The sequence below is a fragment of the Granulicatella elegans ATCC 700633 genome (assembly GCF_000162475.2).
Lineage (GTDB): Bacteria > Bacillota > Bacilli > Lactobacillales > Aerococcaceae > Granulicatella > Granulicatella elegans.
The window spans coordinates 1,668,222-1,725,892 of the sequence record NZ_KI391971.1 but is presented as its reverse complement, the minus strand read 5'-3'; the positions used below and the strand labels follow the sequence as shown (position 1 = coordinate 1,725,892).

Sequence of the window (57,671 nt, the reverse complement as noted above, 5' to 3'; positions counted from 1 at the left end):
GAGTTTCAAGATACAACTCGTGTTGTTTCGATTACAAAAGCACTAGCGACGTATTTTAGATTAGCGTTAAACGGAGGAGAAGATTTAATCACTCTTACAAAAGAAGTGGATCATGTAAGACAATATTTATTTATTCAGCAACAAAGATATGAAGAAAAATTATCTTATGAGATTCAAGTAGATGAAAATATTCCAGAAATTTTGTTACCTAAATTAGTACTACAACCATTAGTAGAAAATGCGATTTATCATGGTATTAAGGAAATTAATCGCCCAGGAAGAATACAATTGACGGTTCAATACCAATCTCCTTATATAAAAATTACGATTGAAGATAATGGAGTAGGATTAAAGAAACAAGGTACTTCTAATAAAGCTTTAGGTGGAGTTGGAATTCAAAATGTTCAAGAAAGATTAGCATTATATTTTGGAGAACAGTTTAAAATGGAATTTGATTCAGTAGAAAATTCTTATACAAAAGTATGCCTAACGATTCCTATTTCTAATTAGGCGAATGATATAATTGATAAAGAGAAAATACTTTCCATAGTAACAAGACCACTAGTAACCATGGAAATGGTTATTAGTGGAAGGAAAATTCGAGACCGAGGCTCAAATTTTAGGCATGAGACTTGCGGTAGCAAGGCTGCTGCCGTCCTTTGTTACTATATCAAAAGTATTTTCTCTTTATTCACCTTATAGTTTGACGGTCAAGTATCAATTCCCTTATAGTAAAATTACGAATAAAGATACAAAGGAGAAATTATGAAAGTCATTGTAGTAGGTGGAGGAACAAGCGGACTAATGGCAAGCGTAAGTGCAGCATTAGCAGGCGCAGAAGTAATTCTATTAGATAAAAATCCAAGCTTAGGACGAAAATTACTCTTAACAGGCGGAACACGTTGCAACGTAACAAACATCCGCTCAAGAGACGAAATTATTAAACACATCCCAGGAAACGGACGATTCTTACATAGTGCCTTTTCCCAATTCGATAACCAAGATATTATCGAATTTTTCCAAAACCGAGGAGTTCAATTAAAAGAAGAAGACCATGGAAGAATGTTTCCAGTATCCGATTCTGCTAAAACTATTTTAAATACATTTATCGAAGAAATTAAACGATTGGGCATTCAAGTGAGAACAAATGTAAAAGTTAAAACAATTCGCCTAGAAGAAGGACAGTTTTCAGCAGTTGAATTAGATAATGGAGAAAGAATCGAAGGGGATGCAGTTATTTTAGCACTTGGTGGAAAATCCTATCCGAAAACAGGTTCAACTGGAGATGGATACGGAATTGCTAGAAATGTTGGACATACAATCACCCCATTATTTGCTACAGAAGTCCCTCTAACAAGTAGTGAAACTTTCATTAAAGAAGGCGTATTACGAGCTCTTTCTTTAAGAAATGTTGCATTAAGTGTATTGAATCAAAAGGGAAAAGCAGTCGTTACTCATCAAATGGATATGATTTTCACGCATTTTGGTGTCAGTGGACCAGCAGTATTACGTTGCTCAAGCTTTGTTCATCAGCTACAACAAAAAGACAACGTTAAAGAAGTTACGATGTCACTAAATATACAACCTGATTTAACAAAACAGGAATTATTAGACAAATGGCAAGAATGGAAAGAAAATAGTCCACAAAAAACAGTGAAGACACCGTTAAAAGAATGGATGCCTGAACGATATGCAGAATTTTTACTTCAACAAATTGGATTGTCTTCTCAAAAAGTAATTGGTAAAATGACTGAGCAAGAAGTGCAACAATTGCTAAACTCTATTCAAGATTTTAGATTTACAGTTAATGGAAGTTTACCAATTGAAAAAGGTTTTGTAACGGGTGGAGGAGTTCAACTAAAAGAAGTTGATCCAAAAACATTAGAATCAAAAATTACTCAAGGAGTGTATTTCTGTGGAGAATTATTAGATATTCATGGATATACTGGAGGTTATAATATTACAGCAGCATTTGTAACAGGATATGTTGCTGGATTACATGCTGCACAAGGTTGGTAAAAATATGAAAAGAGCATAGTTTCGTCATAAAATCTTCATAATTAGAGACTATACTTTAGACATTCCCAAAGAATAATATTTACCTCCCAAAAGTAAATAAACTCTATCCTTTTTTTCTCCGGCAAAAAATTGCCGGAGTTTTTTTATTTTTGTAACGATTTAAGATTTGTTATGATATAATGACAACGAAACTGTTAAATGAATCGAGGTGTATCTCTTTCAATATGGTAAAATTGGGAGAAAGAATTGTAGAAAAAGGAATTCGTTTATTACCGTTAATGGACTTATCCCAAGTGGATACAAGTCAAGCTAGACCAATTCCGGAAGCAAAATCAAAATTAGAAATTATCGTTCATGCGATGGAAATCGGCATGGGAGTTTTAGGACATGTAGATATTTGTATTGAAGGCTATGTATACTCTTATGGAAATTATGATGAATTAGCTTGTATTTTAAATGGAGCTAGAGGCGAAGGTGTATTGTTAAAAGCACCAAGAGAAGATTATTTTAAATTTTGTAAGAGACATTACCAAAAAACACTATATATTTATAGTTTAGAAGTGACTGACGAACAAGTACAATTAATTAAAAATCGTTTGGAAAAAGTATTGAAGGAATCATTTACTTGGTCACCACCAGATGATATTTGTTCGTTTAATCCTGTGAGCGAAAAGCTAGAAGAAATGTATGCGTATTTCATGGTACAATGCATGCCTGTAACTTTTTATAAATTTAGAAAAACACAATTTAAGTTGTATACAATGTGGAGAAATAATTGTTTATTATTTGTAGACTATTTAGTTTCCGTATTAAAAATAAGACCTCTTCGTGCAAGAATGACAACTTTCCCAAGTTTGTATCAAGAACGATTAGAATCATTAAAAGAAAAACAACATTCAATCGTGACAGACTGTCAGATTTATTAAAGATTGGAATAAAACTAAAAATACTCTAATTACTTTACAATTGGAGATTATCGTTGTTTATGATAAAGAAAAGCCGTTAATCAGGAATGATTAACGGCTTTTTCTTTAGTATCAGTCAGCGTAATTGCCGCCTTCTACACCAAAATATTCTTCTAGTGTTTGTTTTGAAGTATAGATTTTTTCTGCAATATCTCCTACATATCTTAAATGCCAAGCTTCTGCTTGATAACCCGTAATGGCTTCTTTTCCTTCTTGGAATCTTACAATAAAGCCATATTCATGAGCGTGGCTATGCAACCATTCAATAGCTTTATTATCTTGAGGATTTTCTCCTAATAATCCACCAGAACCATTTAAAATATCAAAAGCAAGACCAGTTTGGTGTTCACTATATCCTGGACGAGCAGAATAAGTATCTGCTGCTTCTTTTCCATCTTTATTCACATAGTTTTGATAAAGCTGAGTTTGGTATTCATAGGAACGAAATCCACTATATTGATTGCTAATACTGAAACCTAACTCTTGCATTTTTTGAATAAGCTCCCTCACTTTTTCTCCAGCAATTGGATTTTCTCCTGGATTATAATCAGCAGGAAGTTTATGTTTTTTGTTAACGACCATTTGAATCCCTAATGATAGATCAGCTTCTCCATTACTTTTTTTAGTCGTTACAGTAGTCTGTTCAGTTGTAGCAGTTGCTTGAGTGGTTTCTGCTTTGTTTTCTGTAGTAGTGGTAGAGTGACAAGCTGTTAAAAATGCTAGACTTGCTACCATATAAATGAATTTTTTCATGATAATCCCCCTTTACTCATAGTATTTATTGTAGCACAGATATTGAAATGAAAAAATGGTGGATTAAAAAACGTAAAAATATGAATATTTTTATTAGAAAGGATAAATAATGTTCATAAATTAACCGTTTTCTAATGAAAAACTACTTGAATTTTATTTAGTTCGTGGTATAGTAGCTATTAAAAAATTACAGATTCTAGGAGGTCTCCATTATGTCCATGTGGGAAACGAAGTTTCAAAAAGAAGGGTATACGTTTGATGATGTACTATTAATTCCAGCAGAAAGTCATGTGCTGCCAAATGATGTGGATTTACAAGTACAACTTGCAAAGAATTTATTATTAAAAATTCCATTGATGAGTGCGAGTATGGATACTGTTACCGATTCAACAATGGCGATTGCGATTGCACGTCAAGGTGGCTTAGGTGTTATTCATAAAAATATGTCGATTGAAGCGCAAGCTGAAGAAGTTCATAAAGTAAAACGCTCTGAAAGTGGCGTTATTTTGAATCCATTTTTCTTAACTCCGAAACATTCTGTGCAAGAAGCAGAAGAATTAATGGCAAAATATCGTATTAGTGGAGTTCCAATTGTGGAATCATTTGAAAATAAAAAATTAGTCGGTATTTTAACGAATCGTGATTTACGTTTTATTACAGACTATTCGATTGAAATTGAAGAAGTAATGACAAAGGAACCATTAATTACAGCACCGGTGGGAACTTCTTTAAAAGAAGCAGAAAGTATTTTACAAAGACATAAGATTGAAAAACTTCCATTAGTAGATGAAAAAGGAAATTTATCAGGATTAATTACTATTAAAGATATTGAGAAAGTTATAGAATTCCCAAATTCGGCAAAGGATCAGCATGGACGATTATTAGTAGCTGCAGCAGTCGGTATTACTTCTGATACTTTTGAACGTGCGAAAGCATTATTAGAAGCAGGAGTAGATGCGATTGTCATTGATACAGCACATGGACATAGTGCAGGAGTCATCCGTAAAATTAAAGAAATTCGTGAAACATTCCCAGATGCAACGTTAATTGCGGGGAATGTTGCTACAGCTGAAGGTACTCGTGCTTTATTCGAAGTGGGAGTGGATGTTGTAAAAGTAGGGATTGGACCGGGTTCTATTTGTACGACTCGTGTGGTAGCAGGAGTTGGTGTACCTCAAGTAACTGCAATCTATGATGCTGCGACAGTTGCAAGAGAATATGGAAAAGCGATTATTGCAGATGGCGGTATTAAATATTCAGGAGATATTGTGAAGGCAATTGCTGCTGGTGGTCATGTCGTTATGTTAGGTAGTTTATTAGCAGGAACTGATGAGTCGCCAGGTGAATTTGAGATTTATCAAGGACGTCGTTTTAAAACATATCGTGGAATGGGTAGTTTAGCGGCGATGGAAAATGGTTCGAGTGATCGTTATTTCCAATCTAAAAATGAAGCGAATAAGCGTGTTCCAGAAGGAATTGAAGGTCGTGTAGCGTATAAAGGAGCTGCCAGTGATATTATTTATCAAATGATTGGTGGTTTGCGTTCTGGTATGGGATATGTTGGAGCGCATAATTTAGAGGAGCTTCGTGAAAATACGCAATTTATTCGTATGAGTGGTGCTGGATTGAGAGAGAGCCATCCGCATGATGTACAAATTACCAAAGAAGCGCCTAATTATTCAGTCCAGTAATGGCGTAAATTGGACTTTGTCTGTAGTAGTAAGGGACGCTAGTAGCCTCACCTTGCGAGTCTCTTAGCTAAAAATCGAGCCTGTAGTCTCGATTTTCCCCGAGTAAGAGTAACCTATCGGCTACTCTTACGTTTACTACTACGAAAAGTCCATTTATTTGGACGTGTATGTATGAGAGTCCGATGAATGAGATTGGACTTTATCTGAAGTAGTAAGGGACGGCAGCAAACCTTACGGTTTCATACATGTTTTCTACAGCGAAAAGTCTATTTATTTCTTTATTACTTAAAATTTTATAAAAATTATGAGCATTCTAGTTTAGAATTATTCTATTCTGTGATATACTTTATTCATAAAGGGGGAATGACAAATGTCAAAAGAAAAAACAAAATTAGTATTAAATCAATTAGTAGCTGACTTAAGCCAACAAGCAGCAATTATTCACCAAGCACACTGGTATATGCGTGGACGTGGATTTTTAACATTACACCCAGCAATGGATAAATTAATGGATGAAATCAATGAGCAATTAGATGAAGTTTCAGAACGCTTAATCACTATTGGGGGAGCACCATATTCAACATTACGTGAATTTGCAGATAATACAAAAATTCAAGATATTCCTGCATCTTACGAGCGTTCAATTGATGAATGGGTAAGACATTTATTAGTAGGATATGAATACTTAAGAGGGTTATACCAAGAAGGTTTAGAAGCTGCTGGAGAAGAAGGCGATGATGTATCACAAGATATCTGCATCGGCTTCAAAGGCGATATTGAAAAATTAATCTGGATGTTACGTGCACACTTAAACGAAGCACCTGGAATCTAATCAGTTCACTAAAATAGAATGGAAAAACGGATGAGATAATCGTCCGTTTTTTTGTTGGAAAAATTAGCCCTTAAATTGTGTCCTTTTTAAGGGCAGATTCAAATTTTAAGGGAAAAAAAGTATTTTAACACAATCAATTGAAAGAAGTTCTCCAAAAGTATAGAATAGTTTAAGAGAAAATGATTTAGAAAAAATAGATACAGGATAAAAGGAGGATGAGATGAATTCAAAGGCGTTTTATCAACAAATGTTTGCGATTGCGATACCTGTTGCATTGCAAAGTTTACTAACTTCATTTTTGAACACATTAGATACAATGATGATTTCCTCTCTTGGAGATGCGAGCATTGCTGGTGTTGGTTTAGCAAACCAAGTGTTTTTCTTATTTACATTGATTTGTTTTGGAATTAACACAGGTTCCTCAGTTTTATTCGCTCAATATTGGGGTGTAAGGGATGTTCCTCAAGTTCGAAAAATTAATCAAGCAAGTTTAATGTTGTCTACAGCTGTTTCTGTGGCATTTATGCTTGTTGCAATGTTATTCCCTTATGGAATTTTAGAATTATTTACCCATGATGCAACAGTTGTTCAAGCTGGTGGAGACTATTTACGTGTAGCTGCCTTAACCTATGTCATTACTGTATGGAGTTTTTCATTAGGTAGTGCTTTAAGAAGTACAGGAAATCCACGGGTTCCATTAATAGCAACGATGAGTAGTTTTGTCGCCAATGCTTTCTTTAATTATATTTTTATTTTTGGGAAATTAGGATTGCCAGCAATGGGAGTTGTCGGGGCAGCGTTAGGAACCGTTGTAGCGAGAATGATTGAAATTGGAGTGTTAGTTTTTGTCATCAAACGTTATCAAGGTCCGCTTCAAATTCCGATTCGACATTTGCAAAAAATTCCAAAAGAGTTTTGGACGGTCTACTGGAAGACAACTTTACCAGTTATTGTCAATGAAACATTTTGGGCATTAGGGCAAGTATTTTATAATGCAGCTTATGCGATGGTAGGAACTCAAGCCACTGCAGCGGTGCAAATTGCAGTTGCGATTCAAGGTTTAGCATTTGTTATCGTACGTGGATTAGGAAGTAGTTGTAGTATTATGCTTGGGCAAAGTATTGGGAAAAATAAAATTGATCGAGCAAAAAAAGATGCTTATCGATTTATTATTTTATCCATTATAACGGGTGTAGTCATTGGAGCTATTGAAAGTTTAACGCCACAATGGACATTATTATTATTTGGACATATTAGTCCAGAAGTATATACTCTTGGTCAACAATTATTACAAGTAATGGGAATCATTTTTATTTTAAAAACGATTAATTCCGTTATTGTTGTAGGTGTTTTAAGAGGTGGTGGGGATACTCATTATGGAATGAAATTAGAAATGAGTTGTGTCTGGTTAGTCGGCGTACCATTATCTCTTCTAGCAGCAGGAGTGTGGCATTTACCAGTTACTATCGTTGTCATTTGTGCAGGTATGGAAGAAGTGACAAAAGTAGTCGTAGGACTTTATCGTGTTTATTCTCAAAAATGGATTCATCGTTTAGTTCAAGACTAGTCATTTCCTTTCATTTATGGTAGAATATTTGTCAGACAGTTCGTAACCATCCTGTCTATAAACAAAACTAGGGCTTATTTGAACATGAAATGATCAATCAATTCCTGGAAAACGATGGTGTTTTTCAGGAATTTTTTATGTCTAAATAGTCCGGAAAGAAGGAAGAACAATGAGAAAAAACGAAGAAATGGGAGAAATTACACACTTAGGAAGTAAAACAGTTTATCGTGACGATTATGCACCAGAAGTGCTAGAGTCATTCCCAAATAAACATCCGGAAAATGATTATTTTGTAAAATTTAATTGTCCAGAATTTACTTCATTATGTCCAATTACAGGTCAACCTGACTTTGCGACAATTTATATTAGCTATGTTCCAGGAGAACGTATGGTAGAAAGTAAGTCTTTAAAATTATACTTATTTAGCTTTAGAAATCGTGGAGATTTCCATGAAGACTGCATGAATATCATTATGAAAGATTTAGTAAAATTAATGGATCCAAAATATATTGAAGTTTGGGGCAAATTTACGCCACGTGGAGGAATCTCTATTGATCCATATTGTAACTATGGAAAACCAGGTACTAAATGGGAACAAGTAGCAGATCACCGTATGATGAATCATGATTTATATCCTGAAAAAGTGGATAACCGTTAAGGAGAATCAGGATGAAATTAGTATTATTAAGTGGTGGAGTCGATAGTTCAACTGCATTATCGCTTGCTTTGAGTCAAGATCCCCAGGTTGAAGCCATTTCATTTTCATATAATCAAAAGCATAAGGAATTGGAATTAGAAGCTGCTAGAAAAATTGCAGCCTATTACAAAGTTCCTCATCAAATTTTAGAGGTAAGTTCTATATTTTCAGGAAGTAAATCGTCTTTAAATGCTGGTAATGATATTGAAGTGAGTACAGGAGATTATGCGACTCAAACAGAAGCAAATACAGAAGTGGAGTTTCGTAATGGAATTTTTATTTCGATTTTAGCAGGAATTGCGATGCAAAAAGGCGCTTCTGAAATTTATTTTGGGGCACACTTGGATGATTCAGGAGTCATTTATCCAGATTGCTCACCTGAATTTATTGAAGCGATGAATCAGGCTGTTCAATTAGGAAGTGGAGGCAAAGTTCGATTGACAGCTCCATTTGGACAAGTGAAAAAGAAAGATATTGTCGCAAAAGGAGTCGAATTAGGAGTTCCTTATGAATTGACGTACAGTTGTTATAATGGTGTGTATCCTCCATGTGGAAAATGTGGAACTTGTATTGATCGAAATAAAGCCTTTTTAGCAAATGGATTGGAGATTTTATAGTGAATAAAAAACAAATTAGATTATTAACACAAAACACTTTAATAGGTGCATTATATGTTGTTTTAACATTAATTAATCCTATTTCTTACGGAATGTTTCAGTTCCGTTTATCAACTTTATTAATGGGTGTTCCATTTTATAAACCGCAATTGTCATTAGGGATTTTAATTGGTGTAATGATTAGTAATATTCCAAGCCCTCTTGGACCGATTGATATTTTATCTGGATTTTTAATTCAATCAGTGAGTTTATATATTTTTAATCGTATTTTTAAAAATTCTTATGTGAAGAGTGCTGCTTATGGAATTTGGTGTGGTTTTGTAGTAGCTGCAGCATTGTATTACTCTTTACAAGTACCATTCTGGCCTAGTGTATTTGGCGTAGCTGTGTCGAATATTTTATTTGCCTTCTTAGGTACATTTATTGTTGAAAAATTCTTAACAGGATTTTTAGATAAAACTGTAGTTGAATAGAAAATGATGAATAGACTTCGAAACGTAATAGTGTTTCGAAGTCTTTTTTTGTTTGAACGTATGAGCGAAAAGATGAAAGAAAAATTTTGTGTTAGCGAGGTCGCCAGCAGCCTCTGCGAGTCTCATTAGTAAGGTAACAAAAATTTTTCATTGATTATTTGAGTTGGATTAGAAAACGTAGTGTAATGCCCTTTTTGGAACTAAAACATTTCAGTGAAAAAAACGTAAATAAAGTATAAAAGAAAGAAGGAAAATCTTTTTGTAGTGAAAGCAATAGAAGCCAGGGGTGGCTTCTATTGCAGGTAAAAATCGAGACCGAGGCTCGATTTTTAGCCATGAGACAGCGTTAGCTGGCTGCTGGCGATCTCGCAAACAAAAAGTATTTTTCTTCTTTCTTGTATTACGTAATCAAAAAATATTGACAGAAGATGAAAAGGGGAGTAAAGTTATAAAACGGAAAGATTACGTTTTATAGGAGAAGGAGATAAAATGAAAATTCATAAAAAATCATTACTGATTGGGAGTGCAAGTCTTGTTTTATTGGGAGGGTGTTCACTGTTTAATACTCAAAACACAAGTCAGCAAACAGAATCAGAAACTACAACAACAGAAATTTCAAAAGCTGATTTAGCAAAATTTGAAAAAATTGCTGAAGAAGTAAAAGAAAACAAACCAAAAACAATTGTTGGAGAAGTATTCGAAAATGGATATTTAAAAAAACATGGAGATCACTACCATTTTGTATATGGAGCTCCTCCAGCAGATGCTATTTTTGAACAAAAGACTTCAGCAACAGCGATTAGTTCTGCAGATGACGGATATGTGTTTAATCCAAATGATATTGTAGAAGAAAATGAAATGGGATATGTTGTTCGTCACGGAGATCATTACCACTTTATTTATAAAAATAATGCCCAACAAACACTAGCAACAACAATTGCTACAAATTCAGTAGTGAATGAACATCATGAAGAAGTAGAAGATGGTTATGTATTTGATAAAAAAGATGTTGTAAGTGAAACAGAAACAGGGTATATCGTTCGTCATGGAGACCATTTCCATTTTATTTATAAAGATAAACAAGGAAATCCAGTAGTAACTACAGAGCACCATGAACACGATGGCGAACATCACGACCACGAAGGTGAGCACGATGATCATGAGGGAGACAAACATGACCACGAAGGTGAACACCATGATGGCTATGTATTTGATAAAAAAGATATTGTTAGTGAAACAGCAGAAGGTTATGTAGTGCGACACGGAGATCATTTCCACTTTATTTATAAAAATCAAGTGAATCATGAAAATTCACATCATGATATTGTTGCATCAACGATTGAAAAAGCTGAAAAGGTAGAAAAGGAATTACATGGTTTAACAGGAGAAAGTGCTACACCTCTTACTAAGCCTGAAACAAAACCAAACACAGAAGCTCCGACTACACAGCCAAAAGAAAAACAATTTGCCGGAATTCATTATAGAACGAGTGACGGATTTTTATTTGATGGGAATCATATTATTGGTACATCAGGAGAAAACTTATTAGTGGCACATAATGGAAATATGAAAGATATACATGTTATTCCATTTGAACAATTAGTTCATACAAAATGGGAACATTTAATTCCAAAAGAACATTTAGAAGCTGCTAAAGCACGCTATAATGGGGCTGCAACGCTTCCTAAAGAAGAACATCACCATGATGATGCAACGAAGCCAGCAGAAATGAGTGAGTTAGATAAAAAAATTGAAGAAAAAATTGCTGGTATTATGAAACAATACGGTGTAAAACGTGAAAGTATTGTAGTCAATAAAGAAAAAAATGCCATTATTTATCCGCATGGAGATCACCATCACGCTGATCCAATTGATGAACATAAACCAGTTGGAATTGGTCACTCTCATAGTAATTATGAACTCTTCAAACCAGAAGAAGGAGTTGCTAAAAAAGAAGGGAATAAAGTTTATACAGGTGAAGAATTAGCAAGTGTTGTAAAATTATTAAAAAACAGCACATTTAATAACCAAAACTTCACCTTAGCAAATGGACATAAACGTGTATCCTTCAGTTTCCCACCAGAATTAGAGAAAAAATTAGGAACAAATATGATGGTGAAATTAACGACTCCAGATGGAAAAACGATTGAAAAATTATCAGGAAAAGTATTCGGTGAAGGTGTCGGGAATATTGCTAATTTTGAATTAGATAAACCATATTTACCAGGCGAAATATTTAAATACACGATTACATCAAAAGATTATCCAGAAGTAAATTATGAAGGAACATTTACCGTTCTATCTTCATTAGCATACAATATGGCAAGTCGTACGATTTTTTATCCATTCCATGCAGGAGATACTTATTTAAGAGTGAAACCTCAATATGCAGTACCAAAAGGGACTGATGCTTTAGTCAGAGTATTTGATGAATTTCATGGAAATGCGTACTTAGAAAATAACTACAAAGTGGGAGAAATTCAACTTCCAATTCCAAAATTAAATCAAGGAACTACAATGACAGCAGGTAATAAAATTCCAGTAACCTTCATGGCAAATGCCTATTTAGACAATCAATCTTCTTATATTGTGGAAGTTCCAGTTTTAGAGAAGAATAATCAAACAGAAAAACCTGGAATTTTATCACAATTTAAAGGACATGGCACAGAAGAAAGTTCTCAGCCTGTAGAAAAAGCTGAAGAATCACCAAAAGAAACTGGAAAAGTAGAAGAACCTTCAAAACCAACTGGAAAAGATGAAGGATTGAAACCTGTAGAAAAAGAGGAAACTCCAAAAACAACAGGAGAAGGATTAAAACCTGAGACAGAAAAGCCAAAAGAGAATCCAATTTCTGAACCAGGACTAGAAGAGGCACCAGCAGTAGATCCAGTACAAGAAAAAATTGCGAAATTTGCTGCCAGTTACGGATTAGGATTAGATAGTGTCATTTTCAATATGGATGGAACGATTGAATTACGTTTACCAAGTGGAGAAGTCGTTAAAAAGAATATGGCAGATTTTACAGGAGAAGCATCTCAAGGAAGTAGTAAAAATAAACCAACAGATTCCTTACCAGAGGCTCCAAAACCAAGTGAAAAACCTGTGAAACCTGAAAATTCAACAGATAATGGAATGTTAAATCCAGAAGGAAAGACAGGAGTGGATCCTATGCTTGATCCAATGTTAGAAGAAGCACCAGCAGTAGATCCAGTACAAGAGAAAATTGCAAAATTTGCTGCTAGTTACGGATTAGGATTAGATAGTGTTATCTTTAATATGGATGGAACTATTGAGCTACGTCTACCAAGTGGGGAAGTCGTTAAAAAGAACATGGCTGATTTTACAGCATAATATATTGATGGAAAACGTCTAAATCGACGAAAAGATTTAGGCGTTTTTTGTGTTTTGAAAATCTGGTAATGGTAAATGCTAAATGATGAAAGAAAAATTTTGTGTTAGCGAGGTCGCCAGCAGCCTCGCTAGCGAGTCTCATGGCTAAAATTTGAGCCTTGGTCTCAAATTTTACCTATACTGGAAGCCAGACGTGGCTTCCAGTATTTTCGCAACAAAAATTTTTCTTTCATCTTTTAGTCGAATTATAAAACGAAGTACAACACTTTAAAAAAAATAAATACTGTTCAAAAGGATATGACAAACAAAAAAAGTTATCAGAAGTAAGCGTGAAATGTATTCTTGGGAGCAGGGCAAGAGGCGTTTGATAGATCTTAAATCGAAAAAAATCCAGGGTTACAATAAAGAAAAAATATGTTAAACTGACGGTAGTTAAGGGGTTTCAAAAAATGACTATGTATATATAGTTAATGAAAGCAATAAAGCACTTCATTAGACTTTTTTAATTGGTCTCGTGCTTAGAAAATAAAAAAATAAATTAAGTGTATAAGTTAGCGAGTAAACTTATTAGCTAACAAATTTGAGTTTGTAGAGGTTTTGGAATATGATATTTCATGAATTTGGTGATAAAAAATTTCCACATATATTATTGATACACGGCGGAGGTAATTCCTGGTGGAATTATCTTCGGCAAGCTCGTATATTATCCGATAAATATCATGTGATATTACCAACACTTAATGGTCATGGAGAAGAATATCAAAAAGAGTATATTTCAACTGAAAATTCCGCACAGCAAATTATGGACTATATAAAAAATAATTGCGATGGAAAATTATTTGCTGTGGGTGGTGTTTCTTTGGGAGGTCAAATTGCTATTGAGTTATTATCGCTAAATAGTGATATAGCTCAGAAAGCAATAATAGATGGTAGCATTTGTATTCCTCAGCCAAAACTGGCAAGGGTTAGTACAATTATTGTAAAATTATTCGGAAAACTTATGTTTAGTAAATATGCAAGTAAAATTCAGTTGAGTTTAATGAAAAAAATTTATCCCAATATGGCTTATTCGCAAGAAATAGAAGACTATTATATGGAGGATATGCCAAGGATTCCGATTAAAACATTGGTGACTATGTATCAAACATATATGGGAGAATATAGGCTTAAAGATTCTATTACAGAAAGTAAAGCACAGGTTCTATATATTTATGGTGAAAAAGAAATGGGTTGCGTTAAGGAATCGGCTAAGCTGTTTCAAAAAATGCATCCTAATTGTACTGTATATGAAGCGAAAGGATATAATCACGGTTATCTATCAGCTTATCTGTCTTTGGAGTGGATGGATTTGGTTAATCCATTTTTGGAAAAAGATGTTCATCATAGTAACTAAACTACAAAGTTATATAATACCTAGGTTTGTCGACTTTTCATAAATTTTGTTTAAAAAGTATTGTCAGTAAAAAAACGTAAATATAATATAAAAGAAAGCAGAAAAATCTTTTTGTAGCGAAAGCAATAGAAGCCAAGGCATGGCTTCTATTGCAGGTGAAAATCGAGACCAAGGCTCGATTTTTAGCCAAGAGACTCGCAAGCGAGGCTACTGGCGACTACGCAAATAAAAAGCATTTTTCTGCTTTCTTTCTTTTTTTACGTACTTCAAAAAAATTGACAGAAGAAAAGAATAGTAGTTTAATAGCAAAAATCAGTGGTATACGAAAGAGGATAGAACGATGACAAATAAAATCAATGGACAAAAACTAACATTTCTTATTTCAAACGATCCAGTTTTCAGTTTGGTTGTCACAGATAAAATGGTAACGGGTATTCAAATAGAAAGTGATTTTATAGCAGATATTATTTTACCAAAAGAAAAACGAAACTATAATGGATTAGAACGCCATCTTCAATATTTATTGGCTACAAAAAAATCATTGCCAGAAATATTGGACCAAATAAAAGAAAAAGGTTTCTCTACTCCTATTCACTACAATTTAAAAATTGATATAACAGAGTGTTAAGAATAGTGAAGAAACGCAAAACAGTATAAAAGAAAGCAGAAAAATCTTTTTGTAGCGAAAGCAATAGAAGCCAGGAGGTGGCTTCTATTGCAGGTGAAAATCGAGACCAAGGCTCGATTTTTAGCCAAGAGACTCGCCAGCGAGGCTACTGGCGACCTCGCAAACAAAAAGCATTTTTCTTCTTTCTTTTACTACGAAAAAAATGTATGCACTTTCTTATAAACACGCAAAGAAAGACCCTCAAAACCTTGACAAATCGCCAATTTCACGCTAAAATAATGTAACGCAATAAGTGTAACTATAGTCTTGCGGGAAACTGAAATATTGTCCAGAAATCCCGTGAATATTAGGAAAAACAAAAGAATGAGCACTCTTTTTAATAAGGGATAAAGAAATTCTTTTGGTTTTTTTTTGTTCAAAAACGACTTTCAGGCGGCATTTGTTACGAAAACTTAACAATGTAATAAATTTGTAATATTTATTCATAAAATTATGATATAGGGGTGGAAGAGTTGGCACATCATGATGTGAAATACGGTAAACACCGTGTGCGTAGAAGTTATGCACGAATCAGTGAAGTATTAGAATTACCAAATCTAATTGAAATTCAAACTGATTCTTACCAATGGTTCTTAGATGAAGGGATTCGTGAAATGTTTAAAGACATCTCACCAATCGAAGACCATACAGGTAATTTATCATTAGAATTTTTAGATTATGAATTACATGCTCCAAAATATAATCTTGCTGAAGCAAGAAATCACGACGCAAATTATGCAGCACCAATTTATGTAAAAATGCGTTTAGTGAATAAAGAAACTGGAGAAGTAAAAGACCAAGAAGTCTTCTTTGGAGATTTCCCATTAATGACAGAAATGGGAACATTTATCATTAATGGTGCAGAACGTGTTATTGTATCTCAATTAGTACGTTCACCAGGTTCATACTTCCATGACCGCCCAGATAAAAATGGTAAAGCCTTATATGGCGCAACTTTAATTCCTAACCGTGGTGCATGGTTAGAATATGAATCAGATTCAAAAGATATTTCATATGTACGTATTGACCGTACTCGTAAAATTCCATTAACAGTATTAGTTCGTGCGTTAGGTTTTGAATCAGATGATACAATTTTAGAAATCTTCGGTGAAAGTGAAACATTACGTTTAACATTAGATAAAGATGTTCATAAACGTATGGATGAATCACGTACAGAAGAAGCCTTAAAAGACATTTATGATCGTCTACGCCCAGGTGAACCAAAAACAGCTGAAAGTTCACGTAACTTATTAACAGCTCGATTCTTTGATCCACGTCGTTATGATTTTGCGGCAGTAGGTCGTTATAAAGTAAACAAAAAATTAAACTTAAAAACACGTTTATTAAATCAAACAATTGCTGAAAACATCGTACATCCTGAAACAGGAGAAATCGTTGTTGAAGCAGGAACAGTTCTTGAAAAAGAAATTATGGAAAAAGTAGCACAAGCATTAGAAGCAGGAGCAAACTTATTTACATTATATCCTTCAAGTGAAGGGGTTATCCAAGAACCTGTAACGATTCAATCTGTTCAAGTGTATTCACCACAAGATCCTGAAAAAGTGATTAAAGTAATCGGAAATGCAAATATTCCAGATGAAATTAAATGTGTAACAGCAGCTGACGTTTTAGCTACAATTAGTTACTTCTTAAACTTATATGAAGGCATCGGTTCAACAGACGATATCGACCACTTAGGTAACCGTCGTATTCGTTCAGTAGGTGAATTATTACAAAATCAATTCCGTATCGGTTTATCTCGTATGGAACGTGTGGTTCGTGAACGTATGTCTATCCAAGATGTTGCGACAGTAACGCCACAACAGTTAGTAAATATTCGTCCTGTAGTAGCAGCGATTAAAGAATTCTTTGGTTCATCTCAATTATCTCAATTCATGGACCAAACAAACCCATTAGGAGAATTAACTCACAAACGTCGTCTATCAGCCTTAGGACCTGGTGGTTTGACTCGTGACCGTGCCGGATATGAAGTTCGTGACGTACACTATTCTCACTATGGTCGTATGTGTCCGATTGAAACTCCTGAGGGACCAAACATCGGGTTGATTAACAGTTTATCATCATACGCTAAAATTAATAAATATGGATTTGTTGAAACTCCATACCGTCGTGTAGACTGGAAAACTCATAAAGTAACAGATAAGATTGATTATTTAACAGCAGATGAAGAAGACCGCTATGTAGTAGCGCAAGCAAACTCACCATTAAATGAAGATGGAAGCTTCGTAAACGATGTAGTAATGGCTCGTTACGTATCAGAAAACTTAGAAGTTCCTGTAGAACGTGTAGATTACATGGACGTATCTCCAAAACAAGTAGTTGCTGTTGCGACAGCATGTATCCCGTTCTTAGAAAACGACGACTCAAACCGTGCGTTAATGGGTGCCAACATGCAACGTCAAGCAGTTCCGTTATTAAATCCAAAAGCACCATTTATTGGTACTGGTATGGAATATGTAACAGCGCATGACTCTGGGGTAGCTTTACTATGTAAACGTGAAGGTATCGTAGAATTTGTTGATGCAAATCAAGTACGTGTACGTACTGCAGATGGTTCATTAGACCAATATAATATTACTAAATTCCATGGTTCAAATGCTGGTATGTGTTATAACCAACGTCCAATCGTTTCAAAAGGAGACAAAGTAGAAGTTGGGGAAATCCTAGCAGATGGTCCTTCAATGGAACAAGGAGAATTAGCATTAGGACAAAATGTTCTAGTTGCATTCATGACTTGGGAAGGATACAACTATGAGGATGCGGTTATCATGAGCGAACGTCTTGTAAAAGATGACGTATATACTTCAATCCATATTGATGACTATGATTCAGAAGCTCGTGATACAAAATTAGGACCAGAAGAAATTACCCGTGAAATTCCAAACGTTGGGGAAGATGCATTGAAGAACCTTGACGAAAACGGAATTATCCGTATCGGTGCGGAAGTTAAAGATGGGGATATCTTAGTTGGTAAAGTTACTCCTAAAGGATTAACAGAACAATCACCAGAAGAACGTTTATTACATGCAATCTTCGGTGAAAAAGCCCGTGAAGTACGTGATACATCATTACGTGTTCCTCATGGAGGAGGCGGTATCGTTCGTGATGTACGTGTATTCACTCGTGCAGCAGGTGATGAATTAGCGCCAGGAGTAAACAAATTAGTTCGTGTATACATTGTTCAAAAACGTAAAATTAATGAAGGGGATAAGATGGCCGGACGTCACGGTAATAAAGGGGTAGTTTCTCGTATTATGCCGGAAGAAGATATGCCATTCTTACCTGATGGAACACCAGTTGATATCATGTTAAACCCATTAGGGGTACCATCACGTATGAACATTGGACAAGTATTAGAGTTACACTTAGGGATGGCAGCTCGTGAATTAGGTATCTACATTGCAACACCAGTATTTGATGGTGCGCAAGATGAAGATGTTTGGGGAACTGTTGCAGAAGCAGGTATGGCTCGTGATGCGAAAACAATTTTATATGATGGACGTACAGGGGAACCATTTGATAACCGTGTATCAGTAGGTGTAATGTACATGATTAAACTTGCTCACATGGTTGATGACAAACTTCATGCTCGTTCAATTGGACCTTACTCATTAGTAACTCAACAACCTCTTGGAGGTAAAGCTCAATTTGGTGGACAACGTTTCGGAGAAATGGAGGTATGGGCGCTAGAAGCATATGGTGCTGCATACACATTACAAGAAATCTTGACATACAAATCAGATGACGTTGTTGGTCGTGTGAAAACTTACGAATCAATCGTGAAAGGTCAACAAATTTCTAAACCAGGTGTACCTGAATCATTCCGCGTATTAGTAAAAGAATTACAAGCTTTAGGTCTTGATATGAAAGTATTAGACGCAAATGATGAAGAAATTAAGTTAGAAGACATGGACGATGATGCTCGTATGAATTTCAATGATGTTGAAAAAATGAGCGAAAAAACACGTAAGTTAAATGAATATTCTGACCGTATTGCTGAACTTTCTGGAGAAAAAACAGAAGTAGTTGAAACAGCAGTAGAAGAAACTGAAGAAATTCAAGATTCAGAAGATACAGAAGAAACTTTAGACTAAGAATAACTATTGGAATCGTAGGGCAATTCCAAAGAAGAGGGAGGTTGGCCCCTTGATAGATGTAAATAATTTTGAAAGTATGCAAATTGGTTTAGCGTCTCCTGATAAGATTCGTGAATGGTCATATGGTGAAGTAACCAAACCAGAAACAATCAACTATCGTACTTTGAAACCAGAACGTGATGGTCTATATTGTGAAAAGATTTTTGGACCAACTAAAGATTTAGAATGTTCATGTGGTAAATTAAAGAAAATTAATAATAAAGGAAAAGTGTGTGATCGCTGTGGCGTTGAAGTAACTCGCTCAAAAGTTCGTCGTGAACGTATGGGACATATCGAATTAGCTGCGCCAGTATCACATGTTTGGTACTTTAAAGGAATTCCTAGCCGTATGGGACTTGTGTTAGACATGAGTCCTCGTGCGTTGGAAGAAATCATTTATTTTGCAAGCTATGTTGTTATCGATGCTGGTGATACAACATTAATGAAAAAACAATTATTAAGTGAACGTGAATACCGTGAAAAACGTATGGAATTTGGAACTCGTTTCCACGCAGCAATGGGTGCGGAAGCTGTTCAAGAATTATTAAACAATGTTGACTTAGAAGCTGAAATTGCAGAATTAAAAGAAGAGTTAAAAACAGCTCAAGGACAAAAACGTACTCGTGCAATCCGTCGTTTAGATATTTTAGATGCTTTCCGTGAATCAGGAAATAAACCTGGTTGGATGGTAATGGATGTTATTCCAGTTATCCCACCTGATTTACGTCCAATGGTTCAATTAGAAGGTGGACGTTTTGCAACAAGTGACTTAAATGATTTATACCGTCGTGTAATCAACCGTAATAATCGTCTAAAACGTTTATTAGAATTAAATGCTCCACGTATCATCGTTCAAAATGAAAAACGTATGTTACAAGAAGCAGTAGATGCTTTAATCGATAATGGTCGTCGTGGCCGTCCAGTAACAGGACCAGGTAACCGTCCATTAAAATCATTAAGTCATATGCTTAAAGGGAAACAAGGTCGTTTCCGTCAAAACTTACTTGGTAAACGTGTAGACTACTCCGGACGTTCTGTAATCGTAGTAGGACCAAACTTGAAGATGTATCAATGTGGTTTACCAAAAGAAATGGCAATTGAATTATTCAAACCATTCGTAATGAAAGAATTAGTAGAACGTGAAATTGCTGGAAATATTAAGAGTGCAAAACGTAAAATTGAACGTTTAGACGATGATATTTGGGCAGTTTTAGAAGAAGTAATTCGTGAACACCCAGTTCTATTAAACCGAGCACCTACTCTTCACAGATTAGGAATTCAAGCATTCGAACCAACTCTAGTAGAAGGTCGTGCAATTCGTCTTCACCCATTAGTGTGTGAGGCCTACAATGCCGACTTCGACGGAGACCAAATGGCGGTTCACGTGCCACTTTCACAAGAAGCTCAAGCAGAAGCTCGTTTATTAATGTTAGCGGCACAAAATATCTTAAACCCTAAAGATGGAAAACCAGTAGTAACTCCATCTCAAGATATGGTTTTAGGAAACTATTACTTAACATTAGAACAAGAAGGTCGTGTTGGAGAAGGAATGTACTTCAAAGACATGAACGAAGCAATGTTAGCATACCAAAATGGATATGTTCATTTACACAGCCGTATTGCAATTCACGCAAGTGCGCTTCCTCATAAACCATTTACAGAATGGCAAAAAGAACGCATGTTAGTAACGACAGTTGGTAAATTATTATTCAATGAAATTATGCCTGACGAATTCCCTTACTTAAATGAACCATCAATGGAAAACTTAGAAGTAGCTACTCCAGATAAATACTTCTTAGAACCAGGTTCAAATATTAAGGAAGAAATTGCAAAACAACCAATCGTTTTACCATTCAAGAAGAAAAACTTAGGTCAAATCATTGCGGAAGTCTTCAAACGTTTCCACATTACAGAAACATCAATGATGTTAGACCGTATGAAAGACTTAGGATATAAATATTCAACTCGTGCTGGTTTAACAGTAGGGATTGCAGATATTTCTGTTGCAGGAAATAAAAAGACAATTCTTTCAGATGCACATAACCAAGTTGATGAAATTTCTAAATTATTCCGTCGTGGTTTAATTACAGATGACGAAAGATACGAACGTGTTATCGAAACATGGAATGCTGCAAAAGATGAAATCCAAAGCGCATTAACGAAAACACTTGGTGCTCGTAACCCAATCTTCATGATGAGTGACTCTGGAGCCCGTGGTAACATCTCTAACTTTACACAGTTAGCGGGGATGCGTGGATTGATGGCCGCTCCGAATGGTAAAATCATGGAATTACCGGTAACATCTAACTTCCGTGAAGGGTTAACGGTTATGGAGATGTTCTTATCAACACACGGTGCCCGTAAAGGGATGACGGATACTGCCTTGAAGACAGCCGACTCAGGTTACTTAACTCGTCGTTTAGTAGACGTAGCTCAAGACGTAATTATCCGTGAAACAGATTGTGGTTCTGATCGTGGGTTAACAATTTCAGCAATCCGTGAAGGAAATGAAATGATTGAAACATTAGAAGAACGTATGATTGGACGTTATGCACAACGTTCTGTAAAAGATCCAGTAACTGGTGAAGTATTTGTTGGTCACAATGAATTAATTACAGAAGATATTGCTCGTAAAATTATTGATGCTGGTATTGAAGAAGTAACAATCCGTTCTGCATTTACATGTGATACTAAACATGGTGTATGTAAACATTGTTATGGACGTAACTTAGCAACAGGTTCAGAAGTAGAAGTTGGGGAAGCAGTTGGTACAATTGCCGCTCAATCTATCGGGGAACCTGGTACTCAGTTAACAATGCGTACTTTCCATACCGGTGGGGTAGCCGGAGACGATATTACTCAAGGTTTACCTCGTATCCAAGAAATCTTCGAAGCTCGTAATCCTAAAGGGGGAGCAACGATTACAGAAGTAACAGGTGAAGTTGTATCAATTGATGAAAATGCGGGAAGCCGTACTAAAGAAATCACAATTAAAGGTGCAACAGATACACGTACGTATACTGTTCCATTTACAGCTCGCTTAAATGTTGAAGAAGGACAAACAATCCATCGTGGTGAACCATTAACATCTGGTTCTATCGATCCCAAAGAATTATTACGTGTTCGTGATGTATTGTCAGTAGAAAACTACTTATTACGTGAAGTACAAAAAGTATACCGTATGCAAGGGGTAGAAATCGGAGATAAACACGTTGAGGTAATGGTTCGTCAAATGTTACGTAAAGTTCGTGTAATGGATCCAGGTTCAACTGAAATTTTACCAGGAACATTATTAGATATCGCAGACTTTACTGAACGTAACCGTTCTGCAATTATGAATGGTGAAGTTCCAGCGACTGCACGTCCAGTATTACTTGGTATTACAAAAGCTTCATTAGAAACAAATAGTTTCTTATCTGCAGCTTCATTCCAAGAAACTACTCGTGTGTTAACAGACGCATCTATTCGTGGTAAGAAAGACCACTTACTTGGACTTAAGGAAAATGTTATCATTGGTAAGATTATTCCTGCTGGTACAGGTATGGCTCGTTACCGTAATATGGAAACAAGCACTTCTACACCAGTTCAAACAGAAGAATTCGTTGAAGCTACTGAAGAGTTAGCGGAAGGAATTGTAACTGAAGGAACAGTGGAAGTAACAACAGAAGCTTAAAAGTTAGAAATTGACTTTCCAAATAGTAGTAAAGGACGCAAGCAGCCTCGCGAAGCGAGTCTCATTGCTAAACTTCGAGCCTAGGTCTCGAAGTTTCCTAGGAATAGTAGCCAGAAGAGTGGCTACTATTCACCTTACTACTATGGAAAGTCTTTTCTGTTGGACGTGTATTTATGAGAGAGCGTTAGAGATTAGACTTCTTTTATATACTACTATAGGAAGTCTTTTCTTTTTGTTTTTTTAGCGAACGTTTTCAAAATGATTAAAATTATGGTATAATCTTACAGTTAAGGTATTCAAATAATACCTATAAGGAGGAAGAGAGATGCAAAATTATTCAGAAGAAGGATTACAATATCATTTAAACATTCGTAAAGGAGACGTAGGTAAATACGTTATTTTACCAGGAGATCCGAAACGTTGTGCGAAAATTGCTGAACATTTTGAAGATGCAAAATTAGTAGCAGATAACCGTGAATATGTAACATATACAGGATACTTAGATGGAGAAAAAGTTAGTGTAACTTCAACAGGGATTGGTGGTCCATCCGCTTCAATCGCCTTAGAAGAATTAGTGAGAAGTGGTGCAGATACATTTGTTCGTGTAGGAACTTGTGGAGGAATTGATATCGATGTAAAAGGTGGCGATATTGTTATTGCTACAGGTGCCATTCGTACTGAAGGAACAACTCGTGAATATGCGCCAATCGAATTCCCAGCAGTTGCAAACTATGATGTTGTAACGGCGTTATTACAAGCAGGGAAAACATTAGGCTATACAACTCACGCAGGTATTGTTCAATGTAAAGATTCATTTTATGGACAACATGAACCAGAAGTAATGCCAGTTAGCTACGAATTACAACAAAAATGGGAAGCTTGGAAACGTCTAGGAGTAAAAGCTTCAGAAATGGAATCAGCTGCTTTATTTGTAGTAGCAAGCCATTTAGGTGTAAGAGTTGGTTCAACGTTTTTAGTAGTAGGAAACCAAGAAAGAAATGCAGCTGGATTAGAAAATCCAATTGTTCATGATACAGAAGCAGCGATTACAGTTGCTGTACAAGCATTACGTAACTTAATTGCACAAGACCGTCAAAAAGCATAAGGAAGGTGAATCATATGGAATTAAAAGAAATTTTAGCAACCGTCGATCATACCTTATTAACACAAAATGCTACGTGGGAAGAAATTCAACAAATTTTAGATGATGCGATTCATTATGGAACAGCTTCAGCTTGTATTCCTGCCAGCTATGTAAAACAAGCAGCAGAATATGTCAAAGGTAAATTACCGATTTGTACGGTTATTGGATTCCCTAATGGTTATTCAACAACAAGTGTAAAAGTTTTTGAAACAAAAGATGCCATTGCTAATGGAGCAAGTGAAATCGATATGGTCATCAATATTACGGATGTAAAAAATAAACGCTTCGACTTAGTAGAAGAAGAAATTCGTCAAATTCATGAAGCTTGCCAAGGAAGAATCTTGAAAGTAATCGTAGAGATTTGTTTATTAACAACAGAAGAATTGATTGAATTATGTAAAGTAGTGACTCGTGCTGGAGCAGAGTATATTAAAACATCAACTGGATTTTCAACAGGTGGAGCTACATTTGAAGCAGTAGCTTTAATGAAAGAACATGTAGGACCTTCAGTGAAAATTAAAGCTGCAGGTGGAATTTCTAGCTTAGAAGATGCAGAAAAATTCATCTCATTAGGTGCAAGTCGTTTAGGCACAAGCCGTATTGTAAAAATTATTAAAAATCAAGCAGTTGAAGAGAATAGCTATTAGTGAAATCAACTAAATAAGATAGGAAAAATCCTGTTAGTAAGAAATTACTAGCAGGATTTTTTGTGTGATAGAGGTATTGAAAAGGGAACAAGAAAAGAGTAGAATAAAACAAAGTTTAGGCATACCGAAAAATAGGGAGTTGATATAATGGGAGAATTATTTGAAAATAAAGTCTCTAAAACGATGCTGATGACACTTCAAGCAAAAGCGTTAGAAGGAGAACAAAAGAATCGATTGTTTATAGATCCAAAAGCCGAAGAAATGATGAAGCAAGTTCCATCAATAGTAAATATTTCTTTTTTTGATCAAATCGGAGTTTGTTTAAGAACGAAATATTTTGATGATTGCTGCAAAAAATTTATAAAGACTCATGAACATCCAGTTATCATTCAATTAGGCTGTGGTTTAGATGATAGGCAAGGAAGAATTGGAGCAGAAGATATTCCATTTTTCAGTGTAGACTTTTTAGATGTCATTACATTAAGACAAGAGTTTTTTGAAGAAACACCTACTTCACAGATGATTGCTGACTCGATATTAGATGATAAATGGATTCAAATAGTTAAAGAAAAATATCCAAAGGGAGATTACTTATTCATTATTGAAGGTGTGTTAATGTATTTTAAGACAAATGATATAAAGGAATTAGCGACAAAATTAGAGAGAGAATTTCATCAATATGAATGTTATTTCGATACGTTACAACATCATATGGTAGCTACTAAAAATAAACAAAAAGAATTTAGAGAACAGGGAGTACGAATGCATTGGGGACTATCTTCTCAAGAAGAGTTGTATGATTTATTTGGTAAATATGCAGAAATATTGAAAATAGACTACACAATGGCACAATATCCAAACCGATGGAAAGTAGTACATCGTATCGTTTCATGTATCCCGTTTATTCAAAAAGCCGCCATCTTAATCCAGTTGGGAATTAATAGATAGAAATATTTTGATATATTTTTATAGTAGTAAAAAACATAAAAGGGAAATTTGAGCTTATAGTCTCAAATTTCCCTTTTTACTTTAATTCTGGCAAGTTCTACAGAATCGTTTAATTCTAAGACCATAGGGGTCCCAACTTACCCTTTCTTCGCTAATAATGTCGCAAATCTAAAGCGAAGACGATTGCCGTTTTCGTCTATTTTGTGGAGTTCACCAAAGTCTTCATTATATTTTAAAATTTCCCAACCGGCATAATATTCTAGTAATTCGCCTTCTTTGAATGTAAATGGAAAATTCACAGGACAAGGTGCATCTTCAGTTGACATAGCAGCGACGATTAAATTATATCCACCAGAAGCAGTGTGCGATTGCATATTCTCAATGACATCTGGAATTACTTCTTCGTGTAAAAACATCAATACAACTGTTGATACAATCAAATCATATTGTCCACCAGGAATATCGGCACATTCAATGTCGTACGGTTCAACTTCTAGTGAAAGTCCTTCTTGAGTAGCTATTTCTTGTAATTTTTGTAAGCTTGGAACATTCCAATCCAATGAAGTGACGTCATACCCTAATGAAGCAAGGTATAAACTATTACGACCTTCTCCGCTTCCTAAGTCAAGTACACGTCCTTTTGGAATAAGTGGTTGAGCAGCTAAAACTTCAGAGTGAGTCTTTGTATAGCCATATTTTTTTGCAAAATAGTCCTCTTTTTTACAGAAAAATTCTAAATAACATTCGATATCGTCACTTGTTCCTGCAATTCGATGCCACTGTTGTGGTTCAACCAATGGAATAGGAGTAGTCGCATTTAATTGTACAGTATCAATGACACTACCATCTTCATTTAAAAATTCAAACGTAATTTCTCCTTTTAAAATATGAAGTTGAGCCCACGTACCTACCTTTGTATTATGCATTTTTTTAAACGGTTCAGGTAAAGTATCCGCCGTCCATAGGGGCATTTTTTTGTAAGAAATTAAATTGTTCATGTATATCACCTCGTAAGTTCATTGTAGAAAAAAGAAGAGGGATATGCAAGAAAAAGTTTATAGGTAAAACTTATAACAAGTGATAGTAATCTAGAAATTGACTGTAACAAACTTTGTTGGTATCCTAGTTTCATAGTCATAACGCACTGTGACAAGGAGAGTAAAAGTGAATCTGTTTTAGAGAGTCTCGGTTTGGTGAAAAGAGATAATAGTTGAAGCTTTGAAGATGGCCTTTGAGTGCTAATCGTTGAATCTTTAAACGATTACGGGAAAGCCCGATATAGCTTATCAGTTAGATATTTTAACTGATTGAGGCAGAATTTGTGAGAATTCTGTAAATTAAGGTGGTAACACGAGAGAACTCGTCCTTTGGTTGGTGAGTAAGACCAAAGAGCGGGCTTTTTATTTGCTTGAAAGGAGAAACGAATGATTGAATTAAAAAATATTGATGTGACATTTCAGCAATCAGGTAAAACCGTTGAAGCTGTGAAGCAAGTAAATATTACAATCGAAGATGGCGATATTTATGGAATTATCGGTTATAGTGGTGCTGGGAAAAGTACATTAGTACGTACCATCAATTTATTACAACGTCCAACAAATGGAACAGTAACTGTTTCAGGAGTGGAGTTAACAAGTTTAAAAGAGGCTCAATTAAGAGATGCTCGTAAAAAAATTGGAATGATTTTCCAACATTTCAATTTGATGAATACTTTATCTGTATTTGATAATGTAGCTTTTCCATTAAAACGCTCAGGATTATCTAAAGCGGAAATTAAGGAAAAAGTTGAGTCACTTCTACATTTAGTAGGATTGGAAGACAAAATTACAAGTTACCCAAGACAATTATCTGGGGGACAAAAACAAAGGGTTGCGATTGCTAGAGCGCTAGCAAATGATCCAGATGTTCTATTATGTGACGAAGCAACAAGTGCATTAGACCCTAAAACAACCGAATCTATTTTAGAACTTTTGAAAAAAGTAAACGAACAGTTAGGCATTACAATCGTGATTATCACTCACGAAATGCAAGTTGTAAAAGAGATTTGTAATAAAGTTGCCGTAATGGAACAAGGATTAATTATTGAACAAGGGTCAGTATTAGAAATCTTTACGAATCCACAAAAACCATTAACAAAAGATTTCATCGATACAGCAACACATATTAATAAAGGAATTGAAACAGTTCTACAACATGAACATTTACTAAACTTAAATCCTGGAGATGTTCTTGCGAAAATTTCATTTGTGGGTGCTTCAACAGGAGAACCACTGATTACGAAATTATCGACTCAATTCCAAGTAGCAGCGAATATTTTATTTGCCAATGTGGAAGTCATTCAAGAGACTGCTGTTGGAACTTTACTAGTAGGTTTATCTGGTGAAGCTGAAAAAATTCAACAAGCAATCGAATATATTCACCAATCAGGTGTTCAAACAGAAATTCTAGATGAACCAAAGGAGGTTGAATAAGATGAACTTACACCAATTATTTCCAAATATTGATGCTCGTGTAACTCAAGAAATTATTAAAAGTACCATTGATACTTTAATCATGGTCGGACTTACAGGGTTAATTGCTGGAGTATTAGGGATTGCTTTAGGAGTTGTTTTAGTAGTCACTCGTGAAGGCAATATTTTAGAAAATAAAATTTTGTATGCTACTTTAGATAAAGTGGTGAACTTATTCCGTTCGATTCCATTTATCATTTTAGCGATGTTATTAATCCCATTAACAAGATTAATTGTCGGAACTACAATTGGAATTCCTGGTGCGATTGTGCCACTAGTTATTGCGACTGTTCCATTCTTCTCACGACAAGTACAATTAGCTTTGTTAGAAGTAGATAAAGGTGTGATTGAAGCTTCAATCGCCATGGGATGTACACCATTGGAAATTATTTTCCGAGTGTATTTAAAAGAAGGATTGCCAAGTTTAATTCGTGCTTCTTCTCTAACAACAATCAGCTTAATTGGTTTAACAACAATGGCTGGTGCGTTTGGAGCTGGGGGAATTGGTAACTTAGCAATTTCAAGAGGATACAATCGATTCCAAGGAGACGTAATCGTAGTAGCAACGATTATTATGTTGATTATCGTATTTATCAGCCAAGCAGTCGGTGACTTCCTAGAAAAAAGAGCTACGAAATAACAGGATATGAGGCCGAGTTCAATTAAAACAAGATACGAGGCCGAACGCTCTGAAATGAATCACTGGAGCGACGCACTCACAATAAAAAGGATATTTAAACATATAAACACAAAGAAAAGAGGAATTTATAGATGAACATTAAAAAATTATTTGTAACAGCATTAGCAGGATTAACATTAGCAGCATGTGGTCAAGGAGCTCAAACTTCTTCAAACTCAAATCAAGCAGTAGATGCTAAAAAAGAAGCAAAAACAGTTAAATTAGGGGTTAACGCAGGAAACCATGATGTATGGGATGACGTTATTAAACGCTTAAAAGAAAAAGAAAACATCAATGTTGAATTAGTAGAATTTACTGACTATGTTCAACCAAACCAAGCATTAGAAAATGGAGATGTTGACTTAAACTCATTCCAAACAATTATTTACTTAGAACGTTTCAACAAAGAACAAAACACTCACATCAAACCAATTGGATATACAGTAATTGCTCCAATGGGTGTGTACTCTAAAAAAATTAAAAACGTTAGTGAGTTAAAAGAAGGGGATACTATCGCAATCCCAGAAGATACTTCTAACAACTCTCGTGCATTACGCTTACTACACGCAGCTGGCGTAATTAAATTAAAAGATGTAAACAACACATTAGCTACACAAGATGATATCGTAGAAAATCCTAAAAACATTAATATTAAAGAATTACCAGCTGGACAAACAGCTCGTGCTTTAGACGATGTAGCAGCTTCATTAATCAACAATGGTTTCGCAGTTGAAGCAGGATTCCAACCAACTAAAGATTCAATCTTTATCGAAGAAATCACAGATTCATCTCAACCATACTACAATGTAATTGCTGCTAAAGAAGGTAATGAAAATAACGAAGTTTACAAAACAATCGTTAAATACTACCAATCACCAGAAACAGCTAAAAAAATTGAAGAAGTTTCAAAAGGTGCAAACGTACCAGTTTGGGAAAAAGCTTCTTTAAAATAATTTCTAAGAATCAATCATTTTAATCATCATTTATCTCCAAAGAGGCATGCTAGTCATGCCTCTTTATTACAATAGAAAGAAGGAAATTTAATGAGCCAAATTAAAGAAAAAGCACAAGCTTTAACAGAAGAGTTAGTAGCACTTAGAAGACATTTTCATGAAAATCCAGAATCAAGCTTAAAAGAATATAAAACAGCAGAAAAAATTCAAGAGGAATTAACAAAATTAAAGATTCCATTTGAAAAAATTGCAGACACTGGAACGTTAGCGATTATTAAAGGAGGAAAAGGCGAAGGAAAAACAATTCTACTTCGTGCAGATATTGATGCATTAGAATTACCGGATTGCACGAATAAACCATATTCTTCTAAAAATGAAGGTTTAAACCATGCTTGCGGACATGATGCTCACACAGCAATGGGGTTAGGAGCTGCTAAAGTATTAAATGAATTAAAAGATACATTTGCTGGAACAGTGTATATTGCCTTCCAACCAGCTGAAGAAATCGGAGCAGGTGCAAAACAATTTGTAGCTTCAGGGAAAATTGATCATATTGATGAAAGTTTTGCTATCCATGTAAATTCAGGATTACCAGTAGGTACTTTTGCAGTTCAAGGTGGACCAGTGAATGCTTCTTGTGATATTTTCAAAATTAAAGTAACCGGAAAGAGTGCACACGTAGGTCGCCCTCACTTAGGTCATGATGCATTAGTGACAGCAAGTGAAATTGTTGTAGCATTGCAAACGATTGTAAGTCGTGAAGTAGAACCAGGTGATCGTGCAGTAGTAGGAGTAGGGAAACTACATGCTGGAACTCGCTATAATATCGTAGCAAATGATGCGTTATTAGAAGGAACGATTCGTGCGTTTAGTCATACAACAAGAGCACATTTAAAAGAAGCAGTGACTAGAATTGCTCAAGGAATTGCAATAACTCACCGTTGTGAAGTTGAAGTGGATTGGTATGATGCAGCAGCACCTGTTATTAATACTCATGAATTAGCAGAGAAATTCCAACTAGTGGCGAAAACGGTGGATTCTATCGATCATATTATTACTAAATACGAATTAGCAATGGGAGCAGATGACTTTGCAGATTATTTAGTAGGTAAACCAGGGGTTTATGGGTTATTAGGAAGTCAATCTGGAGAAGAAACAGCATATGGACATCACCATGAAAAATTTGATATTGATGAAGCAGTCTTGCCGATTGGAGTAGAACTAGAAGTTAACTATATTTTAAATCGTTTAGCTAATTAGAAGGAGGATTCTATGGAAGAGAGAATTTTAAGCATTTTAGAAGAAATCTGTGAAGATGAAGTTATTTATGAAGATAAGGATATCAATCTAAAAGAAGAAGGACTAATGGATTCGTTAGCTTTTGTAGAATTACTCGTTCGATTAGAAGAATTTGGACTTGAAGTTGCTCCTACTGAAGTGACTTATGAGGAGATTGATACACCGAATAAAATTATCAATTATGTGAAGTTGAAAGCTAAATAGTTTAAATATTAATATAAATGAATAGGAATTAGTAGATAGCTATAAAAGTTGTAATAGTCAAAAATTAATGATAAAATCTAAGTGATATAAATAAATAAAAATTAAATTTTGGAGGGTTTTAAATGAAAAATAAATTCCTTATTACAGGGTTAGCAACAGCTACATTATTATCAACAGCAGCATTAACTCAATTATCACCTAGTGTGTATGCTGCAACAACTACACAACCAAGTGCTGAAGAAAAAGCAAAACAAGATGAAATTTTAGCTAATTTTGATAAAGCGCTAGCAGAAACTATTAAAGGATTAGAAGAAGAAGCAAAAAATGATCCAGATTCAGCTGAAAGTATTAAAGAGACAATTGCAAAATTAAAAGCAGAAGCAGCTAAAGAGAAAGCTAAAATTGTTGAGGGTTTCAACGCTGGAAAAACTGCAGATGCTACTGAAAATGAAATAGAAGAAATTGCTAAAGAAGAGGAAGCAGTAGAGGCAGAAGAAGCTAAAGCAGAAGAAGAAGCTCAAAAAGAATTTTTAGCGAATTTTGATAAAGCATTAGAAGATGCAATTGCAGAATTAAAAAAAGCGGATACTCAAAATGATCCTGAATTAGCAAAACAAGTTGAAGATGCAATTGCAAAATTAAAAGAAGAAGCAGCTAAACAGAAAAAAGAAATCGAGGATGGTTTCAAAAATGGTTTAACTGTAGAAGAAGCCGAAAAAGCAATCGATGATGCAAATAATAAAGCAGCAGAAGAAGCAAAAGCAGAAGCTGAAGAAAAAGCAAAACAAGATGAGTTCTTAGCAAATTATGATAAAGCATTAGAAGAGGCAGTCAAAGAATTAGAAAAAGCTGAAACTAATAGTCCAGAAGAAGCAAAAGCAAAAGCTGATACAATTGCAGCGTTAAAAGCAGCATCAGACGCAACAAGAAAACAAATCGTAGAAGGCTTCGAAAAAGGATTAACTGTAGAAGAAGCAGAGAAATTAATCGATGAATTAAATAAAAAAGCAGCAGAAGAAGACAAAGAAGCGGCAGCAAAAGAGAAAGCAGCACAAGATGAGTTCTTAGCAAATTATGATAAAGCATTAGAAGAGGCTGTCAAAGAATTAGAAAAAGCTGAAACGAATAGTCCAGAAGAAGCAAAAGCAAAAGCTGATACAATTGCAGCGTTAAAAGCAGCATCAGATGAAACAAGAAAACAAATTGTAGAAGGCTTCAAAAAAGGATTAACAGCAAAACAAGCTGAAGAATTAATCGATAAAGCAAATGAAAAAGCAGCAGAAGAAGATAAAGAAGCTGCTGCAAAAGAAAAAGCAGCACAAGACGAGTTCTTAGCAAATTATGATAAAGCATTAGAAGAGGCTGTCAAAGAATTAGAAAAAGCTGAAACGAATAGTCCAGAAGAAGCAAAAGCAAAAGCAGATACAATTGCAGCATTAAAAGCAGCATCAGATGAAACAAGAAAACAAATTGTAGAAGGCTTCAAAAAAGGATTAACAGCAAAACAAGCTGAAGAATTAATCGATAAAGCAAATGAAAAAGCAGCAGAAGAAGATAAAGAAAAAGCAAATAAACCAGCTCCAAAAGATGAAACTAAACCAGCTGAACAACCTAAATCAGATAAAGTTGAATCTTCAAATGGTCAAGAAGCTCCAGTTAATGAAGTTCCAGAATTTGATTTATCTACATTAGAAACAGCAACAGGTACACAAACGCAAGCTTCATCAACACAAACAGCACAGGCAGCAAATGCACAAGCTCAAGAAGCTCCAACTGCTAATACGCCAGCAAGAACATCAGCAAATTCAGCTCAAGCAGCTACAGAAGAAAAACCAGCTGAAAAATCAGCTGTAGCTCTAGCAGTTGCAGAAGCACCAAAAGCTGAAGAAAGCAAACAAGCAGAATTACCAAATACAGGTTCAGCAGAGTTTACAGTATTCACTCCAGCTGTATTATCAATCTTAGCAGGTCTAGGATTAGTAGCACCAAAAGGTAAAAAAGAAGACCAATAAAAACTGAATTCTTAAATAACAAAAGGATGATGAGCAGTGCCCATCATCCTTTTTGCGTTTCTATAAACCTTTTATCACTTCGTCAATCGTTGCTTTATCTTTTACTTCATCGATAACATTTTTGATTTTTCCTTCTTGATCGACAAAAATCATTGTTGGAATCGAATGAATTTCTAAAGCTTTTTGGAAGCTTTTTTCTTTATCTGAGTAATAATTAAATTCTAAACCTTTTTCTTTTAAGAAGGCTTGTGCTTTTTCAGGTGTTTCTCCTTTAACAAGTAAGTTGACTAAAACAAATTCAACAGAGTCGTGATAGTCTTTTCTTAATTCATTTAGAATAGGAAGTTCTTGTTGGCAATCTGGACACCAGCTAGCCCAGGCGACATAGACAATTTTCTTCCCTTTAAAATCAGCAGGAGTTTTTTGTTGCGCGTCTGCTGTTTCAAATGCAAAGTTTGGTAAAGCTTCTCCAATTAAATCAGTAGTAGATTTTTCTTTTGCAGCAGTTGTTGTAGCTGTGGTTGTAGTCGTGTTATTTGTAGTTGACGTTGATTGACATCCGGCAGCTAGTACGAATAGACTTCCAAATAAGATTGAATGTGTTAGGAATTTTTTATAGTTTTTCATAAAATATCTCTCCTTTAAAACGATACGTTCATTGTATCACATTGGATGGAAGAAAAAAAGGAACCTTCAAAAGGAAGGCTCCATCTATTTTAGTGAGTTTTTGATAATTAGGCTTGAATGCTGAATGTATATTTATGACCTTGAGTTAAGCTGTGGTAGAATCCTTTTCCTTCATATAATTGAAATACTTGTACACCAGCACGTTGTGAATCATCTGGATACACATTTTTAACAAATGGATTGCCTGCCAAGATTTCCTCTAATCCTTCTTTACCCAGTTCACGTACTTTTCCTTCGATACGAATGACTTGAATTAAGTAATCATCGTGTGAAAATGCTGCAATTGCGACATTAGGATTTTCTTGTAATTGTTTGTAGAAATGAGTTTGTGGGCTTGTCATAAAGAATACACCATGTTCATTAGCAACACCGATGTGAATTGGACGAGAATGAGGTTTTCCGTCTTTATCCACTGTAGCAAAAATGGCTACTTCCAAGTCCTCTAAAATGCTTAAAATTTCTTCTGTATTCATATTAACACTCCTTTTTTAATAATTGTTTTATTTGTTTCTCGATGGATAAGGGAGAAGTAGTTGGGGCAAATCTAGCAACGACTTTTCCGGATGCGTCTACAAGGAATTTTGTAAAATTCCATTTAATGGAACTACCTAATAGTCCTTTTGTTTCTTCTTTTAATAGTTTAAATAATGGATGTGTTTCTGGGCCGTTAACGAGTACTTTACCAAACATTGGGAAAGTAACTTGGTAATTGAATTGGCAACTTGAAGCAGCTTCCTCTGCGCTTAATGGTTCTTGATTGCCAAATTGATTACATGGGAATCCTAGAACGCTAAATCCTTGTTCGTGATATGTTTCGTATAAGTTTTGTAATTGGGCAAATTGTGGAGCTAATCCACATCCACTAGCGGTATTGACAATGAGTAATACTTGCCCTTTATAGGCTTCTAATGTACTAGTTCCATCTAATGTAGGAACTTCTATTTCATAAAGTGACATGACTTCCTCCTATATTAAATGATAATGTTTTAACCCTTGGATGACGCCACCTTTATCATGGTCTGCACTAACATAGTCTGCTTTTTCTTTTATCAAGGGAATGGCATTTCCCATAGCAATCGAAATATCAACTTCTTGAAACATTTCTAAATCATTAGCACCATCTCCAAAGGCGTATGTAGTGATAGAATTGTTATTTAAGGTGCGAATTAATGCACGAATGCCTGTGGCTTTTGAATTTCCAGCGGTAATGACATCTAATGCATAAGGAAAATTTCGAATAAATTTTAATTCTGGAAAAGCTTGTTGATAAGCTTCATCATTATTATCTCTTGAAAGTAAGAGCATCATATTCACGACTTGTTCTTTATAAAATGTTGGAACAATATCTGGTGTTGGTGTATGAATATATCCGTAGGCTTCTTGTGCAAATGGGACTGTTTCGATGATTTTAAAGGCATCGACATTATAACAAGTGATTCCATGACGATGTTCTTTTGCAAATTGTAGCAGTCTTTCAATCGTTTCTTTTGGAATTTCATGATGAATCAATTGCTCACCTTTGAAAATAACGACTTGTCCATTCATAAAAACTCCAGAATGAATATTCGTAGAGCGAATGACTTCCGAAACTTCGATAGGAGATCTTCCTGTTGCTAGAAGTGGTTCATACCCGTTATCCTTTAATTGTTGAATCGCTTCTATGACTTCAAGGTCGACTTGGCCTTTTTTATTTAAGAGTGTTCCATCCAAGTCAAAAAATACTAAACCTTTCATAAAAACCTCCTTTTCATATTACGTTCATTATATCACGAAAGTGGAAAGAATAGGGGATGGATGCTTAAAAAAATCGTGTTAGTCTAAAGAAATTAAGGGCAATTGGTAGTAATTACACTATATTTATGGTAGAATTGGAAAGAATATTAATAGAGGAGGAAGATCCTTTGTATCAAACAATTTTAACATTGATGATTATTATTAGTGTGTTACTAATTATTATTGTAGCTATGCAACCATCGAAAACTAATGCAGCAAATTCATTATCAGGCGGTGCTGAGCAATTATTCGGAAAAACAAAAGCACGTGGATTTGAAGCATTCTTAATTCGAGTAACTGTTGGATTAGGAGCAATCTTTATGATTTTAGCAGTAGCCTTAGCGTACATTTCATCAAAATAAAAATGATTAAGCACAATGTTGAAGGAGTATCTCTAAGACATTGTGTTTTTCTATTATAGTAAATATTCATGAAAGGTAGGAGTGAACAACTTGGAAGCAATTTGGTTAGAAGAAACAACAAATAAACGGGCGGTTATATTATTTCATGCATATACTGGGAAACCAACAGATTTAAGAATGTTAGCTTCCTTTTTGCATCGCTATGATTATGCAGTCTATGTTCCAGCTTTTAGTGGGCATGAACATTCAAATGCATGTGAAATTTTAAAAGAAACACCAGAAAAATGGTATGAAGATGCTAAACAAGCGGTACAATTTGTTCGAAGTCAAGGGTATTCAACGATTGCTGCGCTAGGATTATCGATGGGAGGTATGATGGCAGCAGCACTAGCAACCGATCAATTAGTGGAAATTGCGGGAACATTTTGTTCTCCTGTTTCAAAAAGAAATGCGCAATTGCCTGATTTGTTGAAAAGTTTTATGGCTTTTGCTACTCATTCTGGGATGTGTGAAGAGGAAATGTTTTCAGTAGGGAAAAAAGCAAAACAACAATTATTAGATTTACATCATTTTTCAGCTAAAGTTGCAGAAAAATTAGAATACGTGACAGGTCCTTTTTATATTGCTCAAGGGGAATTAGATCGATTAGTTGATCCGGAAGTATCTATTGAAATGAAAGAAGCATTAGTGAATGCAGCTGTTGATTTTCATTGGTTTGAACAATCAGGGCATGTCATTACAGTCGGAAAAGAAAAAGCAGAATTTCAAGAATCTGTATTAGAATTTTTAAACCAACAAGAATGGAGGTAAGAAATGAGAGAATCATTGAGAACAGTTTTGGTGTCCTTTTTTGAGGAATATGCACCAGAAAGTTTTTATGTAAAAGAAATTAGTGAACATTTTGGGATGAATCAATCTCAAGATTTTAAAATATTAGTGAAAGAATTAGCCGCTTTAGAAGAAGAAGGCATTTTAGAATTAAATCGAAATGGAAAGTTTGGATTGAATCCTTTGAATCAAACATTAAAAGGAACATATCGTGCAAATGATAAAGGATTTGGATTTGTCACTGTAGTCGAAGGGGAACCAGATATTTTTATTCCTCGTGGAGATACAATGAGTGCGATGGATGGGGATGAAGTAGAACTAGTGATTACAGAACCAGCCGATAGCTATCGTCAACGATCTGCGACCGGGAAAATTGTCCAAATTATTCAGCGAAATACGACTCAAGTGGTAGGAATTTATACTCGCTTTAGTTCAGAAACTGCAGAAGATACAGGGTATTGCGGTGAAGTAGTTGTTAAAGACAAAAAATTAGCAGGTACTCGTTGCTTAATCCGTCCAAATGGATTGCATCCAGTAGATGGTACTGTTGTCATTGTAGAATTAACAAAATACACGAATGAAAAAAATCGTTCTTCATTAGAAGGAATTGTTGTTAAAGAAATTGGTTATAAAGATGCTGTTGGAATGGATATTTTAATGGTTTTACAACAATTACATATTCCAACAGAATTTCCACAAGAAGTGATTGACCAGGCAAATCTTGTTCCTGAAGTCATCACAGATGAAGATCGACAAGGACGTAAAGATTTACGTGGACAATTAACCGTGACTATTGACGGGGCAGATGCCAAAGACTTAGATGATGCTGTTGCACTTACAAAACGTGAAGATGGAACCTTTGAACTAACCGTTTCGATTGCAGATGTATCGTATTATGTAACGGAAAATTCAGCGATTGATAGGGAAGCATTTGAACGTGGAACAAGTGTGTATTTAACAGACCGTGTCGTTCCAATGTTGCCACAACGATTATCAAATGGAATTTGTTCTTTACATCCGCATGAAGAGCGACTAACGATGTCTTGTCGCATGGAAATTGACCGAAGTGGAACGATTTATCAATATGAGATTTTCCCAAGTGTCATTCGTTCAGATATGCGATTAACGTATAGTTTGGTGAATGAATTGTATGAGAAAAAAGAAGTCGAAATTCAAGATGAAATTCAGCAAATGTTGTTGGATATGAAAGAATTACATCATATTTTAGAAAGACGAAGAAAAGAACGTGGAGCGATTGACTTTGAAACACATGAAGCAAAAATTATTGTGGATGAACAAGGAGCCCCAATTGATATTCAAATTCGTGAACGTGGAGTTGCAGAACGATTAATTGAATCCTTTATGTTAGCAGCTAATGAAACAGTTGCGATGCATTATCAACGGAAAAATGTTCCGTTTATCTACCGTGTCCATGAACAACCACAACAAGAAAAAATGCAACGTTTCTTAGAATTTGTCACAGCATTTGGCATTAATATTAAAGGAACGAGCGACACCATTAGTCCGAAAAAACTGCAAAAAGCCTTAGATGAAGTTAAAGGGGAAACTTATGAAGCAGTTGTATCGACTATGATGCTACGTTCTATGAAACAAGCTAAATATGATATTATACCTTCTGGACATTATGGATTAGCTGCAGAAGATTATACTCACTTTACTTCACCGATTCGTCGTTATCCAGACTTAATTGTTCACCGTATGATTCGTCAATACGAAGGAAGTGGAAGTTTCCTATCGAAGCAACAAGAGGAATTAAATGCTTCTAAGCTAGAGAGAATTGCGGATCAATCAAGCAAAATGGAACGTTTAGCAGTTCAAGCAGAACGTGAAGTGGATGCGATGAAAAAAGCTGAATTTATGGCTGATAAGATTGGACAAGAGTTTGAAGGAATTGTTAGTTCTGTTACTAAGTTTGGAATGTTTGTGGAATTGCCAAATACCGTAGAAGGTTTAGTGCATATTACGCATATGAATCAAGATTACTTTAACTTTATTGAAAGTCATCTGGTCTTAATTGGTGAGAGAACAGGAGTAACTTATCGAATCGGAGATTGTGTTAAAGTAAAATTAATTAAAGTCGATGTAGAAGCGCATGAAATTGATTTTATTTTAGCGGCTGATAATGCAGATTTGATTACTCAAAACAAACGTCCAACTAAAGGAAAAGAAGTACCTAAGAAAGCTACAAAAAAAGAAAGTCGAAGTAAAAAATCGAAGAAGTCTTCTAAAAATAAAGGGAGACAACATTTTAAAGCGCAAGCAAAGCAAAAGCGTAGAAAAAAACATTCGTAAGGAGAATTCGGATGCCAAAAGGAACAGATAATAAAGTTTTAGCACAAAATCGTAAGGCAAATCATGATTATACGATTTTAGATACGATTGAAGCAGGTTTAGTGTTAACGGGAACAGAGATTAAATCGGTTCGTCAAGCTAGAATGAATTTGAAAGATGGTTATTGTAGTTTTAAAAATGGGGAAGCCTTTTTAGTAGGGGTTCACATTAGTCCGTTTGAGCAGGGGAATATTTTCAATCATGATCCGCTTCGTACGAGAAAGTTGTTATTGCATAAGAAGCAAATTCAGATGCTAGAGCAAGAGGTAAGACAGGCGGGGAATACGGTTGTTCCATTGAAGGTTTATATTAAAAATGGGGTTGCCAAGTTATTGATTGGGATTGCTAAAGGTAAGAAAAACTATGATAAGCGCGAAGCGTTAAAACAAAAAGATATCAAGAGAGACGTACAGAGAGAGCTCAAAAACTATCGTTAGACTACGAAAGACTTCCTGTATAGTAGCATAGGACGGCAGCAGCCTCGCAAAAATGCGAGTCTCATGCCTAAATTTCGAGCCTTGGTCTCGAAATTTCCTAATAATAGTAGCCGATGTTTCGGCTACTATTATGGATGCTACTATGAGGAAGTCTTTCTCCGTTTTACGTGAGGAGATGAGGGTACGTTTAGAATGAAGGCTTGCGTTTATATGTATACTACAGGTTAGATTTTTTATAAAAATCCGTTTTAAAAAATATTTTTAAAACTTTTTATCGTATCTATATAGTGAAGAGAAAATTAAGGAAAGTTCGATTTTTCTTCATGAAAATAGAAAGGGTGTTATAATATGGAAGAACGGATTAAAGATGCAAGGCCAATGATGGATTTGATGGCAAAGAAAGTGTTTAGTAATACAGAAATAACAGCACAGTTCATACGAGATATTCTTGATTTGCCTGTACAAACAGTTACCATACTAGATGGCACACAAATACATGAACAACAATTTGAAGACTTTTTGACTTATATGACAAGCATCGATGTCTTAGCTGCTTTACAAGATGGAACACAAGTTATTATCGAAATTCAAGTAGCATTTCAAATTGACTTTATCAAGCGTTTATGGTTATATCTATGTGAACAAGTATCTAAAAATTTAGATGTGTATAAAAAAGATGGTGTACAAACGCATAGATTAGCAGAAGAAATGCTTCCAGTGTATACAATTGCCATTACGCAAAAAAGATTTTTCGATGATGAAAGAATGATTCATTCGTTTAGTTTAAGAGATGATACTACGAGTGAAGAATTAAAAGTACACTTTAAAGGAATTGACGAAAAGAGAAATCTTGTACGAATGGTAATTTTAGAATTAGAAAAATATCATAATACAGATATACAACACTACCGTAAAGTTCGATGGATTGAGTTTTTTGGGAATAAACCTTATACACAAAATCCTGAGACAATATTGAAACAAGCTGATCAAATCATTAACCCAGTCGGATGGACAAAGGAGGAGAAAGCCATGTTAGATGAAAGAACAAGATACCTTCAAGCATATTACGGGCATTTGGCGACTGTAGAATATCAAAAAGAAGAAGCTTTAAAACAAGGATTAGAACAAGGATTACAGCAAGGTAGGATTGAAACTATAGTAGATTTAATTAAAAATGGAATCTTATCGAAAGAAATAGGGGCAGAGCAATTAAATATTTCTGAAAAAGAATTAAATATGTACTTATAAAGACGAGAAAGACTTTTTGTTTTGGCAAGAAGTCTTTTTTGTTTCCATGCAGAAAAACTATGGAACATAATAGTTAAAAACTATACTAAATATTTATTTAAAGTTATTGACAATAACTTGAGTATATATTATATTATCTACAACAGATAAATAACTGATGCAATGAACAGATAAGTAAATAAAAGCGAACGTAAAAAGAGAGTCCGGTTGGTGAAAAAGGATGCAGGAACTTTATTGAAAATGGTCTGGGAGCAACAGGAGTGATAAAGCTTCTGCGAATGGTGCCCGATACCGTACTAGAGTATAAACATGTACTTATAGAGTAACAAGCTGTGAAGTTTGTTAAAAATAGAGTGGTAACGCGATCCTTCGCCTCTAGTCAAAAACTAAGGTGGAGTTTTTTTATGGCTTAAATACTTGTAACATCAATTATCTGATTCGAAGATTGACGGAATGCGCGCCCGTTAATCATCATTTATCAATGTAAAAAGAAAAGGGGAATTTATTTATGAACATTTCAAAATTAATTAAAACAGCAGCATTAGGATTAGTAGCTACAACATTAGTAGCATGTGGAAACGGAGCATCTCAATCAAAAGATTCAGCAACAACAGCAGCTCCAAAAGTAGAAGATAAAAAGATTACAGTAGTAGCTTCACCAGCACCACACGGTGAAATTTTAGAAGCAGCTAAATCAATTCTTAAAAAAGATGGATATGATTTACAAATCAATATTGTAAATGACTACGTAACACCTAACCAAATCGTATTCGGAGGAGATGCAGATGCAAACTACTTCCAACATACACCTTACTTAGAAAAATTCAACAAAGAACATAATGAAGACTTAGTAAGCGTTGGGAATGTACACATCGAACCAATGGCTATCTACTCTAAAAAATATAAATCTTTAACAGATTTACCAGAAAACGCAACAGTATATGCTTCAACAAACCCAGCTGAAGTTGGACGTTTCTTAGCATTCTTTACTAAAGCAGGTTTAATTAAATTAAAAGATGGCGTTAAACCAGTTGACGCTCAATTAAGCGATATCGTTGAAAACAAAAAGAACATTCAAATCAAAAATGAAATTGCTCCTGAATTATTAGTATCAACATTTGAAGCTAATGAAGGTGATGCAGTAATCATCAACTCAAACTTCGCTATCGATGCAAAATTATCTCCTAAAAAAGATTCAATTGCTTTAGAAGATGAAAGCTCACCATATGCAAACTTAGTAGCAGTTAAACCAAAAGATAAAGATTCAGACAAAGTTAAAGCTTTAATCAAAGCATTACAAAGTGATGAAATCCGTAAATTTATTTCTGATAAATATGCAGATGGATCTGTAATTCCTGCAAAATAATGATAAAATACAAGGTGTGGCATACGCTATTTGCCACACCTTTTTTAGAGTATAAGGAGAAGAATGATGATTAAAATACAAGAAGTTTCTAAAATTTATCATGGCAAACAAGGAATCGTTGAGGCGGTAAAAGATGTTTCATTAAATATTAACAAAGGCGAAATTTTTGGAATTATCGGTTTTTCAGGAGCTGGTAAAAGTACATTAATTCGTTTATTAAATGGTCTTGAATCCGTTACAACAGGTCATATTTTTGTTAATGATAAAGATATTACTACATTAAAGAAAAAAGAATTATTACAAGAACGTCGTAAAATTGCGATGATTTTCCAACATTTCAATTTATTATGGTCACGTACAGTGGAAGAAAATATTGCTTTTTCATTAGAAATTGCTGGAGTTGCAAAAGATGTTCGCCAAAAGAAAGTAGCTGAATTAATTGAAATAGTAGGCTTAACTGGAAGAGAAAAATCTTATCCATCTCAATTATCTGGTGGACAAAAACAAAGAGTTGGGATTGCTCGTGCATTAGCCAATGATCCAGAAGTATTATTATGTGATGAAGCAACAAGTGCATTAGATCCAAAAACAACAAAAGATATTTTGAATTTATTAGTAGAAATTAATAAACGTTTGGGATTAACAATTGTATTAATTACACATGAAATGCATGTTGTTCGTCAAATTTGCCATCGTGTTGCTGTAATGGAACAAGGTAGAGTGGTTGAAACTGGAGAAGTATTAGAAGTGTTCAAAAATCCTCAACAAACCATTACAAAACAGTTTGTTGGAGAAGAACGTTCTGAACAAGATTTACAAGATGTTTTTGAACATTTATCAACTTCACTTCGTCCTGGAGTAGCTGTTCGTATTCAATATTTAGGTGATACTACTGCAGAAGGGATTTTATCAGAAGTGATTCGTAAACTAGATGTTTCGATTTCAATTTTACAAGCGCATGTAAATGTAACTCAAAAAGGTGTACTTGGAAGTATGATTATTTTAATTGAAGAAGAATCTGCTAAAGCTGAAGAAGTGATTGATTTCTTAAGAAAAGCAGAAATTATTGTGGAGGTACTAGAGAATGTTTAATGTGTTTTTAGCTCAAACGAGTTTTTCAGAATTATTCCATGAGATGCTTAGTTTTAAAAATGTAGATTGGAATGAAGTCATTAAAGCGACTAACGAAACAGTTTATATGAGTTTTCTATCTACTTTCTACGTATTTATTATTGGCTTAGCGCTTGGTTTATTTTTATATTTAACAAGTCCTGGTAGAAGTTTAGAAAATAAATGGGTGAATTTATTCCTTTCTGGAATTATTAATATTTTCCGTTCGGTTCCATTTATTATTTTACTGGCTTTATTAATGCCTTTTACGAAAGCGTTAATGGGAACTATTTTAGGGCCTAAGGGTGCGATTCCTACTTTAGTCATTAGTGCAGCACCTTTCTATGCTCGTTTAGTGTCTATTTCGCTAAATGAGATTCCTTCTGGGGTTGTAGAAGCGGCTGAATCCATGGGTGCTACGACTCGTCAGATTATTACGAAGGTGTTAATTCCTGAATCGCTTCCTGCGTTAGTGTCAGGTATTACGGTAACAACGATTGCGTTAGTGGGTTCAACTGCTGTTGCGGGTGTTATTGGTGCTGGGGGATTAGGAAACTTGGCTTATATGATTGGTTTTACTCGTAATAAGCAGGATATTATTTTTGTGGCTACGGTTGCGATTTTAATTCTTGTGTTCTTGATTCAGTTTGTCGGAGACTATGCAGTGAAGAGGATCGACAAACGCTGATATAGTCGAAATAGACTTCCCAATTGTGGTAGCAGAGGACGCCAGCAAACCTTCGGTTTCATGGCTAAAATTTGAGCCTAGGGTCTCAAAATTTCCTGTCCTATAAGCCAACTTGGCTTATAGGACTAATGCTACTACGGGAAGTCTTTTCTTTTATGGTAGTATCTTACGTTTTTTGTTAATACACCAGAAAAACTGTTATCCGTACAAAAATTAAAAATACAACGGACTTTTTAAGTGGCCAAGAGATTCGCAAAGCGAAGCTACTGGCGTCCATTGCTACAACCCCAAAAGTCCGTTGAATTTTTATTTTTCTAAATGATAAAGCTGAAAACAGCCTTTTCATGAAATTTACATCATTTACATTGTTAGAAGTGGTTGACAAGTGTATTATTTTCCTTTATCTTATGTATGCAAACCGGTTCCACTATGTGGTTCCCAATTGAAAAAAGAAAGGATAGTTCAACATGAATTATGATGTAATTGCAAAAGAAGTCCTTGAAAATATCGGAGGACGTGAAAATGTTCAATCTGTTGCACACTGTGCCACACGTTTGAGAATTATGGTTCTAGATGAATCAAAAATTAACAAAGAAGCGATTGATCAATTAGAAGGAGTAAAAGGCGCATTCTTTAACTCAGGTCAATACCAAATTATTTTCGGAACAGGAACAGTGAATAAAGTCTATGAAGCTGTTGCCCGCTTAGGAGTAGCAGAAACTTCAACAGCACAAATGAAAGAAGAAGCTAAAAAACAAGGGAACTTATTCCAAAGAATGAGTAGAACATTTGGAGATGTATTCGTTCCAATTATCCCAGTCTTAGTAGCAACAGGATTATTCATGGGATTACGTGGATTATTAACAAACCCAATTTTCCTAGGATTATTCGGAATGACACCTGATGTTATCGACAAAAACTTCTTATTATATACACAAGTATTAACAGATACAGCCTTTGCTTTCTTACCAGCCTTAGTAGCATGGTCAACCTTTAAAGTATTCGGTGGTTCACCAGTACTTGGAATTGTATTAGGATTAATGTTAGTAAACAGCGCATTACCAAACGCTTATGTAGTAGCTGCCGGTGGAGCAGAGCCAATCGTATTCTTTGGTTTCATTAAAGTAGTAGGTTACCAAGGAACAGTATTACCAGCATTCTTCGTAGGGATGATTGGTGCTAAATTAGAAAAATGGTTACGTACAAAAGTTCCAGATGCATTAGATTTATTAGTAACACCATTCTTAACATTCTTAGTAATGAGTGTTCTTGGATTATTCATCATTGGACCATTCTTCCATTCAGTAGAAACAGTCGTATTAAATGCAACTGAATTTGTTTTACAATTACCATTTGGTCTAGCAGGAATTATTATTGGAGGATTACAACAAGTTATCGTAGTAACTGGAGTTCACCACATCTTTAATTTCTTAGAAACACAATTATTACAATCTTCAAAAATTGCTACAGGTGTGGAATTAAATCCATTTAACCCAATTATTTCAGCAGCAATGGCTGCACAAGTAGGAGCAACATTAGCAGTTGCCTTCAAAACAACAGATACAAAATTAAAAGCTCTAGCATTACCATCAGCTTTCTCTGCTGCATTAGGAATTACAGAGCCAGCAATTTTCGGGGTTAACTTACGTTTTGGTAAACCGTTTGTAATGGGATTAATCGGAGGAGCTACAGGAGGTTTCTTAGCAGCTTTATTCCAATTAAAAGCAACAGGTATGTCTGTAACAGTATTACCAGGGATGTTATTATTCTTAAATAGCCAATTCCCATTATATGTACTAGCGATCGCAGTAGCCTTTGCAGTAAGTTTTGCTTTAACATATACAATCGGTTATAGCGACGATATGTTGAAAAAATAAAATGTAAAAAAGAAAGTCGAAGCGTCACATGATAGCTTCGACTTTTATGTAGATGAGGAGTATCAATGAGTTTAATAAGAAAGAGTAATACTGGAAAATATGGCTTAGTGTATCATATTGTTCCTCCTTATGGATTAATGAATGATCCAAATGGATTAATTTATTTCAAAGGGCAATATCACGTATTTTTCCAATGGAATCCAACGGATACAAAGCATGCGAATAAACATTGGGGACATCTTGTTTCTGACGATATGATTCAATGGAAAAGAGTAGAACTAGCATTAGCTCCAGACCAATGGTTCGATAAAAGCGGCGTTTATTCAGGTAGTGCATATGTTCATCAGAATCAATTATGGTTATTTTATACAGGGAATGTAAAAGATGAAGAAGGAAATGCTTCTAGTTATCAATGTTTAGCAGTGTCAGAAGATGGCATTCATTTTGAAAAAAAAGGTCCATTATTTGAACATCCTAAAGGTTTTACAAGACATGTGCGTGATCCAAAAGTTTGGTATGATGCACGTGTAGATCATTATTGGATGGTTGTAGGAGCTCAAACGGAAGATTTAAAAGGCGATACATTAGTGTATCGTTCAGAAGACTTACTTCACTGGGTACTGAACGGTTCGATTAGTACGGAAGAAAAAGACTTCGGTTATATGTGGGAATGTCCAGATGTGATTCCATTTGAAGAAAAGGATGCCTTTATTTATTCTCCACAAGGAATTGAAGCTCAAGGAGAACGATTCAATAACTTGTATCAAACAGTTGTGCAATTAGGGAAGTTTACAATTGATGGGAAATTCATTGTAGAAGAGGACAACTTAACTGAAGTTGATGCTGGATTTGATTATTATGCTCCACAAAGTTTCCAAGCAGAAGATGGACGGATTCTTCAATATGGTTGGATGGGAATTCCAGAAGGGAAAGAAGGGCTCATCCCAACAATTCAAGATGGATGGATTCATGCCTTAACAATTCCACGTGAAGTGTGTATTCAAAATGGAAAATATCTTCAAAAACCTGCACGTGAATTATGGGATTTAACAACTAATGTACAAAAAATCCAATGGAATACGACTCGTTTTGAATCGGTCTTTTCTTCACCCACACAAGTGTGGACAGTGAATTGGAAAGAAGCCGTTCAGGATAAATTAGCGATTCAATTACGCAATGAAATTTTCATTCAATATGATGCAGAAACTCAAGTATTATCTGTCAGTCGTACCGATTGGGAAACAGGAGAAAGAGAAATAAGAGAAAGAACGTTACAATCTCCTCTGCAACATCTAAATGCTTGGATGGATTACTCAAGTTTAGAATTATTTGTTAATGAAGGAGAAGAAGTATTTACGCTTCGATTCTTTACAGAAGAAGATTCTTTGGACTTCTTGATTCAACAAACAGCTGAGCAAGAAATGGAAATGGAAGTGTATAGTATGAAAGAAAGTGGATTTATCGCTGAGTAAGGCACATACGTTAGGCTTTCTTACATTTTTATCCACACATAACACTTGCTTTCTAGCTATTTTTTCGGTAGTATAATGCATGGAATAGTAAGTTCTTTAATGGGTACAGAAAGTTCTTCATAGCTGAGAGAGAACCCCCGCTTTTAGAATTGAACCTACCAATAGATTGATTATGAAAATAATCCGGTTTGCGTACCGTTATCACGTTCCAAGAGACATTTAACAATGAAAATGTAATTAAAGGTGGTACCGCGAGTCATTCGTCCTTTTTATAGGGAGAATGGCTCTTTTTGTTCCACGATATTTAGAAAAGGAGTGCTACTATGGCAGAAAAAACAAATTTACAAAGAGAAGATTTCTCAAAATGGTATATCCAAACCATTCAAAAAGCTGATTTAATGGATTATTCACCAGTGCGTGGATGTATGATTTTCAAACCAGACGGATATGAAATTTGGGAACATATTCAAGAAGAATTTAACCGTCGCTTTAAAGAGGAAGGAATTCGTAATGCTTACTTCCCAATGTTAATTCCAGAAAGCTTCTTCACAAAAGAAGCAGATCATATTGAAGGATTTGCGCCAGAATTACCATGGGTAACAGAAGCAGCAGGTGAAAAATTAGAAGAACGTTTAGCATTACGTCCAACAAGTGAAACAATGATTGGAACTGCGTTCTCAAACTGGATTAATTCATACCGTGATTTACCATATGAAGTAAACCAATGGGCAAATGTATTCCGTTGGGAAAAGAAAACTTTACCATTCTTACGTACATCTGAATTTTTATGGCAAGAAGGACATACAGCTCATGCGGATGAAGCAGATGCACGTCGTCGTACAATGAAAATGTTAGATATTTATAAAGAAGTAGTAGAAGGCGTATTAGCCGTTCCTGTTTATGAAGGACAAAAGACTCCATCAGAACGTTTTGCGGGTGCAGTAGATACTTACTCAATCGAAGCAATGATGAAAGATGGAAAAGCTGTACAAGCTGGAACTTCTCATTATATGGGTACAAAATTTGCGGAAGCATTTGATATTAAATATTTAACAAAAGAAAATGAACACGTACACGCGCATACAACTTCATGGGGAGTTTCTACTCGTTTAATCGGTTCATTAATTATGACACACGGAGACGAACAAGGATTAGTATTACCTCCAAAAGTAGCGCCAACACAAGTAGTCTTAATTCCAGTTGGACCATGGAAGAAAAATCCAGCTATCTTAGAAAAATTAGAAGAATTACAACAACAATTAAAAGCAGCAGGATTACGTGTGAAAATTGATGATACAGACAACTCACCTGGATTCAAATTCAATGAATGGGAATTACGTGGAGTTCCAATGCGTATTGAATGTGGGCCACGTGATTTAGAAAATAATCAAGTAATGACAAAAATGCGTGACTTAGATGAAAAAGTTGCGGTAGGTTTTGATGTATTATTAGAAACAATTCAATCTGAATTAGAAAAAATGCAAGGACGTTTATTAGAAACTGCTCGTGCAATGCGTGCTTCTAATGAATATACAAACATTGATACTTTAGATGAATTAAAAGCTCATATTGAAGCAAAACGTGAAGCTGGCGAAGTACCTGGTTGGGTATTGGTTGGTTGGGATGGAACAGAAGAAACAGAAGCGAAAATCAAAGAAGAAACTGGATTTACGACTCGTAATATTCCATTCAACCCACCAGTGAAAAAAGAAACATGTATCGTTTCAGGTAAACCAGCAACACAAACAGTATGGATTGCAAGAGCGTACTAATAATAATGTGCGAAGAAAGATGTTATGAATCGAACCGTTGGAAGAAGAAGCCGAGGGCGACGAAAGTCGCACCGGATTCCTTCTGAAACGCACGTCGATTCAATCTTTCTGAGCCGTATTCAAACAGTGTGTGAAGAAAGATGTTATGAATCGAACCGAAACGCACGTTGATTCAATCTTTCTGAGCCGTATTCAAACAATGTGTGAAGAAAGACAATTTGAATAAATGATTGAAGAGGGTAAAAGTGCAAGGGGAGCACGACTTGCCCTCCTTCACACTTTTTAAACAAAACTAGAAAGGAAGTGCTCTATGCCCGTATTGGCTATTGATACCTCAAATAAAACTTTATCGGTTGCCATTGTCAAAGATGAGGGAACGATTGTTGAACAAACAGTTCCAGACACTTTACAACATAGTGTCAAACTAATGCCGGCAATTCAAGAAGTACTTCAAGAAAGTCAAGTCAGTATGCAAGAACTAACAGGTGTTATTGTTGCCAAAGGACCAGGTTCGTATACTGGACTTAGAATTGGAGTAACAGTTGCAAAAACTCTTGCGAAGACATTGCGTATTCCGCTAAAAGCTGTCTCAAGTTTACAAGCAATTGCTACAAATGTTGTAGAAGTTGTTCCTGAGGGAGCTTATGTTGTTCCGTTTTTTGATGCTCGTAGAGATAATATTTTTACTGGTCTTTATCAAGTGAACCAACAGTTTCCTCAATTAATAGCCCCAGAACGTCATATTTCTTGGGTTGATTGGTTAGAAGAGTTAGCGACTTATGAAGCTCCTCTTTATTTTGTAGGACAATTGACAGATGCACAAAAAGAGTTGGTTATTGAGAGATTAGGAGATAAAGTGGTATTTGCTAAAGAAAGTGATGCCATTGCTCGTGCTGGACTCTTTGGTAAATTAGCACAAGATACATCAGAAGAAGATGCAGACGTTTTTGTGCCAACTTATTTAAAATTAGCGGAAGCAGAAGAAAATTGGAAAGCGAACCATCAAGAAGAACAGGAGACAAACTATGTGGAGCGCATGTAAAGATTGGACACAATCTTTATGGCAACAATTAGAAAAATTAGCAGAACAAGCAATTCCTGTAGGAGACTTTATTGTCACCAAAATTCCTCAGCAATCAAAACGAACTCCTTTATCAAATGGGTTCATTGCGACGATTCGCCTTGCGACCATCGAAGACATTGATGCGATTGCCTATGTAGAAGAAGAAGCGTATATGGGAAATCCACCTTGGATGAGAGACGCTTTTGTAGAAGATATAACGTATAATACAAAAGCCATTTATATTGTTCTTGAAATAGATGACGAGATTCAAGCGTTTATCGGTGCAAGAGTGACTACGGAGGATCTTCATATTACGAATATTGCTGTTCATTCAGATGTACGATTTTTGGGATGTGCGACCTTATTAATGAAGCAATTAGAAAAGTATGCACGATTTTTAGAAAAAGAGTCCATTTCCCTAGAAGTTAGAGTCTCCAATAAAAAGGCCATTCGTTTATATGAGAAATTTGGATTTGTTCAAACAGGATATAAAGAAAAATATTATAAAAATGAAGTAGAGGATGCGGTACTGATGACTTATCCATTACCCCCTAAAACGCCAGAATCATTCTCCTCATCAGAGTTTTCGTTTAAACGATTAACGGTTGAAGATGAGGTGGCAGAACAGTTATACCAATTAGTGCAACAACATTATGAACATCCTGGGCATTGGAGCGTACAAGCATTCCAAGAAGATATTGCTTCTGAACATGGAGCTTATTATGGTGTGTATCATGTGGATACTTTAATTGGATTTGTTGGAATGCAAGTCGTCTTAGATGAAGCAACGATTACGAATATTGTGATTCACACAGGATTCCAAGGGAAAGGACTTGCCCAACGTTTATGGCAAATGGCGTGTTATGATTTAGGAATACAAGAAGTCGCAACAGTATTTTTAGAAGTACGAGAATTTAACCATCGTGCTCAGCAATTATATGAAATTTTAGGATTCGAATGTTATCACAGAAGACGTGATTACTATACAGATCCATTAGAAGATGCCTTACTCTATCGATTAGAGCTCAAGAAAGGAGCATGTGAACAATGACAAAGGAAGTCGTTATTTTAGCCATTGAAAGTAGCTGTGATGAAACAAGTGCAGCAGTTGTTGTCAATGGCCGTACATTATTATCAAATATTGTCGCTTCTCAAATCAAAAGTCATATGCGATTTGGAGGAGTTGTACCAGAAATTGCAAGCCGTCACCATGTAGAACAAATTACGCAAGTGATTGAAGAAGCATTAGTGCAAGCCGGCAAAACAATGGACGAAATCGATGCGGTGGCAGTGACTATTGGCCCAGGATTAGTCGGAGCATTATTAATTGGGATTTCAGCTGCAAAAGCAGTAGCACTAGCAGCGAATAAACCATTAATTGCCGTTAATCATATGGCAGGACATATTTATGCAAACCAATTAATTGAACCATTGCAATTTCCATTAATGGCATTAGTCGTTAGTGGTGGACATACAGAATTAGTCTATATGCCACAGGATGGACAGTTTGAAATTATTGGAGAAACACGAGATGATGCAGCTGGAGAAGCCTATGATAAGATTGGAAGAATTTTAAACTTACCTTATCCAGGTGGAAAGAAAATGGATGAATTAGCGCATATTGGAGAAGATGTTTATGATTTTCCAAGAGCAATGATTCATGAAGACCATTATGATTTTAGTTTTAGTGGATTAAAATCAGCTGTTATTAATCGTATTCATAATGCAAAACAAAAAGGCGAAGAAATTGTGCCAGAAAATGTCGCGGCAAGTTTCCAAGCAAGTGTTGTAGAAGTATTAGTAGAAAAAAGTAAACGTGCACTACAAGAATATCCGGTGAAGCAATTTGTATTAGCAGGAGGAGTCGCAGCAAACCGTGGACTTCGAACAGGATTACAAGAGATGATGCAAAGTCATTATCCAATGGTGACATTCTCAATTCCACCAATGAATTTATGTGGCGATAATGCTGCAATGATTGGTGCAGCTGCATATTCAAAATGGTTAGAACAAGATTTTGCAGCAATGGATATCAATGCAATGCCTGGTTTAGAACTAGGAGATTAGGGAAATTATTTTGGAATTTTAAGCTAAGAAAAATCTATTTCAGCTAATAAAAATAGTTGCATTCTATGTCCAAGCATGCTATTATACTTGTGTTGCTTTATGCATAAAATAAAATAACTCTGGATTAGGCAATAATTCAGGGCAGGAGGAATAGAAAATGAAACAAGGAATTCACCCAGAATATCGTCCAGTTGTTTTCATGGATACAACTACTGGATTCAAATTCTTATCAGGTTCAACAAAATCATCAAACGAAACTGTACAATGGGAAGATGGTAACGAATACCCATTATTACGTGTTGAGATCACTTCAGATTCTCACCCATTCTATACAGGTCGTCAAAAATTCACACAAGCAGACGGACGTGTGGATCGTTTCAACAAAAAATACGGTCTCAAATAAGAAGACAATTCTCAAGCCTTTCTCGATTTCGAGAAAGGTTTTTTTGTGTTTTAGAGGAGCAAATTTTATAAGAAAACTAGTAATTTTTTCAGGAAAATACTTTTTAAAAATTAAATTAAGTTATTTGTGATAGGTTTCTCTAAATAAAAAAATATATATTTTTGTAAAAATGTAAATAACTTTATTTAAAAGAAAGAAAACGTTTGACTTTACAAAATAAAAGAGTAACATAAGGGATATATACTGCCATTTTTATGCTCATTATGCAGAGGAGGAAAGGGGAAGAAATTATATGTTTTTTTATAATAAAAACCAGCAAGTAAATGAGAAGAGACAAAAATTCTCAATACGTAAGTATAAAGTAGGAACATTTTCAGTCGTAGTCGGTGCATTATTTTATTTGAATGGAATTTCAAATATAGTACAGGCTACTGAAATTTCTGAAAATTCAGTTCCAGCAACGGTTGAAGAAAAACAATCGGGTGAAAGTAAAAAAGCGGAGGAACCACAACAGCCAAAAGTTCAAGAAGGTGTCAATACAACCGCAACTCAACCAAAAGTAACAGAAAAAACTGAAATTGAGACAAAAAAAGAAACCTCAAAAGCAGAAGTAAAACAAGGGGATGTAGCAGTTGATTCTATGACAGAACATCCAGTTGCAGCATCTAAAGTAGAGACAAAACCAGTTTTAGAAAATAAGGAAACTCAAAAAGAGAGTGCTGAGAATGAGGCATTCATTCAAGAACTAAATCAAGTATTGCTTGAAGGGAAATCTCTTGAGAGCAATGTGCACATTGCCTTTCGATTAGAAGTAGAACAACTTGCTAAAGAAATGGAAGAAGCAATAAAAAATTCAAAAAGTATTACAAAAGATATTATCGAGCAGTATAAAGAAAAAATTCAAAACCTTAAAAAGAAAAATGATGAGTATCAAAATGGCTTAAATGAAAAAGTAAATAAAATTAAAGCATTACAAGAGGAAATTAACAGTATTTCGTCTTCTATTCAGTATACACTTGAACCACAAGAAACAGCATTATTAAAAGTAGCGGGAGAATTTTCTGTTTCAAGACAAACAGTTGAAGAAGCAGATGGACTAATTACTTCTTTAAAACAATTAAGAAATAAAGTAGCCAATCGAATGACACGAGCTCATTCTGGGAAACGTGACCCTAGAAATGGCCAACCGATTGCTGGTAAGGATGAGAGTGGGTTTAGGGCGGTATACTTTTTACCTACTCAAAATCAGCATGGAAGAGGAGAAGCTGGGTTAGTTAATGAAACTAGAACTGATTTGACGTATTATAATTCTGACGAGATATACTCATTTATGAGAGTTTTAGGTCAAAGAGGTCCAGGAGAACCTTTATATAAGTATGAATATGGAGAAAATAGAGGTAAGGAAGATAAATCACCATATTATTTAAAAACTGTAGGTGTTATTAGTGGTTTAGATAAGCTTAAAGGTATAACATTGAGAGTTGCTTATAAAAATCCTCGTACTGGAAAGGAAGACTTTCAGGATATCACATCTGGTGTATGGCCTGTTAATAATCCAGAAGTTAAAGCGGTTATAAGAGGTTGGCTTGGGCGTTATGATAAAACGGGAGAAGCTGTAGAACCTGGTGATTATAGAGTAACTATTGCAGCAGGAAGAAAGAACCCGGAAAATAGTATTACTTATACATTTCATGTAAAAGCTCAAAGTGAGCGTAATACGGTTAATGATTTGGCAACACCAACTTATGTAGATGATGTCCGCCATTTAACGGAAGCTGAAAAAACAGCTTTAATTAAAAAGTTTGAGGCTGCACACCCGGGAGTAGTCAATAGACCAGTGCATGTAGACTATGATCACGCCGAAGTTTCTGCAGACGGTGCAACAATGACGATTCACTTTAAAGATGGATTTGCTCCTAAAACAATTCAAACAAATGCACAAAATGATGCCGTAGCAAAACATCAAAATATTACGGCATTATATGGAGATCCACATGATTTCTATAAAAATCCTAGAAATTTAGTGAAATCAAAAACAGGAAATGAACTTCCATCTACTGTTGATGTAACGTGGAAAACACCATTTAATTTACAACAACCGGGAACACGAAATGCTGTTGTTACAGTAACTTATCAAAATGGAACCGTTAAAGATGTATCGACACCATACACAGTTCTAGATTTTATTGGAAAACAAGACAAACGTATTTACCAAAATCAAAGTGGTGAACTTGGTGATGCTAGAAGTTATATTACTTTATCAAATGGAACTACACCCGCAACTGATTTAACGATTCGTTGGAAAGGTGGTTCTACTGTAGATACTTCAAGACCAACGGTTCATCATAAACAAATCGAAATTCTTCGTGGAAATACGACGATGAAAACAGTAGATATTCCAGTTCAGGTTGTTGATAATATTAGACCAACAGTAGAAATTCCTTATGATAATCCAGGTAACCAAGAAGTTTATGTATATTCACATGAAAATAATAATATTACTTTAAAAGCAAAAGATAATAATGGAAAAGTTTCAAAAGTTTACTTAGCTTTTCCAGCAGATAATAGACAGGGATTAGGACAAGAAGATAGTAGCTATTTAGGTGGTGGAAGCCCAGATGGCTTATATTTAACAGCTACTAAGATTAAGTCAGAAACAACAGGTTCAGATGTACAACCAGCGACAATTACTGTAAGTGGGAATATTAATAATCAACCATTTACCGGTGAAAAATCAATTACTCGTTATTTATACACCGAAGATCCAGCTGGAAATGCGAACTATGAACATGTAGGACACGCGAATGACAATGGAGCACCAGGACGTGTTCGTTTTGTATGGAAACCACAAACGTTCAAATATACAGCAACTGCAAATTCTCAAACACAAGCAGTTAGCTATAAAGAGGAACCAAGCGCAGAAGCAAGTATCAATAAAACAGGGTTACCATCAGGGACAACATATACTTGGAAAACAAAACCAGATACATCAAGCCCTGGTAACAAATCTGGGGTAGTAGAAGTAACATATCCAGATACTTCAAAAGATACCGTGAATGTAACTGTAAGTGTTCGTAAATTGAGTGATGAATATGCTCCTACGGGAAATAAAATCGTAAGAAATCAAAATGCTGCTATAACAAATGACGACCTAAAAGCAGCGGTTAATATTAGTAATAACGGTAAGATTAAGGTGAAATCAGTTACTCCTGTCGGAACAATTAGTACAGCAAATGCAGGAACTCAAACGATTAAAGCGACTGTTACTTATTTAGATGATACGACAGATCCAGTTGACATACCTTTAGAAGTAAAAGACGTAACAGCTCCAACGATTACAACACCAATCGATAGACAAAATTGGGATTTAATTGCATTGGATAGAACATCACCTTCTATAAAAGTTGCAGCTACTGATAATGCAGGAGGAACTGGTGTTAAATCAACAACGGTAACGGGCTTACCAGATTTCTTAGTATATGACAATACGACTAAGACAATTAAATTTAAAAATGGAGTTCAAGAAGTAACAAAATTACCTGTTGGACAAGATAGTAAAACTTATACTGCAACTATTCAAGTAACAGATAATGCAGACAATCCTAGTCAAAGACAATTTACGATTACCGTCAAATCAATGACAACAAAATATAATGCGACACCGAATGTGCAAAAACAAACGGTGAGTTATGGTGCTACACCAGATGCAGGAACAAGTATTAATAAAAATGACTTACCAACAGGTACGACATACACATGGGCTACAACTCCAAGTACAACAGCAGGACCTGGAGATAAAGCAGGTAGCGTAACTGTAACATATCCTGATGGCTCAAAAGATACGGTGAATGTAACGGTAAATGTTCGTGCACTTAACGATGAATATAATCTTGCAGCAACTGAAATCGAAGTAAATCAAAATGATCAGGTATCTAATGATAAATTAAAAACAGTAGTGTCGGCGACTTCAAAAGTAGGGAAAGTTAATGGAACTGACAAAATTTCAACAGTAACAGCTCCAACAGTTAACACTGCAAATTATGGAAGTCAAAACATTACAGCGACAGTTACATTTAAAGATGGAACAGTAAAAGAAGTTACGATTCCATTGAAAGTAAAAGATGTTACGGATCCAACAATTCAATCACCAGCAGAAAAAACAAACTGGGAAATGACTGCCTTAGACAAAACTTTACCAAATATGGAAGTAAGAGCTGAAGATAATGCAAATGGTAGTGGGATTGCTACGATTGAAGTAAATAATATACCTCCATTCTTAACATTTGATCAAACTTCTGGAACAATTGTGTTCAAAGAAGGGGTTCAAGAAGTACCGAGAATTGATTCTGATAATGTAAGTTATGGAGTGACAATAGTAGCTAGAGATAAAGCAGGGAACTCTACATCGAAATTAGTGAATATAACAGTTTCATCAATGCGTGGAAAATACACTCCGACTGGAATCCCTCAAGAAGTGGACAATGGACACGTTCCAGATCCAGAAACAAGTGTAAACAAAACAGGGTTACCAGAAGGAACAACTGTTACATGGAAGACAAGGCCAGATGTTAGCACACCGGGTAGTCATCCAGGAGTAGCGTTAGTTCATTATCCAGATGGAACGGAAGATGAAGTTGAAGTACCAGTAACGGTAAAAGAACAAAAAGATACGTTCAATCCAACGGCAAAAGAACCGAACCAAACGGTTCGTCACAACGAAGTACCAGATCCAGAGAAAAGTATTAATACAAACGACTTACCAGCAGGAACAAAATATAGCTGGTCAGAACAACCAGACACAAGTAAACCAGGAAGTAAGACAGGAAAAGTATTAATCACATATCCAGATAAGAGTACGGAAGAAGTGACGGTAACGGTAAACGTAACGCCACAAAAAGATGAATACAATCCAACC

At 35.2% G+C, this 57,671-nt stretch carries 43 protein-coding genes, 2 pseudogenes and 2 other annotated features (1 of these 47 only partly in view); of the genes and pseudogenes, 39 read left to right on the top strand and 6 right to left on the bottom strand.

The features are described from left to right. The 3 genes from HMPREF0446_RS07955 to HMPREF0446_RS07940 form a co-directional block, all read left to right on the top strand. On the top strand, positions 1-510 hold the end of the coding sequence (locus tag HMPREF0446_RS07955) for a sensor histidine kinase (RefSeq protein ID WP_006703914.1). 1,167 nt of this gene lie to the left of the window's left edge; the window shows 510 of its 1,677 coding nt (coding positions 1,168-1,677); its start codon lies beyond the left edge, outside the window; its stop codon occupies positions 508-510. Between the two features lie 255 nt (positions 511-765). Further along, on the top strand, positions 766-2,019 hold the full coding sequence (locus HMPREF0446_RS07945; protein ID WP_006703913.1) for a BaiN/RdsA family NAD(P)/FAD-dependent oxidoreductase: 1,254 nt from the start codon (positions 766-768) through the stop codon (positions 2,017-2,019). Between the two features lie 224 nt (positions 2,020-2,243). Beyond that, a complete protein-coding gene (locus tag HMPREF0446_RS07940; protein WP_020991452.1) occupies positions 2,244-2,945 on the top strand; it encodes a hypothetical protein in 702 nt (233 codons plus the stop codon). Positions 2,946-3,056: 111 nt separating this feature from the next. On the opposite strand, the gene HMPREF0446_RS07935 is transcribed toward HMPREF0446_RS07940, so the two are convergent. Next, positions 3,057-3,737, bottom strand: a complete 681-nt coding sequence (locus tag HMPREF0446_RS07935; protein WP_006703911.1) for a M15 family metallopeptidase — start codon at positions 3,735-3,737, stop codon at positions 3,057-3,059. A gap of 212 nt (positions 3,738-3,949) precedes the next feature. Between HMPREF0446_RS07935 and guaB the strand changes: the two genes are divergently transcribed. The 14 genes and pseudogenes from guaB (at position 3,950) to HMPREF0446_RS08205 (ending at position 25,594) form a co-directional block, all read left to right on the top strand. Beyond that, positions 3,950-5,428 carry an IMP dehydrogenase gene (gene guaB, locus HMPREF0446_RS07930; RefSeq protein WP_006703910.1) on the top strand — a complete coding sequence of 493 codons (1,479 nt, stop codon included), beginning with the start codon at positions 3,950-3,952 and terminating at the stop codon, positions 5,426-5,428. Between the two features lie 370 nt (positions 5,429-5,798). After that, on the top strand, positions 5,799-6,260 hold the full coding sequence (locus tag HMPREF0446_RS07925; RefSeq protein WP_006703909.1) for a Dps family protein: 462 nt from the start codon (positions 5,799-5,801) through the stop codon (positions 6,258-6,260). 220 nt (positions 6,261-6,480) lie between these two features. Then, on the top strand, positions 6,481-7,827 hold the full coding sequence (locus tag HMPREF0446_RS07920; RefSeq protein WP_006703908.1) for an MATE family efflux transporter: 1,347 nt from the start codon (positions 6,481-6,483) through the stop codon (positions 7,825-7,827). Between the two features lie 169 nt (positions 7,828-7,996). After that, positions 7,997-8,485: a preQ(1) synthase gene (gene queF, locus HMPREF0446_RS07915; protein ID WP_006703907.1), complete on the top strand. Its 489-nt coding sequence runs from the start codon at positions 7,997-7,999 to the stop codon at positions 8,483-8,485. Positions 8,486-8,496: 11 nt separating this feature from the next. Further along, positions 8,497-9,141 carry a 7-cyano-7-deazaguanine synthase QueC gene (gene queC, locus HMPREF0446_RS07910; protein WP_006703906.1) on the top strand — a complete coding sequence of 215 codons (645 nt, stop codon included), beginning with the start codon at positions 8,497-8,499 and terminating at the stop codon, positions 9,139-9,141. Then, a complete protein-coding gene (locus HMPREF0446_RS07905; RefSeq protein WP_006703905.1) occupies positions 9,141-9,614 on the top strand; it encodes a QueT transporter family protein in 474 nt (157 codons plus the stop codon). The genes queC and HMPREF0446_RS07905 overlap by 1 nt, the downstream gene beginning before the upstream one ends. 489 nt (positions 9,615-10,103) lie before the next feature. Then, complete coding sequence (locus HMPREF0446_RS07900) at positions 10,104-12,965, top strand: pneumococcal-type histidine triad protein (protein WP_006703904.1); 2,862 nt, start codon at positions 10,104-10,106, stop codon at positions 12,963-12,965. Positions 12,966-13,569: 604 nt separating this feature from the next. After that, on the top strand, positions 13,570-14,358 hold the full coding sequence (locus HMPREF0446_RS07895) for an alpha/beta fold hydrolase (RefSeq protein ID WP_006703903.1): 789 nt from the start codon (positions 13,570-13,572) through the stop codon (positions 14,356-14,358). 340 nt (positions 14,359-14,698) lie between these two features. Beyond that, a complete protein-coding gene (locus HMPREF0446_RS07890; protein WP_006703902.1) occupies positions 14,699-14,986 on the top strand; it encodes a hypothetical protein in 288 nt (95 codons plus the stop codon). Between the two features lie 503 nt (positions 14,987-15,489). Continuing rightward, positions 15,490-18,967 (top strand): annotated as a pseudogene (gene rpoB / locus HMPREF0446_RS07885) (DNA-directed RNA polymerase subunit beta); the annotation flags it as partial. Positions 18,968-19,192: 225 nt separating this feature from the next. Further along, positions 19,193-22,855: a DNA-directed RNA polymerase subunit beta' gene (gene rpoC / locus HMPREF0446_RS07880; RefSeq protein ID WP_020991451.1), complete on the top strand. Its 3,663-nt coding sequence runs from the start codon at positions 19,193-19,195 to the stop codon at positions 22,853-22,855. Positions 22,856-23,180: 325 nt separating this feature from the next. Continuing rightward, complete coding sequence (gene udp, locus HMPREF0446_RS07875; RefSeq protein ID WP_006703899.1) at positions 23,181-23,960, top strand: uridine phosphorylase; 780 nt, start codon at positions 23,181-23,183, stop codon at positions 23,958-23,960. Between the two features lie 14 nt (positions 23,961-23,974). Then, positions 23,975-24,646: a deoxyribose-phosphate aldolase gene (gene deoC / locus HMPREF0446_RS07870; RefSeq protein ID WP_006703898.1), complete on the top strand. Its 672-nt coding sequence runs from the start codon at positions 23,975-23,977 to the stop codon at positions 24,644-24,646. A 147-nt stretch (positions 24,647-24,793) separates the two neighbouring features. Beyond that, entirely contained in the window at positions 24,794-25,594 is an 801-nt protein-coding gene (locus tag HMPREF0446_RS08205; RefSeq protein WP_006703897.1) for a class I SAM-dependent methyltransferase, read from the top strand. Positions 25,595-25,731: 137 nt separating this feature from the next. On the opposite strand, the gene tehB is transcribed toward HMPREF0446_RS08205, so the two are convergent. After that, complete coding sequence (gene tehB, locus HMPREF0446_RS07860; RefSeq protein ID WP_020991450.1) at positions 25,732-26,592, bottom strand: SAM-dependent methyltransferase TehB; 861 nt, start codon at positions 26,590-26,592, stop codon at positions 25,732-25,734. A 139-nt stretch (positions 26,593-26,731) separates the two neighbouring features. Then, positions 26,732-26,965, top strand: a binding site (T-box leader). Between the two features lie 53 nt (positions 26,966-27,018). Between tehB and HMPREF0446_RS07855 the strand changes: the two genes are divergently transcribed. The 6 genes from HMPREF0446_RS07855 (at position 27,019) to HMPREF0446_RS07830 (ending at position 33,251) form a co-directional block, all read left to right on the top strand. Beyond that, the gene (locus tag HMPREF0446_RS07855) at positions 27,019-28,065 is read left to right on the top strand and encodes a methionine ABC transporter ATP-binding protein (RefSeq protein ID WP_006703895.1); all 1,047 of its coding nucleotides are present in this window, start codon (positions 27,019-27,021) and stop codon (positions 28,063-28,065) included. A 1-nt stretch (position 28,066) separates the two neighbouring features. Beyond that, positions 28,067-28,744 carry a methionine ABC transporter permease gene (locus HMPREF0446_RS07850; RefSeq protein ID WP_020991449.1) on the top strand — a complete coding sequence of 226 codons (678 nt, stop codon included), beginning with the start codon at positions 28,067-28,069 and terminating at the stop codon, positions 28,742-28,744. A gap of 131 nt (positions 28,745-28,875) precedes the next feature. After that, positions 28,876-29,736: a MetQ/NlpA family ABC transporter substrate-binding protein gene (locus HMPREF0446_RS07845; RefSeq protein ID WP_006703893.1), complete on the top strand. Its 861-nt coding sequence runs from the start codon at positions 28,876-28,878 to the stop codon at positions 29,734-29,736. A 90-nt stretch (positions 29,737-29,826) separates the two neighbouring features. Continuing rightward, a complete protein-coding gene (locus tag HMPREF0446_RS07840) occupies positions 29,827-30,996 on the top strand; it encodes a M20 metallopeptidase family protein (protein ID WP_006703892.1) in 1,170 nt (389 codons plus the stop codon). 12 nt (positions 30,997-31,008) lie between these two features. Then, positions 31,009-31,239 carry a D-alanine--poly(phosphoribitol) ligase subunit 2 gene (gene dltC, locus HMPREF0446_RS07835; RefSeq protein ID WP_006703891.1) on the top strand — a complete coding sequence of 77 codons (231 nt, stop codon included), beginning with the start codon at positions 31,009-31,011 and terminating at the stop codon, positions 31,237-31,239. Positions 31,240-31,361: 122 nt separating this feature from the next. Then, entirely contained in the window at positions 31,362-33,251 is a 1,890-nt protein-coding gene (locus HMPREF0446_RS07830) for an LPXTG cell wall anchor domain-containing protein (protein WP_020991448.1), read from the top strand. 60 nt (positions 33,252-33,311) lie between these two features. Here HMPREF0446_RS07830 and HMPREF0446_RS07825 read toward each other — a convergent pair whose 3' ends face one another. The 4 genes from HMPREF0446_RS07825 to HMPREF0446_RS07810 form a co-directional block, all read right to left on the bottom strand. Further along, positions 33,312-33,878 (bottom strand): TlpA family protein disulfide reductase, encoded by a 567-nt coding sequence (locus HMPREF0446_RS07825; RefSeq protein ID WP_006703888.1) that lies wholly within the window; start codon positions 33,876-33,878, stop codon positions 33,312-33,314. Positions 33,879-33,985: 107 nt separating this feature from the next. Further along, entirely contained in the window at positions 33,986-34,411 is a 426-nt protein-coding gene (locus HMPREF0446_RS07820) for a pyridoxamine 5'-phosphate oxidase family protein (RefSeq protein ID WP_006703887.1), read from the bottom strand. 1 nt (position 34,412) lies between these two features. Then, positions 34,413-34,895 carry a glutathione peroxidase gene (locus tag HMPREF0446_RS07815; protein ID WP_006703886.1) on the bottom strand — a complete coding sequence of 161 codons (483 nt, stop codon included), beginning with the start codon at positions 34,893-34,895 and terminating at the stop codon, positions 34,413-34,415. Between the two features lie 9 nt (positions 34,896-34,904). After that, complete coding sequence (locus tag HMPREF0446_RS07810; RefSeq protein WP_006703885.1) at positions 34,905-35,672, bottom strand: Cof-type HAD-IIB family hydrolase; 768 nt, start codon at positions 35,670-35,672, stop codon at positions 34,905-34,907. A gap of 167 nt (positions 35,673-35,839) precedes the next feature. Between HMPREF0446_RS07810 and secG the strand changes: the two genes are divergently transcribed. The 16 genes and pseudogenes from secG to HMPREF0446_RS08600 form a co-directional block, all read left to right on the top strand. Continuing rightward, positions 35,840-36,073 carry a preprotein translocase subunit SecG gene (gene secG / locus HMPREF0446_RS07805; protein WP_006703884.1) on the top strand — a complete coding sequence of 78 codons (234 nt, stop codon included), beginning with the start codon at positions 35,840-35,842 and terminating at the stop codon, positions 36,071-36,073. Between the two features lie 81 nt (positions 36,074-36,154). Beyond that, positions 36,155-36,883, top strand: coding sequence for an alpha/beta hydrolase (locus HMPREF0446_RS07800; RefSeq protein WP_006703883.1), 729 nt, complete (start codon positions 36,155-36,157; stop codon positions 36,881-36,883). Between the two features lie 3 nt (positions 36,884-36,886). Next, positions 36,887-39,214 carry a ribonuclease R gene (gene rnr, locus HMPREF0446_RS07795; protein WP_006703882.1) on the top strand — a complete coding sequence of 776 codons (2,328 nt, stop codon included), beginning with the start codon at positions 36,887-36,889 and terminating at the stop codon, positions 39,212-39,214. An 11-nt stretch (positions 39,215-39,225) separates the two neighbouring features. Further along, positions 39,226-39,690, top strand: coding sequence for an SsrA-binding protein SmpB (gene smpB, locus HMPREF0446_RS07790; protein ID WP_006703881.1), 465 nt, complete (start codon positions 39,226-39,228; stop codon positions 39,688-39,690). A gap of 348 nt (positions 39,691-40,038) precedes the next feature. Beyond that, positions 40,039-40,938: an Rpn family recombination-promoting nuclease/putative transposase gene (locus HMPREF0446_RS07785; RefSeq protein ID WP_006703880.1), complete on the top strand. Its 900-nt coding sequence runs from the start codon at positions 40,039-40,041 to the stop codon at positions 40,936-40,938. 508 nt (positions 40,939-41,446) lie between these two features. Next, positions 41,447-42,304: a MetQ/NlpA family ABC transporter substrate-binding protein gene (locus tag HMPREF0446_RS07780; protein WP_006703879.1), complete on the top strand. Its 858-nt coding sequence runs from the start codon at positions 41,447-41,449 to the stop codon at positions 42,302-42,304. A gap of 66 nt (positions 42,305-42,370) precedes the next feature. Then, positions 42,371-43,396 carry a methionine ABC transporter ATP-binding protein gene (locus tag HMPREF0446_RS07775; protein WP_006703878.1) on the top strand — a complete coding sequence of 342 codons (1,026 nt, stop codon included), beginning with the start codon at positions 42,371-42,373 and terminating at the stop codon, positions 43,394-43,396. Next, positions 43,389-44,102 carry a methionine ABC transporter permease gene (locus HMPREF0446_RS07770; RefSeq protein ID WP_020991446.1) on the top strand — a complete coding sequence of 238 codons (714 nt, stop codon included), beginning with the start codon at positions 43,389-43,391 and terminating at the stop codon, positions 44,100-44,102. Before HMPREF0446_RS07775 ends, HMPREF0446_RS07770 begins: the two co-directional genes overlap by 8 nt. Before the next feature lie 467 nt (positions 44,103-44,569). Then, positions 44,570-45,961, top strand: a pseudogene (locus HMPREF0446_RS07765) (sucrose-specific PTS transporter subunit IIBC); the annotation flags it as partial. A gap of 83 nt (positions 45,962-46,044) precedes the next feature. Next, positions 46,045-47,451, top strand: a complete 1,407-nt coding sequence (locus tag HMPREF0446_RS07760; protein ID WP_006703875.1) for a glycoside hydrolase family 32 protein — start codon at positions 46,045-46,047, stop codon at positions 47,449-47,451. A 66-nt stretch (positions 47,452-47,517) separates the two neighbouring features. Next, positions 47,518-47,722: a binding site (T-box leader), on the top strand. A gap of 52 nt (positions 47,723-47,774) precedes the next feature. Continuing rightward, positions 47,775-49,223: a proline--tRNA ligase gene (gene proS / locus HMPREF0446_RS07755; protein ID WP_006703874.1), complete on the top strand. Its 1,449-nt coding sequence runs from the start codon at positions 47,775-47,777 to the stop codon at positions 49,221-49,223. A 310-nt stretch (positions 49,224-49,533) separates the two neighbouring features. Further along, positions 49,534-50,265, top strand: a complete 732-nt coding sequence (tsaB, locus tag HMPREF0446_RS07750; RefSeq protein ID WP_006703873.1) for a tRNA (adenosine(37)-N6)-threonylcarbamoyltransferase complex dimerization subunit type 1 TsaB — start codon at positions 49,534-49,536, stop codon at positions 50,263-50,265. After that, on the top strand, positions 50,249-51,337 hold the full coding sequence (gene rimI / locus HMPREF0446_RS07745) for a ribosomal protein S18-alanine N-acetyltransferase (RefSeq protein ID WP_006703872.1): 1,089 nt from the start codon (positions 50,249-50,251) through the stop codon (positions 51,335-51,337). Before tsaB ends, rimI begins: the two co-directional genes overlap by 17 nt. Next, positions 51,334-52,353, top strand: a complete 1,020-nt coding sequence (gene tsaD / locus HMPREF0446_RS07740) for a tRNA (adenosine(37)-N6)-threonylcarbamoyltransferase complex transferase subunit TsaD (RefSeq protein ID WP_006703871.1) — start codon at positions 51,334-51,336, stop codon at positions 52,351-52,353. Before rimI ends, tsaD begins: the two co-directional genes overlap by 4 nt. Before the next feature lie 157 nt (positions 52,354-52,510). Beyond that, positions 52,511-52,756 (top strand): type B 50S ribosomal protein L31, encoded by a 246-nt coding sequence (locus HMPREF0446_RS07735; RefSeq protein WP_006703870.1) that lies wholly within the window; start codon positions 52,511-52,513, stop codon positions 52,754-52,756. 292 nt (positions 52,757-53,048) lie between these two features. Next, on the top strand, positions 53,049-57,671 hold a 4,623-nt coding region (locus tag HMPREF0446_RS08600), incomplete at its 3' end, for a Rib/alpha-like domain-containing protein (protein WP_020991445.1).

What these genes read in the sequence shown, in the direction of transcription:
- tehB (WP_020991450.1), bottom strand. Translation starts at nt 26,592, where the DNA reads ATGAACAATTTAATTTCTTACAAAAAAATGCCCCTATGGACGGCGGAT.
- HMPREF0446_RS07850 (WP_020991449.1), top strand. Translation starts at nt 28,067, where the DNA reads ATGAACTTACACCAATTATTTCCAAATATTGATGCTCGTGTAACTCAA.
- guaB (WP_006703910.1), top strand. Translation starts at nt 3,950, where the DNA reads ATGTCCATGTGGGAAACGAAGTTTCAAAAAGAAGGGTATACGTTTGAT.
- dltC (WP_006703891.1), top strand. Translation starts at nt 31,009, where the DNA reads ATGGAAGAGAGAATTTTAAGCATTTTAGAAGAAATCTGTGAAGATGAA.
- HMPREF0446_RS07810 (WP_006703885.1), bottom strand. Translation starts at nt 35,672, where the DNA reads ATGAAAGGTTTAGTATTTTTTGACTTGGATGGAACACTCTTAAATAAA.
- HMPREF0446_RS07935 (WP_006703911.1), bottom strand. Translation starts at nt 3,737, where the DNA reads ATGAAAAAATTCATTTATATGGTAGCAAGTCTAGCATTTTTAACAGCT.
- HMPREF0446_RS07840 (WP_006703892.1), top strand. Translation starts at nt 29,827, where the DNA reads ATGAGCCAAATTAAAGAAAAAGCACAAGCTTTAACAGAAGAGTTAGTA.
- HMPREF0446_RS07735 (WP_006703870.1), top strand. Translation starts at nt 52,511, where the DNA reads ATGAAACAAGGAATTCACCCAGAATATCGTCCAGTTGTTTTCATGGAT.
- HMPREF0446_RS07900 (WP_006703904.1), top strand. Translation starts at nt 10,104, where the DNA reads ATGAAAATTCATAAAAAATCATTACTGATTGGGAGTGCAAGTCTTGTT.
- proS (WP_006703874.1), top strand. Translation starts at nt 47,775, where the DNA reads ATGGCAGAAAAAACAAATTTACAAAGAGAAGATTTCTCAAAATGGTAT.
- HMPREF0446_RS07845 (WP_006703893.1), top strand. Translation starts at nt 28,876, where the DNA reads ATGAACATTAAAAAATTATTTGTAACAGCATTAGCAGGATTAACATTA.
- HMPREF0446_RS07890 (WP_006703902.1), top strand. Translation starts at nt 14,699, where the DNA reads ATGACAAATAAAATCAATGGACAAAAACTAACATTTCTTATTTCAAAC.
- HMPREF0446_RS07895 (WP_006703903.1), top strand. Translation starts at nt 13,570, where the DNA reads ATGATATTTCATGAATTTGGTGATAAAAAATTTCCACATATATTATTG.
- HMPREF0446_RS07940 (WP_020991452.1), top strand. Translation starts at nt 2,244, where the DNA reads ATGGTAAAATTGGGAGAAAGAATTGTAGAAAAAGGAATTCGTTTATTA.
- rimI (WP_006703872.1), top strand. Translation starts at nt 50,249, where the DNA reads ATGTGGAGCGCATGTAAAGATTGGACACAATCTTTATGGCAACAATTA.
- deoC (WP_006703898.1), top strand. Translation starts at nt 23,975, where the DNA reads ATGGAATTAAAAGAAATTTTAGCAACCGTCGATCATACCTTATTAACA.
- HMPREF0446_RS07825 (WP_006703888.1), bottom strand. Translation starts at nt 33,878, where the DNA reads ATGAAAAACTATAAAAAATTCCTAACACATTCAATCTTATTTGGAAGT.
- queF (WP_006703907.1), top strand. Translation starts at nt 7,997, where the DNA reads ATGAGAAAAAACGAAGAAATGGGAGAAATTACACACTTAGGAAGTAAA.
- tsaB (WP_006703873.1), top strand. Translation starts at nt 49,534, where the DNA reads ATGCCCGTATTGGCTATTGATACCTCAAATAAAACTTTATCGGTTGCC.
- HMPREF0446_RS07760 (WP_006703875.1), top strand. Translation starts at nt 46,045, where the DNA reads ATGAGTTTAATAAGAAAGAGTAATACTGGAAAATATGGCTTAGTGTAT.
- HMPREF0446_RS08205 (WP_006703897.1), top strand. Translation starts at nt 24,794, where the DNA reads ATGGGAGAATTATTTGAAAATAAAGTCTCTAAAACGATGCTGATGACA.
- rnr (WP_006703882.1), top strand. Translation starts at nt 36,887, where the DNA reads ATGAGAGAATCATTGAGAACAGTTTTGGTGTCCTTTTTTGAGGAATAT.
- udp (WP_006703899.1), top strand. Translation starts at nt 23,181, where the DNA reads ATGCAAAATTATTCAGAAGAAGGATTACAATATCATTTAAACATTCGT.
- HMPREF0446_RS07855 (WP_006703895.1), top strand. Translation starts at nt 27,019, where the DNA reads ATGATTGAATTAAAAAATATTGATGTGACATTTCAGCAATCAGGTAAA.
- HMPREF0446_RS07775 (WP_006703878.1), top strand. Translation starts at nt 42,371, where the DNA reads ATGATTAAAATACAAGAAGTTTCTAAAATTTATCATGGCAAACAAGGA.
- queC (WP_006703906.1), top strand. Translation starts at nt 8,497, where the DNA reads ATGAAATTAGTATTATTAAGTGGTGGAGTCGATAGTTCAACTGCATTA.
- HMPREF0446_RS07770 (WP_020991446.1), top strand. Translation starts at nt 43,389, where the DNA reads ATGTTTAATGTGTTTTTAGCTCAAACGAGTTTTTCAGAATTATTCCAT.
- HMPREF0446_RS07785 (WP_006703880.1), top strand. Translation starts at nt 40,039, where the DNA reads ATGGAAGAACGGATTAAAGATGCAAGGCCAATGATGGATTTGATGGCA.
- HMPREF0446_RS07830 (WP_020991448.1), top strand. Translation starts at nt 31,362, where the DNA reads ATGAAAAATAAATTCCTTATTACAGGGTTAGCAACAGCTACATTATTA.
- HMPREF0446_RS07925 (WP_006703909.1), top strand. Translation starts at nt 5,799, where the DNA reads ATGTCAAAAGAAAAAACAAAATTAGTATTAAATCAATTAGTAGCTGAC.
- tsaD (WP_006703871.1), top strand. Translation starts at nt 51,334, where the DNA reads ATGACAAAGGAAGTCGTTATTTTAGCCATTGAAAGTAGCTGTGATGAA.
- HMPREF0446_RS07780 (WP_006703879.1), top strand. Translation starts at nt 41,447, where the DNA reads ATGAACATTTCAAAATTAATTAAAACAGCAGCATTAGGATTAGTAGCT.
- smpB (WP_006703881.1), top strand. Translation starts at nt 39,226, where the DNA reads ATGCCAAAAGGAACAGATAATAAAGTTTTAGCACAAAATCGTAAGGCA.
- HMPREF0446_RS07920 (WP_006703908.1), top strand. Translation starts at nt 6,481, where the DNA reads ATGAATTCAAAGGCGTTTTATCAACAAATGTTTGCGATTGCGATACCT.
- HMPREF0446_RS07815 (WP_006703886.1), bottom strand. Translation starts at nt 34,895, where the DNA reads ATGTCACTTTATGAAATAGAAGTTCCTACATTAGATGGAACTAGTACA.
- HMPREF0446_RS07945 (WP_006703913.1), top strand. Translation starts at nt 766, where the DNA reads ATGAAAGTCATTGTAGTAGGTGGAGGAACAAGCGGACTAATGGCAAGC.
- HMPREF0446_RS07820 (WP_006703887.1), bottom strand. Translation starts at nt 34,411, where the DNA reads ATGAATACAGAAGAAATTTTAAGCATTTTAGAGGACTTGGAAGTAGCC.